Annotated in this window: 52 protein-coding genes and 2 pseudogenes; 10 read left to right on the top strand and 44 right to left on the bottom strand. The window is 43.7% G+C overall.

Going from position 1 to position 57,671, the window contains the following annotated elements; genetic code table 11:
* Positions 1-138: 138 nt before the first annotated feature.
* The 6 genes from rho to RTR43_RS15920 form a co-directional block, all read right to left on the bottom strand.
* Entirely contained in the window at positions 139-1,404 is a 1,266-nt protein-coding gene (rho, locus tag RTR43_RS15945) for a transcription termination factor Rho (RefSeq protein WP_248734291.1), read from the bottom strand.
* 308 nt (positions 1,405-1,712) lie between these two features.
* Positions 1,713-2,672, bottom strand: coding sequence for a class II fructose-bisphosphatase (glpX, locus tag RTR43_RS15940; RefSeq protein ID WP_312473216.1), 960 nt, complete (start codon positions 2,670-2,672; stop codon positions 1,713-1,715).
* A 91-nt stretch (positions 2,673-2,763) separates the two neighbouring features.
* On the bottom strand, positions 2,764-4,050 hold the full coding sequence (locus tag RTR43_RS15935) for a UDP-N-acetylglucosamine 1-carboxyvinyltransferase (protein ID WP_312473215.1): 1,287 nt from the start codon (positions 4,048-4,050) through the stop codon (positions 2,764-2,766).
* 564 nt (positions 4,051-4,614) lie between these two features.
* Positions 4,615-5,265 carry a fructose-6-phosphate aldolase gene (gene fsa / locus RTR43_RS15930; protein ID WP_248734294.1) on the bottom strand — a complete coding sequence of 217 codons (651 nt, stop codon included), beginning with the start codon at positions 5,263-5,265 and terminating at the stop codon, positions 4,615-4,617.
* Between the two features lie 232 nt (positions 5,266-5,497).
* A complete protein-coding gene (locus RTR43_RS15925; protein WP_312473214.1) occupies positions 5,498-6,355 on the bottom strand; it encodes a class II fructose-bisphosphate aldolase in 858 nt (285 codons plus the stop codon).
* A 215-nt stretch (positions 6,356-6,570) separates the two neighbouring features.
* Positions 6,571-6,942 carry a response regulator gene (locus tag RTR43_RS15920; RefSeq protein WP_312473213.1) on the bottom strand — a complete coding sequence of 124 codons (372 nt, stop codon included), beginning with the start codon at positions 6,940-6,942 and terminating at the stop codon, positions 6,571-6,573.
* 285 nt (positions 6,943-7,227) lie between these two features.
* On the opposite strand from RTR43_RS15920, the gene RTR43_RS15915 reads away from it, so the two are divergent.
* Positions 7,228-7,758 carry a DUF2529 domain-containing protein gene (locus RTR43_RS15915; protein WP_312473212.1) on the top strand — a complete coding sequence of 177 codons (531 nt, stop codon included), beginning with the start codon at positions 7,228-7,230 and terminating at the stop codon, positions 7,756-7,758.
* Positions 7,759-7,977: 219 nt separating this feature from the next.
* Here RTR43_RS15915 and RTR43_RS15910 read toward each other — a convergent pair whose 3' ends face one another.
* The 10 genes from RTR43_RS15910 to RTR43_RS15865 all read right to left on the bottom strand — a co-directional run bounded on the left by RTR43_RS15910 (position 7,978) and on the right by RTR43_RS15865 (position 22,673).
* Entirely contained in the window at positions 7,978-9,573 is a 1,596-nt protein-coding gene (locus RTR43_RS15910) for a CTP synthase (protein ID WP_312473211.1), read from the bottom strand.
* Between the two features lie 391 nt (positions 9,574-9,964).
* On the bottom strand, positions 9,965-10,543 hold the full coding sequence (rpoE, locus tag RTR43_RS15905; RefSeq protein WP_312473210.1) for a DNA-directed RNA polymerase subunit delta: 579 nt from the start codon (positions 10,541-10,543) through the stop codon (positions 9,965-9,967).
* A gap of 150 nt (positions 10,544-10,693) precedes the next feature.
* The gene (locus tag RTR43_RS15900; protein ID WP_312473209.1) at positions 10,694-10,873 is read right to left on the bottom strand and encodes a hypothetical protein; all 180 of its coding nucleotides are present in this window, start codon (positions 10,871-10,873) and stop codon (positions 10,694-10,696) included.
* Between the two features lie 400 nt (positions 10,874-11,273).
* On the bottom strand, positions 11,274-14,519 hold the full coding sequence (gene icmF / locus RTR43_RS15895) for a fused isobutyryl-CoA mutase/GTPase IcmF (protein ID WP_312473208.1): 3,246 nt from the start codon (positions 14,517-14,519) through the stop codon (positions 11,274-11,276).
* A 146-nt stretch (positions 14,520-14,665) separates the two neighbouring features.
* A complete protein-coding gene (locus RTR43_RS15890; protein WP_312473207.1) occupies positions 14,666-15,319 on the bottom strand; it encodes a TetR/AcrR family transcriptional regulator in 654 nt (217 codons plus the stop codon).
* Between the two features lie 166 nt (positions 15,320-15,485).
* Positions 15,486-16,625, bottom strand: coding sequence for an acyl-CoA dehydrogenase (locus RTR43_RS15885; RefSeq protein WP_312473206.1), 1,140 nt, complete (start codon positions 16,623-16,625; stop codon positions 15,486-15,488).
* Between the two features lie 142 nt (positions 16,626-16,767).
* Entirely contained in the window at positions 16,768-17,898 is a 1,131-nt protein-coding gene (locus tag RTR43_RS15880) for an acyl-CoA dehydrogenase (RefSeq protein ID WP_312473236.1), read from the bottom strand.
* A gap of 108 nt (positions 17,899-18,006) precedes the next feature.
* On the bottom strand, positions 18,007-18,858 hold the full coding sequence (locus tag RTR43_RS15875; protein ID WP_312473205.1) for a 3-hydroxybutyryl-CoA dehydrogenase: 852 nt from the start codon (positions 18,856-18,858) through the stop codon (positions 18,007-18,009).
* A 232-nt stretch (positions 18,859-19,090) separates the two neighbouring features.
* A complete protein-coding gene (locus RTR43_RS15870) occupies positions 19,091-20,278 on the bottom strand; it encodes an acetyl-CoA C-acetyltransferase (RefSeq protein WP_312473204.1) in 1,188 nt (395 codons plus the stop codon).
* Positions 20,279-20,576: 298 nt separating this feature from the next.
* The gene (locus RTR43_RS15865; RefSeq protein ID WP_312473203.1) at positions 20,577-22,673 is read right to left on the bottom strand and encodes a (Fe-S)-binding protein; all 2,097 of its coding nucleotides are present in this window, start codon (positions 22,671-22,673) and stop codon (positions 20,577-20,579) included.
* Between the two features lie 203 nt (positions 22,674-22,876).
* Between RTR43_RS15865 and cls the strand changes: the two genes are divergently transcribed.
* On the top strand, positions 22,877-24,079 hold the full coding sequence (cls, locus tag RTR43_RS15860; protein WP_312473202.1) for a cardiolipin synthase: 1,203 nt from the start codon (positions 22,877-22,879) through the stop codon (positions 24,077-24,079).
* Positions 24,080-24,091: 12 nt separating this feature from the next.
* Positions 24,092-24,214: pseudogene (gene uvsE, locus RTR43_RS15855) on the top strand (UV DNA damage repair endonuclease UvsE); the annotation flags it as partial.
* Positions 24,215-24,246: 32 nt separating this feature from the next.
* Here the strand turns inward: uvsE and RTR43_RS15850 are convergent.
* The 5 genes from RTR43_RS15850 to speE all read right to left on the bottom strand — a co-directional run bounded on the left by RTR43_RS15850 (position 24,247) and on the right by speE (position 29,080).
* The gene (locus RTR43_RS15850; protein ID WP_312473201.1) at positions 24,247-24,426 is read right to left on the bottom strand and encodes an H-type small acid-soluble spore protein; all 180 of its coding nucleotides are present in this window, start codon (positions 24,424-24,426) and stop codon (positions 24,247-24,249) included.
* A gap of 226 nt (positions 24,427-24,652) precedes the next feature.
* The gene (argS, locus tag RTR43_RS15845; RefSeq protein WP_312473200.1) at positions 24,653-26,323 is read right to left on the bottom strand and encodes an arginine--tRNA ligase; all 1,671 of its coding nucleotides are present in this window, start codon (positions 26,321-26,323) and stop codon (positions 24,653-24,655) included.
* Entirely contained in the window at positions 26,320-26,727 is a 408-nt protein-coding gene (locus tag RTR43_RS15840) for a YwiB family protein (RefSeq protein WP_312473199.1), read from the bottom strand. Before RTR43_RS15840 ends, argS begins: the two co-directional genes overlap by 4 nt.
* A 427-nt stretch (positions 26,728-27,154) precedes the next feature.
* Positions 27,155-28,027 (bottom strand): agmatinase, encoded by an 873-nt coding sequence (gene speB, locus RTR43_RS15835; protein WP_312473198.1) that lies wholly within the window; start codon positions 28,025-28,027, stop codon positions 27,155-27,157.
* 225 nt (positions 28,028-28,252) lie between these two features.
* Positions 28,253-29,080, bottom strand: coding sequence for a spermidine synthase (gene speE / locus RTR43_RS15830; protein ID WP_066093988.1), 828 nt, complete (start codon positions 29,078-29,080; stop codon positions 28,253-28,255).
* A gap of 190 nt (positions 29,081-29,270) precedes the next feature.
* Between speE and RTR43_RS15825 the strand changes: the two genes are divergently transcribed.
* Positions 29,271-31,340, top strand: coding sequence for a transglycosylase domain-containing protein (locus RTR43_RS15825; protein ID WP_312473197.1), 2,070 nt, complete (start codon positions 29,271-29,273; stop codon positions 31,338-31,340).
* A 206-nt stretch (positions 31,341-31,546) separates the two neighbouring features.
* On the opposite strand, the gene RTR43_RS15820 is transcribed toward RTR43_RS15825, so the two are convergent.
* Positions 31,547-32,056 carry a YwhD family protein gene (locus tag RTR43_RS15820; protein ID WP_312473196.1) on the bottom strand — a complete coding sequence of 170 codons (510 nt, stop codon included), beginning with the start codon at positions 32,054-32,056 and terminating at the stop codon, positions 31,547-31,549.
* An 18-nt stretch (positions 32,057-32,074) separates the two neighbouring features.
* Entirely contained in the window at positions 32,075-32,725 is a 651-nt protein-coding gene (locus RTR43_RS15815; RefSeq protein WP_312473195.1) for a site-2 protease family protein, read from the bottom strand.
* Between the two features lie 170 nt (positions 32,726-32,895).
* Between RTR43_RS15815 and RTR43_RS15810 the strand changes: the two genes are divergently transcribed.
* On the top strand, positions 32,896-33,081 hold the full coding sequence (locus RTR43_RS15810; RefSeq protein WP_248734314.1) for a 2-hydroxymuconate tautomerase: 186 nt from the start codon (positions 32,896-32,898) through the stop codon (positions 33,079-33,081).
* 122 nt (positions 33,082-33,203) lie between these two features.
* Here the strand turns inward: RTR43_RS15810 and RTR43_RS15805 are convergent, their stop codons facing one another.
* The 4 genes from RTR43_RS15805 to RTR43_RS15790 all read right to left on the bottom strand — a co-directional run bounded on the left by RTR43_RS15805 (position 33,204) and on the right by RTR43_RS15790 (position 36,295).
* The gene (locus tag RTR43_RS15805; RefSeq protein ID WP_312473194.1) at positions 33,204-33,425 is read right to left on the bottom strand and encodes a hypothetical protein; all 222 of its coding nucleotides are present in this window, start codon (positions 33,423-33,425) and stop codon (positions 33,204-33,206) included.
* A 425-nt stretch (positions 33,426-33,850) separates the two neighbouring features.
* Positions 33,851-34,354, bottom strand: coding sequence for a YwgA family protein (locus tag RTR43_RS15800; protein WP_312473193.1), 504 nt, complete (start codon positions 34,352-34,354; stop codon positions 33,851-33,853).
* A gap of 216 nt (positions 34,355-34,570) precedes the next feature.
* Positions 34,571-35,872, bottom strand: a complete 1,302-nt coding sequence (locus tag RTR43_RS15795; RefSeq protein ID WP_312473192.1) for an HD domain-containing protein — start codon at positions 35,870-35,872, stop codon at positions 34,571-34,573.
* Between the two features lie 201 nt (positions 35,873-36,073).
* Positions 36,074-36,295, bottom strand: coding sequence for a YuzB family protein (locus RTR43_RS15790; RefSeq protein WP_312473191.1), 222 nt, complete (start codon positions 36,293-36,295; stop codon positions 36,074-36,076).
* Between the two features lie 290 nt (positions 36,296-36,585).
* On the opposite strand from RTR43_RS15790, the gene RTR43_RS15785 reads away from it, so the two are divergent.
* Positions 36,586-37,329 carry an RsfA family transcriptional regulator gene (locus RTR43_RS15785; RefSeq protein ID WP_312473190.1) on the top strand — a complete coding sequence of 248 codons (744 nt, stop codon included), beginning with the start codon at positions 36,586-36,588 and terminating at the stop codon, positions 37,327-37,329.
* 133 nt (positions 37,330-37,462) lie between these two features.
* On the opposite strand, the gene lipL is transcribed toward RTR43_RS15785, so the two are convergent.
* Positions 37,463-38,293: an octanoyl-[GcvH]:protein N-octanoyltransferase gene (lipL, locus tag RTR43_RS15780; protein WP_312473189.1), complete on the bottom strand. Its 831-nt coding sequence runs from the start codon at positions 38,291-38,293 to the stop codon at positions 37,463-37,465.
* 165 nt (positions 38,294-38,458) lie between these two features.
* A complete protein-coding gene (gene pta / locus RTR43_RS15775; RefSeq protein WP_312473188.1) occupies positions 38,459-39,430 on the bottom strand; it encodes a phosphate acetyltransferase in 972 nt (323 codons plus the stop codon).
* A gap of 248 nt (positions 39,431-39,678) precedes the next feature.
* Between pta and hemQ the strand changes: the two genes are divergently transcribed.
* Both hemQ and gerQ read left to right on the top strand, forming a co-directional pair.
* Positions 39,679-40,422: a hydrogen peroxide-dependent heme synthase gene (hemQ, locus tag RTR43_RS15770; RefSeq protein WP_248734321.1), complete on the top strand. Its 744-nt coding sequence runs from the start codon at positions 39,679-39,681 to the stop codon at positions 40,420-40,422.
* 602 nt (positions 40,423-41,024) lie between these two features.
* The gene (gerQ, locus tag RTR43_RS15765) at positions 41,025-41,501 is read left to right on the top strand and encodes a spore coat protein GerQ (RefSeq protein ID WP_312473187.1); all 477 of its coding nucleotides are present in this window, start codon (positions 41,025-41,027) and stop codon (positions 41,499-41,501) included.
* Positions 41,502-41,582: 81 nt separating this feature from the next.
* Here the strand turns inward: gerQ and RTR43_RS15760 are convergent, their stop codons facing one another.
* The 3 genes from RTR43_RS15760 to RTR43_RS15750 form a co-directional block, all read right to left on the bottom strand.
* Positions 41,583-41,954: a DUF423 domain-containing protein gene (locus RTR43_RS15760; RefSeq protein WP_312473186.1), complete on the bottom strand. Its 372-nt coding sequence runs from the start codon at positions 41,952-41,954 to the stop codon at positions 41,583-41,585.
* A gap of 15 nt (positions 41,955-41,969) precedes the next feature.
* Complete coding sequence (locus RTR43_RS15755; RefSeq protein ID WP_312473185.1) at positions 41,970-42,290, bottom strand: YwdI family protein; 321 nt, start codon at positions 42,288-42,290, stop codon at positions 41,970-41,972.
* A gap of 194 nt (positions 42,291-42,484) precedes the next feature.
* A complete protein-coding gene (locus tag RTR43_RS15750) occupies positions 42,485-43,420 on the bottom strand; it encodes a substrate-binding domain-containing protein (protein WP_312473184.1) in 936 nt (311 codons plus the stop codon).
* Between the two features lie 145 nt (positions 43,421-43,565).
* Here RTR43_RS15750 and modA point away from each other — a divergent pair, with 145 nt between their 5' ends.
* Positions 43,566-44,378: a molybdate ABC transporter substrate-binding protein gene (gene modA, locus RTR43_RS15745; RefSeq protein ID WP_312473183.1), complete on the top strand. Its 813-nt coding sequence runs from the start codon at positions 43,566-43,568 to the stop codon at positions 44,376-44,378.
* Positions 44,379-44,387: 9 nt separating this feature from the next.
* On the top strand, positions 44,388-45,050 hold the full coding sequence (gene modB / locus RTR43_RS15740) for a molybdate ABC transporter permease subunit (protein ID WP_312473182.1): 663 nt from the start codon (positions 44,388-44,390) through the stop codon (positions 45,048-45,050).
* Positions 45,051-45,166: 116 nt separating this feature from the next.
* On the opposite strand, the gene RTR43_RS15735 is transcribed toward modB, so the two are convergent.
* The 12 genes and pseudogenes from RTR43_RS15735 to fdhD all read right to left on the bottom strand — a co-directional run bounded on the left by RTR43_RS15735 (position 45,167) and on the right by fdhD (position 57,179).
* On the bottom strand, positions 45,167-46,186 hold the full coding sequence (locus tag RTR43_RS15735) for a thiazole biosynthesis adenylyltransferase ThiF (RefSeq protein WP_312473181.1): 1,020 nt from the start codon (positions 46,184-46,186) through the stop codon (positions 45,167-45,169).
* A 44-nt stretch (positions 46,187-46,230) separates the two neighbouring features.
* Complete coding sequence (gene moaD / locus RTR43_RS15730; RefSeq protein ID WP_312473180.1) at positions 46,231-46,464, bottom strand: molybdopterin converting factor subunit 1; 234 nt, start codon at positions 46,462-46,464, stop codon at positions 46,231-46,233.
* The gene (locus RTR43_RS15725) at positions 46,457-46,921 is read right to left on the bottom strand and encodes a molybdenum cofactor biosynthesis protein MoaE (protein WP_312473179.1); all 465 of its coding nucleotides are present in this window, start codon (positions 46,919-46,921) and stop codon (positions 46,457-46,459) included. Before RTR43_RS15725 ends, moaD begins: the two co-directional genes overlap by 8 nt.
* Positions 46,922-46,930: 9 nt before the next feature.
* The gene (locus RTR43_RS15720) at positions 46,931-48,853 is read right to left on the bottom strand and encodes a molybdopterin biosynthesis protein (protein WP_312473178.1); all 1,923 of its coding nucleotides are present in this window, start codon (positions 48,851-48,853) and stop codon (positions 46,931-46,933) included.
* 12 nt (positions 48,854-48,865) lie between these two features.
* Positions 48,866-50,098 carry a molybdopterin molybdotransferase MoeA gene (locus tag RTR43_RS15715; protein ID WP_312473177.1) on the bottom strand — a complete coding sequence of 411 codons (1,233 nt, stop codon included), beginning with the start codon at positions 50,096-50,098 and terminating at the stop codon, positions 48,866-48,868.
* A gap of 17 nt (positions 50,099-50,115) precedes the next feature.
* A complete protein-coding gene (gene mobA / locus RTR43_RS15710; RefSeq protein ID WP_312473176.1) occupies positions 50,116-50,715 on the bottom strand; it encodes a molybdenum cofactor guanylyltransferase in 600 nt (199 codons plus the stop codon).
* 172 nt (positions 50,716-50,887) lie between these two features.
* On the bottom strand, positions 50,888-51,697 hold the full coding sequence (locus RTR43_RS15705; protein ID WP_312473175.1) for a formate dehydrogenase accessory protein FdhE: 810 nt from the start codon (positions 51,695-51,697) through the stop codon (positions 50,888-50,890).
* Between the two features lie 119 nt (positions 51,698-51,816).
* Complete coding sequence (locus RTR43_RS15700) at positions 51,817-52,527, bottom strand: formate dehydrogenase subunit gamma (protein WP_312473174.1); 711 nt, start codon at positions 52,525-52,527, stop codon at positions 51,817-51,819.
* A complete protein-coding gene (locus tag RTR43_RS15695) occupies positions 52,520-53,347 on the bottom strand; it encodes a 4Fe-4S dicluster domain-containing protein (RefSeq protein ID WP_312473173.1) in 828 nt (275 codons plus the stop codon). Before RTR43_RS15695 ends, RTR43_RS15700 begins: the two co-directional genes overlap by 8 nt.
* Positions 53,347-55,749, bottom strand: a pseudogene (gene fdnG / locus RTR43_RS15690) (formate dehydrogenase-N subunit alpha); the annotation flags it as partial. The gene RTR43_RS15695 and the pseudogene fdnG, both read right to left, overlap by 1 nt.
* Before the next feature lie 12 nt (positions 55,750-55,761).
* Positions 55,762-56,334 (bottom strand): twin-arginine translocation signal domain-containing protein, encoded by a 573-nt coding sequence (locus RTR43_RS25740; RefSeq protein WP_483870156.1) that lies wholly within the window; start codon positions 56,332-56,334, stop codon positions 55,762-55,764.
* Positions 56,335-56,417: 83 nt separating this feature from the next.
* The gene (fdhD, locus tag RTR43_RS15685; RefSeq protein ID WP_312473172.1) at positions 56,418-57,179 is read right to left on the bottom strand and encodes a formate dehydrogenase accessory sulfurtransferase FdhD; all 762 of its coding nucleotides are present in this window, start codon (positions 57,177-57,179) and stop codon (positions 56,418-56,420) included.
* Between the last annotated feature and the right edge of the window lie 492 nt (positions 57,180-57,671).

Here is a 57,671-nt window from a genome sequence, read left to right as displayed (position 1 = left end):
CACTGCAATCATTATAACAAGGGTCACTTGCTTTTGCAAGTTGGGATTTTTAGGTATAAGCATTTATTTTTAAAAAAATTAGCTCGCTACCCTTGGACCAAAGAGCCCTTTTTCATAAGGTTCTGCGCCTTGCAGTACCTATGAGCGGCGGGTCTTTAATTCCTCACCTAGTTGCGCGAAAAATTCTTCGTTTGACTTGGTCTGTCTTAATTTTTTCAAGAAGCGTTCGGCAAAGTCTGGCGAATCTGACATCGACTTCCGAATCGCCCATAATTTATCCAAATGATCCTTCGGAATGAGTAATTCTTCCTTACGCGTTCCGGAACGGCGGATATCAAGCGCAGGGAAAATCCGACGCTCGGCAAGCTGGCGATCCAGGTGCAATTCCATATTGCCTGTCCCTTTAAATTCCTCATAAATGACATCGTCCATCCGCGAACCAGTATCAACTAATGCCGTTGCGAGGATCGTCAAGCTGCCGCCCTCTTCAATATTCCGGGCCGCTCCGAAGAATCGTTTCGGACGGTGGAAGGCTGCCGGATCAATCCCCCCAGAAAGTGTCCGGCCGCTCGGCGGAATCACAAGGTTATACGCACGGGCCAAACGAGTAATGCTATCCATCAAAATAACAACATCGCGTTTGTGCTCGACTAAACGCATCGCCCGATCAAGCACGAGCTCAGCGACTTTAATATGATTTTCAGGCACTTCATCAAACGTTGAGCTGACGACATCGCCGGCTACAGACCGTTCAATATCGGTCACTTCTTCGGGACGTTCATCGATCAAGAGCACGATTAATTCCACTTCTGGGTGGTTGGTGGTAATGCTGTTCGCAATTTCTTTTAACAGCATCGTTTTACCTGCTTTTGGTGGTGCGACAATTAACCCACGTTGGCCGAAACCGACCGGTGCAATAACATCCATTATCCGGGTTGAAAGATGTTTTTGAGTGGTCTCAAGCTTCATTTTTCGATTTGGATATAGAGCGGTTAATGCTGGGAAGTAGACGCGTTCTTTGGCCGATTCAGGATCTTCACCATTCACCGCTTCTACGTGCAGAAGACCGTAATAACGTTCATTTTCCTTTGGAGGACGAACTTTACCAGAAACCTTGTCCCCATTACGAAGATCGAAGCGACGAATTTGCGAGGCCGAAATATATATATCTTCTGAACTTGGCGAGTAGTTAATTGGACGTAGAAATCCGAACCCTTCCGATTGGATGATTTCGAGAACGCCTTCCATGAAAAAATAACCCTGCTGCTCAGCACGAGATTTTAAAATCGCAAAAATTAATTCTTTTTTCGTTAATTTGCTGTAATAGGTCACTTTAAATTCACGAGCGAGTTCATAAAGTTCCTTCAGCTTCATATTTTCTAAACTTGAAATTGTTAAGTCCATTTGTACACCACACTTTTAAATTTTTCCATCAAATCCGCGTGTCGGCTGCCAGCGGAAAATCCAACTTTTGATAGTAATAAAGAGATTAGAGGAATTGGAATAGAAGTAGAAAAGAAATGAATAGATTTGCAGAAAAAATGCATAATAAAAACAACTACTATTTTACCCCTTGAGCAAAAAATTAATCAACTAAATTTTTTTAAAATCATCGCTTGGAAATTTTTCCTGGAAGGGATTCCTCTTGGAGATCACGGAGTTTCTCTATTTTGTTGGTGCCTGACACCAATGAGAGTCAGGCACCACACCACCTATAATACCAAATTCGGTTTCTTTTTCAAACTGTGACGACCTTCGATGAAGCGGACGGTTCCTGATTTGGCCCGCATGACGACTGAGTGGGTTGAACCATAGGATCCTTTAAATTGAACCCCACGCAGTAATTCTCCATCGGTCACACCGGTTGCAGCAAAAATGGCGTCGTCGCCCTTCACAAGGTCCTCCATGCGGAGCACGCGATTGACATCTAAGCCCATTTTCATACAACGCTCAATCTCAGCATCATTTTGCGGTAATAATTTCCCCATGATTTCACCACCGAGACATTTCAAGGCAACAGCTGCTAGGACACCCTCAGGGGCTCCGCCGGAACCAAAAAGAATGTCGACACCGGTGTTATCGAAAGCCGTGTTAATCGCACCTGCGACGTCACCGTCGTTAATCAACTTAATCCGTGCTCCGGCTTCACGAAGCTGGGCAATGATATGTTCATGACGCGGACGGTTTAAGACAGTCGCGACCACGTCCTCGATATCTTTATTTTTCGCTTTGGCCACCGCTTTAAGGTTGTCCAAAACGGAGGCATTGATATCGACAAGTCCGACAGCTTCAGGACCGACAGCAATTTTTTCCATATACATATCCGGGGCATGGAGCAGATTTCCATGGTCAGCAACCGCCAAAACGGCTAAGGCATTCCAGCCGCCGGATGCTAAAATATTGGTGCCTTCTAGCGGGTCAACGGCGACATCGACGCGCTGGCCATAGCCCGTGCCGAGCTTTTCACCAATATAAAGCATAGGCGCCTCGTCCATTTCTCCCTCACCAATGACAACAGTACCTTTCATCGGAACGGTGTCAAACACATCGCGCATCGCTGAAGTGGCAGCACCGTCGGCTTCATCCTTTTTGCCGCGTCCCATCCAACGAGCTGATGCAAGGGCAGCTCCTTCAGTAACGCGGACAAGCTCCATTGTTAAACTTCTCTCCATTATTCTCCAACTCCTGTTTTCTCTTTTGCAACCTTCAAAACCTTGATATTAGCTAACAAAAACGCCCGGACGGCCGCTTCCGCTTTTCTATCTAAGTATTTTTTAATTGTTCGACTTCTTCATTTGTTAACGCTTCCCGCCAAACTGTCGCACCAAGACCGTTTAATTTTTCCACCAGATTGCTGTAGCCGCGGTCAATATGCTCTAGCCCGGTGACCTCGGTAATTCCTTCGGCAATCAGGCCGGCAATCACGAGTGCGGCTCCGGCTCGTAGGTCGCTTGCCTTCACTTTGGCCCCTTGAAGCTGGACAGGACCATTAATGATGGCGGAGCGTCCTTCAACCTTAATATTGGCGTTCATTCTTCTTAATTCATCAATATGCTTAAAGCGGGCACTGTAAATGGTATCGGTGACCACGCTTGAGCCTGTGGCCTTTGTTAGAAGAGTCGTAACTGGCTGCTGCAGATCAGTCGGGAATCCTGGATAGACGAGCGTTTTAATATCAACCGCTTTCAAATTAGCCGAGCCGCTAATATACACTTGGTCATCGCCCGATTCAACTTGCACGCCCATCTCACGGAGCTTGGCAATTAACGATTCTAAGTGCTGCGGGATGACATTATCAATCAAAACGCCTTCCCCAACAGCGGCACCAATAATCATATACGTGCCTGCTTCAATTCGGTCAGGAATGATCGTGTGACGACAGCCATTTAATGTATCGACACCATCGATGCGGATAACGTCCGTTCCGGCCCCTTTTATTTTCGCTCCCATGTTGGTTAATAGTGTGGCCACATCAATGATTTCCGGCTCTTTGGCGGCATTTTCAATGATGGTCCGTCCTTTGGCTCGTACCGCAGCCAGCATAATATTGATGGTCGCACCCACACTTACGACATCGAGGTAAATCCGGGCACCGCGCAGCTCGTCGGCCCGTAAATAAATTGCCCCTTGCTCATTGGTGATTTGCGCTCCAAGTGCTTCGAAGCCTTTTATATGCTGATCAATCGGTCTCGGACCTAGATGGCAGCCACCCGGTAAACCAATAACCGCCTTTTTAAAGCGCCCGAGCATCGCTCCCATTAGGTAATAGGAAGCACGCAGCTTTTTCACCTTACCGTTTGGTAGCGGCATGGAAATCATCTTTGAAGGGTCGACGGTCATTTCATCATCCGTAATTTGGACCTTTCCACCGATTTCCTCAAGCAGGTCCTTTAGGATTTCAACATCAGAGATGTCCGGCAAGCCTTCAATCGTCACTGGTGATTCTGCTAAAATTGTTGCGGGAATTAAGGCAACGGCACTATTTTTTGCTCCACTGATTCGAACAGTTCCCTTTAACGGATATCCGCCCGCAATTTTAAGTTTTTCCATTTTCGACTCCCTTCTAAGCCGTATGTAAGTCATGAATGGTTGATGGAATGGGTCGGTACTTTCTAATTAGCTTGCCAGTCTTTTTTACCGGTGCTGAGCTAATAGAAGCACACTTGTAACCAAACAAGGCTTTAGGTATATTTTTCCAACTGAAAAAGCCAAATTCCGACAGTTTGTCTAATTTATAGTTTACACGAAAATTTAATTTTCATGTATCCAAATTAAAAAAATTTATCCCGCATTAACGGGCAGTAAGATCCTTTGCAAATATTTCGTGGAAATCCATCAGAATAAATTTGGATCAACTGCCCGTAAAAGCCCGATTGGTTCAACTAACCATCTGCGAGGGATGAAGGGAAACCCCCACAGATGGAAGTTTCACCTTATCCCGCATTAACGGGCAGTAAGATCCTTTGCAAATATTTCGTGGAAATCCATCAGAATAAATTTGGATCAACTGCCCGTAAAAGCCCGATTGGTTCAACTAACCATCTGCGAGGGATGAAGGGAAACCTCACAGATGGAAGTTTCACCTTACACATAAATGGAAAAACTCATGAATTGTTAGGCTTCGTTACGGGATTCCCAATCTTTTAGGAATGCTTCGATTCCTTTATCAGTTAATGGATGCTGGGTTAAACCCATCAGAACTTTGTATGGAATGGTCGCAATATGCGCTCCTCTTAAGGCTGCTTCTGTTACATGGATGGGATTGCGGATAGAGGCTGCGATGATTTCAGATTCAATTCCATGAACAGCAAAGATTTCGGCAATCGTGGAAATAAGATCTAAACCATTTTGGCCGATATCATCTAATCTGCCAAGGAATGGTGATACATAGGTAGCACCTGCTCTTGCGGCAAGCAAGGCTTGATTGGCGTTAAAAATAAGCGTGACATTAGTCTTAATGCCTTGTTTTGAAAAAGCATGACATGCTTTTAATCCATCAGGAGTCATCGGAACTTTGACGGTGATATTTGGAGCGATAGCCGCTAGCTCCAGGCCTTCTTTAATCATTCCCTCTGCATCAAGGGAGATTACTTCCGCGCTAACTGAACCAGGAACAAGAGCTGCAATTTCCTTAATGCGATCGTGGAAAGAAACGCCTTTTTCTTTGGCAACAAGTGTAGGGTTTGTCGTTACTCCCGCTAATAAACCAAGTTCATGTGCTTCACGAATTTCATCTAAGTTGGCAGTATCAATAAAAAATTTCATCGTCTTTCCCTCCAAATTTCGACTAAATTTTAGTTTTCTATCCATTTTAGGCAAGGGCACCCTTTCCTTAATGTAGGCGAAGGGCGGTACATTGAAACCCCCACTGCCAAATTTTCTTTTAAAAATTTGGCAGTGAGAGTATTCATTTACACACTGAAACCGCCCTAGCAATAAGGACGGTTTTCATTTTATCATAATTAACACAAATATAGAAAAAGTGTCGTTTTTTCTCTTATGCTCGGCCTGATGAACCGAATTCGCGCATTTTGCCGATAACTGTTTCTTTAATGACATCGCGAGCCGGTCCTAAATATTTACGTGGATCGTATTCGTTCGGCTTTGCAGCTAACACTTCGCGCACAGCCTTTGCTGAGGCGATTTGGTTTTCAGTGTTCACGTTGATTTTTGCTGTTCCAAGGGAAACTGATTTTTGGATATCCTTTGTTGGGATTCCTGTTCCACCATGAAGTACAAGCGGCATGCCCGTGATCTTGCCGATTTCTTCCATTTCAACGAAGCCCAATTTTGGTTCGCCTTTGTAAGGACCGTGTACAGAACCTAGTGCAGGAGCAAGGCAATCGATACCAGTGCGCTTCACAAGCTCTTCACATTCTTTTGGATCAGCGTAGATAACGCCCTCTGCAACCACATCATCTTCTTGTCCGCCAACTGTTCCTAATTCTGCTTCTACAGAAACACCTTTGGAGTGAGCATATTCCACTACTTTAGAAGTAATTTCAATGTTCTCTTCAAACGGGTGGTGGGAAGCATCGATCATAACAGAAGTGAAGCCTGCATCAATTGCTTCTTTACATTTATCAAAGCTTGAACCGTGGTCAAGGTGAATCGCCACAGGAACAGTCACGTTATAATCTTCCATTAAACCTTCTACCATTTTGACAACCGTTTTGAAACCGCCGATATAACGGCCTGCACCTTCAGAAACACCAAGAATAACTGGTGATTTCTCAGCAACTGCTGCTTGAAGAATGGCTTGAGTAAATTCTAAATTATTAATGTTAAACTGCCCAACAGCGTAGCCTTCCGCCTTCGCTTTAATAAGCATTTCTTTCATAGATACTAAAGGCATGTCTCTTCCTCCTTAATTTTGGGTGCTATCATTTCGAAAAGGGCTTTCCATATTAAGGTTTTCCCTCTATTTTACCAATTATGTATTCTTAAAAAAATGATAGCTAGTCAGTAAAATTTCATATTCATCATATCAAATCAAAGGAGGAAATGCCATTAATCAGACGGTATTTTAGAAATTGTCATAATGAAAGCGCACCCATATTAACGTACTAGTCAATTCGTTTTTTGCGGTATATATTTTCTTACAGCTGCACGGATATCATCAATGTCAAAAGGTTTGGCAAAATGAGTGATGGCGCCCAAATCCTTTGCTTCTTGAATCATATCCAATTCACCGTAGGCAGTCATGATAATCACGCGGATATCCGGGTCGATGACCTTCATTCTTTTTAAAATTTCAATCCCGTCCATTCCCGGAATTTTCATGTCAAGCAGCACAAGGTCCGGGTCATGATTTTTCACAATGTCAAGGGCCTGAACGCCATTAGCCGCCTGAAACGTTTGATACCCTTCCTTTTGAAACACCTCATTTAGCAAAATTCGAATTCCAAATTGATCGTCTACGATTAAAATTTTCTCTTTCATTCTCTCCACCTCTTCCCAATTTGTTAGATTCAAATTTTTTAGGCCGCTAGGAAAGTAAATTTTCCTATTAGGCATAAATGTAATTTTACACCACTGTAGGGGCTCGCCAATCGGCGAGCTCTCTAAATTATCAACACCTACACATTCACTAGTATTACTTCTCTTCTCGAGAGGGAAATTCCTTCCTGTCTTTTCCCTTAATAGGTATTATTTTGTAGGAATTTACATTTATTTTTGCAATTGGTGGAAAAGGTCTATAATGGTAGAGCGAAAGGGAGGATTTTTATGTTAAAAATGTTTACTACTCAATTAACAGGCCTGTTTAAACGAATCGAGGAAAAAGCGGAATTTTCGTTCGAAGACGGCGCCCGTCTGTTAGCACAAGCACCTGTCGGCGACGGATTGATATATATTTATGGTACGAGGGAAATGAAGGCTGTCGAATTCGAGTCGGTGGATGGCGGGGAGCCGTTTAAGGGAGCAAAAGTGCTGACTCTGTCTGAGGTGGAAGAGCTTAGCGATGCCGATCGCGTGCTGATTTTCACCCGCACTTCTAGCGATGAAGCCGCATTAGAAATAGCGTCCATACTCCGGGAAAAGCAGGTCCCATTTGTGGCTGTCTCGACGGTAATGGACGCAGCCATTGGTGATTTGACTGAATTTGCAGACGTCCATATCGATTTGCGGCTGACAAAGGGCCTGCTACCAGATGATTTCGGAGGTCGCTTTGGATATCCGTCTTCGATGGCGGCATTATTCGTCTATTATGGCCTGAAATTTACAATTGATGAGATTTTTGCGGAATACGAGGTGTAAAACAGGGCCGATGTGGCCCTGTTTTACATTATAAATGGCTTTGCGAGGGTCACTTATTTTGTTTATGGCTCATTTTTCCGGAGCATTGGCTCATTTTTCTATTTATTGGCTTATTTTTTCGATGTATTGGCTCATTTTTCTGCAATTTTGGATTTTTTAACATTTTTTACCAACAAATTCAAAAATACCAGCTCCCTCACTGGGAACTGGTCCAAAAACTTATTTTTCAATTGTTGCTTTAATAAATTCACGGAACAACGGCTGCGGACGCGTTGGTCTTGAAACAAATTCCGGATGGAATTGGGAAGCAACGAACCATGGATGATCCGCTAGTTCGATAATTTCGACCAACCGGCCGTCCGGGCTTGTTCCAGAGAAAATAAACCCGGCAGCTTCCATTTCTTGACGATAGTGATTGTTAAATTCATAGCGGTGGCGATGGCGCTCGTAAACGACCTTTTCTTGGTAGGCATCGAAAGCCTTCGTCCCCTCAAGCAGGCGGCACGGATAAAGCCCTAATCGTAATGTTCCGCCTAAATCTTCGACATCCTTCTGCTCCGGAAGTAAGTCGATGATTGGATGAACGGTCTCAGGGACAAACTCAGCGGAATGAGCTTCGGCATAGCCCAACACGTTCCGCGCATATTCAATCGTTGCCAACTGCATCCCTAAACAAATCCCAAGGAATGGCTTCTTCTGCTCACGGGCATAGCGAGTCGCTTCAATTTTCCCTTCGATTCCGCGATCACCAAATCCGCCAGGTACAAGGACACCGTCGACATCACTCAGTAACGCAGCGACATTCTCCCTAGTTACCTCATCAGAATTAATCCATTTAATTTCCACATCAGTATCGAAGGCATAACCAGCATGTTTCATCGCTTCAACAACCGAAATATAGGCATCCTGGAGCTCAACATATTTTCCGACAAGACCAATGCGCGTCTTGTTCGAAAGGTTAAGAACCCGGCTGACGAGTGCCTTCCATTCAGTCATTTCGGCTTCAGGTAAATTGAGCTTCAAATGGTCACAGACGATTTGGTCCATATTTTGCTCTTGAAGGGCAAGTGGAATCGAATATAGCGTATCGGCATCGCGGCATTCAATGACCGCTTTGGCATCAATATCACAGAACAAGGCAATTTTGTCCTTCATGTCCTGTGACACAGGTAGTTCCGTACGTACGACAATAATGTTTGGCTGAATGCCGAGACTGCGCAGCTCCTTCACGCTATGCTGAGTTGGCTTCGTCTTCATTTCACCAGCAGCCTTGATGTACGGAATCAACGTACAGTGAATGTACATCACATTCTCACTGCCAATATCACTTTTAATCTGGCGGATTGCCTCTAAAAATGGCAGTGACTCGATGTCACCAACGGTTCCGCCAATTTCGGTAATTACGACATCGGCATTGGTTTCTTTGCCAGCACGGAAACAGCGCTCCTTAATTTCGTTGGTGATATGTGGAATAACCTGGACAGTCGCGCCCAGATAGTCACCGCGACGCTCTTTTCGTAAAACTGTCGAATAGATTTTTCCGGTGGTTACGTTGCTGTACTTGTTTAAATTGATGTCGATAAAGCGCTCATAGTGACCTAAGTCCAAGTCGGTTTCTGCACCGTCATCGGTAACGAACACTTCGCCGTGCTGGTAAGGGCTCATCGTCCCAGGGTCGACGTTAATATACGGGTCAAATTTTTGAATCGTTACATTCAACCCACGATTTTTCAATAAACGTCCTAATGATGCAGCGGTAATTCCCTTTCCAAGTGATGAAACGACACCACCAGTTACAAAAATATACTTTGTCATAAATAATTCCCCCTCAAATACAGTTTGTACATTATTCGGATTGTTAAAGAATTTTTGTAAAAAATTTTTAACTTACCAGGTTTTGCTCACGAATCAAATCCGGCCGTCATTTTTTCACAAAAACAAGCCCAAAAAGCGAAAAAACTCCACCGCTACAAGGGAGTTTTTCCAAAATAAAAAGCGCTCCATCTCGCGATTGCAAGGGAGCGCATATAGGTAAATAATGATTCGTTCCTTTTTTAAGGAGCCCAAACAAGATGATACAAGGGCACGGATAAAAAGTCAAGACTATTAGAAAAGCACAAGCAACTTCACAACATGCACAGCTTATTTCTGAAAAGCACATTCTCTAAGTAGCTTCCCTTAGTGGTCAGTCCCTAAAGTTAGCCAATTACTTGTCTTCGTCTTCTTCGTCTTCCTCAAATTCGTCTTCTTCCACAAGCTCTTCGTCAAGGTCATCTTCTTCATCAATGTCGAATTCTTCCTCATCATCAAGGACTTCTTCATCGTCCTCTTCGTCAAATTCATCGACTTCATCAATATCGAGGTCATCTTCTTCATCAAGAAGTTCGTCTTCATCGGCAAAATCGTCGATGTCATCATACTCTTCCTCATCGTTCTCATCGTAATCATCAAGGTCGATATCCTCGTCGACAACCTTTTTCGCCTTTTTCTTCTTAGGCTTAATGACTGTCACGACTTCTTCTTCTTGTGTATCAACAGGATACCAAAGGCGAAGTCCCCAACGATTATCTCCTAATGAGAGGAAGCGGCCATCTAAATTCATGTCCGTATAAAATTGTGCCAATCTAGTGCGAATTTCCTGTTCGGAAATCGTTGCAGCTGCCTGAATCTCTTTGACTAAATCACTAAAGGAGATTGGTTGCTTGCTATTTTTCAAAAATTCATGAGCCATTTCAATGAGAGATAACTCTTGTAATTCCTCTTTTGAGTATTGTGCTAAACTCAATATTGGCACTTCCTTTCTCTATTTAACACTCTTAAATGAGTGATTAACGGGCTTTTAGAAGGATCTCTCCCAAATTGCATATTCTTCATTATAAACAAATTCTTCCCGTTTATGCTAGTGCTAGTAATTGTTTCCGCTGATTTTTTCCTCCTAGGATTCATCGCCATTATTTTTCTTCTGTTCTTTGAACTTTTTTGTCTCCTTAATCGTCACGACAAGAAAGAAGATTGCCAGTAAAAGGAATGAAATGGCACCTAATTGAATTTCATATAGATAGTATAAAGGCCACGCAAAAATAATTAAAACAACCATCATATGTCTAAGCTTCATCCGTGTACACCTGCCCGTAATCGCCCGAAGTTTGTACGCTAGTTTGATTATATAAGATAAATGATTATTTTAATATCTCATAGGAAAATAATTTTAGCAAAAAAAGACAATGTCTCGGGCGCAGCTGCCTTCCGAGCCATTGCATCTTTTAACAAAATATTTTGTCCAAGTTCACTTTTCTTATTGTCTAGCTCCAGCGCCCAGCGGCTTGTGTATTGGCCCTCTCCTCCTTACGATAAGTCAACATCGAATCACTTTCGCTCTCCGTGTTTCCTTTATCTCATGCGGACCGGTCCAATCCATACGCCGCTAAACGGGCGCTTACGCCTTTCTTATTGTCTAGCTCCAGCGCCCAGCGGCTTGTGTATTGGCCGCTAAACGGGCGCTTGCGCTTTTCTTGTTACATATTGCGACGGTACTGGCCACCGACTTCATATAAGGCCTTGGTGATTTGGCCGAGGCTAGCTACTTGAACCGTTTCCATTAATCCAGCAAAAATATTGCCTCCGCTTACAGCCGCTTCTTTTAACCGCTTTAACGCGTCCGCAATCTTGTCAGCATGCGCTTCTTGGAAGGCACGCAAATTATGAATTTGTAGTTCCTTTTCCTCTGTTGTAGCTCGGGCCAACTCCATATTATTTACATCTTCCTCTGACGGAGGATTTGGATTCAAATACGTATTTACCCCAATAATTGGCAATTCTCCAGTATGCTTTTTCATTTCGTAATACATCGACTCATCCTGGATTTTTCCGCGCTGGTACTGCGTCTCCATCGAACCGAGTACACCGCCACGGTCGTTCAAGCGTTCAAACTCTTGGAGGACAGCTTCCTCAACCAGATCTGTCAGCTCTTCCACAATAAACGAACCTTGGAGCGGATTTTCATTCTTCGTTAAGCCATGCTCTTTGGTAATAATCATTTGAATCGCCATTGCCCGTCTTACTGATTCCTCGGTTGGCGTCGTAATTGCTTCATCGTAAGCATTGGTATGCAAGGAATTACAATTATCCTGGAGCGCCATCAACGCCTGCAAGGTTGTGCGGATATCATTAAAATCAATTTCCTGAGCATGCAGCGAACGTCCGGAAGTCTGCACATGATATTTCAGCTTTTGACTGCGTTCGTTAGCACCATATTTATCACGCATCACCGTAGCCCAAATACGTCGCGCGACCCGGCCGATCACCGTATACTCCGGATCCAAACCATTCGAGAAAAAGAACGATAGATTGGGAGCAAAATCATCAATGTTCATGCCACGGCTCAAATAATACTCGAGATAGGTAAATCCATTGGATAGCGTAAACGCAAGCTGGGAAATCGGATTGGCGCCTGCTTCGGCAATATGGTATCCCGAAATCGAAACAGAATAATAATTGCGCACTTGATGATCAATGAAATATTGTTGAATATCGCCCATCATTCGTAAGGCAAATTCTGTTGAGAAAATACATGTGTTTTGGCCTTGATCTTCTTTTAAAATATCCGCTTGAACCGTACCGCGGACCGTTTTCAATGTATAGGCTCTGACGGCTGCGAATTCTTCAACCGTTAACACACGGCCAAGCTCAGCTTCTTTCTTCTGCACCTGCTGATCAATCGCCGTATTCATGAACATCGCCAAAATAATCGGTGCCGGGCCATTAATCGTCATCGAAACGGATGTCGAAGGATGGCACAAATCAAAGCCGGCATACAGCTTTTTCATATCATCTAACGTACAAATGCTGACACCGCTTTCGCCAACTTTTCCGTAAATGTCCGGACGGTAATCCGGATCTTCGCCGTACAGGGTTACGGAGTCAAACGCGGTACTTAAGCGTTTTGCCGAATCGTCCTTCGATAAATAGTGGAAGCGACGGTTCGTCCGTTCCGGTGTGCCTTCTCCAGCGAATTGCCGTTTCGGGTCTTCCCCTTCACGCTTGAATGGAAATACCCCTGCCGTATAGGGGAAAGAACCAGGAACATTTTCTTGGTACACCCAGCGAAGGATTTCGCCATAATCTTTATATTTAGGCAAGGCCACCTTAGGAATGTCTAGGCCTGATAAGCTTTTAGATTTTAACACCGTAATAATCTCTTTGTCACGGATTCTTGTGATAAACCGGTCGCCCGAATAATCAGCCTTTGTTTGCTCCCATGAAGCGAGGATTTTCCGCGATTCCGTGGTCAGTCGCTCTTCGGTTTCTTGCCTGATTGCTTCTAATGCTGCAATCACTTCTGGCTCTTTTACCGCTTCAATTGCCCCTTCGAGCTGGAATAATTTCCGAGCAATATTCGCTTGCTCTTCGGCTTTACGGTGGTAGCTACGTACCGTTTCCGAAATTTCCCGTAAATAATAACGGCGGTCGGTCGGGATGATAACGTTTTGCTTTTCAACAAGGGCCTTTTTACTAAAAGAACTTAGCCAATCGGAAGACATCTTTTCATTTATTTTTTCCACTAAAGCGGCGAACAAGGCGTTCGTGCCCGGGTCATTAAACTGGCTGGCAATCGTGCCGTAAACCGGCATTTCCGACGGATCCTTTTCAAACAGCATATGGCTGCGCTGGTACTGCTTTTGCACTTGACGCTTGGCATCCTCAGAGCCTTTGCGCTCAAATTTATTGATGACAATTAAGTCCGCAAAGTCAATCATATCGATTTTCTCAAGTTGTGATGGTGCCCCGAATTCACTGGTCATCACGTATAAGGAAACATCGCAAATTTCCGTGATTTCGGCATCTCCTTGACCGATTCCACTTGTTTCCACGATGACAAGGTCAAAGCCAGCCGCTTTCGTCACGGCAACGGCATCCTTTATCGCCAGCGATAGTTCGCTTTTCGAATGCCTTGTAGCCAAACTGCGCATATAAACATTTGGTGAGAAAATTGCATTCATGCGGATCCGATCACCTAACAAGGCCCCTCCTGTTTTTTGCTTTGTCGGATCGACGGAGAGAATCGCGACTTTTTTATCTGGCAGATCATTGATGAAGCGGCGGATTAATTCGTCCGTTAATGAACTTTTTCCGGCCCCACCTGTACCTGTGATACCAACGACCGGAATCCGTTTCTCAAGTGTCTTTACTTGTTCTAGCACGAGCTCGGCAGTTGCCGCAGCCTCGTTCCTTTTATCAACATGAAGTTCGGCTAAGGTAATTAACTTGGCAATTGCGTTGACATCGCCAGTTGGAAGCTTTTCAATCTGTTCAGACGCATCCGCGGGAACGGTGGAAAAATCGCACTCCTCTATCATGCGGTCAATCATTCCTTGAAGTCCCATCGTTCTGCCGTCTTCAGGTGAGAAGATCCAAGCAATCCCATAGTCGTGAAGTTCAGCAATTTCCCTCGGAATGATAACCCCGCCGCCACCGCCATAAATGCGGATATTCGGCGCCCCTTTTTCCTTTAACAAATCGTACATGTATTTAAAATATTCGACGTGTCCGCCTTGATAAGAGGAAATCGCAATCCCTTGGACATCCTCCTGAATCGCCGCATTGACCACTTCCTCGACCGAGCGGTTATGCCCAAGGTGAATGACCTCTGCCCCGCTCGCCTGCAGAATTCTACGCATAATATTGATGGAAGCATCATGACCGTCAAACAAACTCGACGCCGTCACAAAGCGGATATGATGCTTTGGTTGATAATTCCCCATCGTGCTCCCCCTTTGTAAAAACTTTGGTAAAAACATTTCCCATTCATCGTTCGCTGCTTTTCCCACTTATAACGGGATTTTTTATTGTCTTAGTGACTTCACACCTAACCCCATAAATGAAACTGGTTCACCGCTGGACACCATTGTTATTTTCCGGAAGCTTTTATAGGCGCCGAGACTTCTCCCATGATTCCCGACAATAAAAGCTCGGTTTGCAACTCAATATATTCTTCCAGGGTAAATAACTTCCTTAGCGCCCAGCGGCGGAAGCCCCACATTTGCCCCTGAACAAAAATATTATGGGCGATGATTTCTACTTGTTTTTCTGATAGTTGCAGTTCACCATTTTCGACACAGCGTGCAAGCAGATTCTCAAACATCGCGACCATTTCCATTTCCTTTTTCAACACATATGGAAGGGCGTCCTTCGACAGTGACTTCACTTCCTGATACATCACCAGTACTTCGGCCTGCATTTCATCCATTACTTGAAAAAAATTAGCAATTCCCAACTTCAAGCTTTCTAATGTCCCTTTTTTCAAGGCGAGGTCCTGCTGCAGGCGCTCGCTAACGTGGTCATAAATTTGATCGCAAACAAGGTAAAGGACGTCTTCCTTAGTGCGAATATATTCGTATAGCGTCCCGATGCTAAAACCCGCCGCCTTGGCAATTTCCCTCGTTGTCGTCCGATGAAACCCCTTTTCTTTAAAAAGTGTGACGGCCCCTTTGATCATTTGGTCGCGCCTTTTTTGCACGAGGCGTTCATCCTTGACCGAGGCCTGTACTTCTCGCTTTTTCATCCTCTATGACCGCCTTTGTCTAGCTCCAGCCCCCAGCGGCTTGTGTTTTGGCCCTCTCCTCCTTGCGATAAGTCAACATCGAATCGCTTCGCTCTCCGTGTTTCCTTTATCTCATGCGGACCGGTCCAATCCATACGCCGCGCAAAGGAAGCTTCCGCCTTTCGTATTATTTAGTTAGCATTCTCGAAATTACGAGGCGTTGGATTTCTTGTGTTCCTTCGTAAATTTGTGTAATTTTCGCATCACGCATGAACCGTTCCACTGGATAATCCTTTGTATAGCCGTAGCCACCAAACACCTGAACCGCTTCCGTGGTCACCTTCATCGCAGTGTCACCGGCAAATAATTTGGACATCGCTGATTCTTTACCATAAGGTAAGCCATTTGATTCAAGCCAGGCCGCTTGATAGGTTAATAGTCTTGCTGCTTCAATATTTGTCGCCATATCTGCCAGCTTGAAGCTGATACCTTGCTGCGCTGCGATTGGTTTGCCAAACTGATGGCGTTCCTTCGCATAATCGACTGCCGCATCAAGTGCGCCTTGAGCAATTCCAACGGCTTGGGCCGCGATGCCGTTGCGGCCGCCATCAAGCGTCATCATCGCGATTTTAAAGCCGTCGCCTTCTTCGCCAAGACGGTTTGCCATTGGTACCTTGCAATCTTCAAAAATAATCTCCGTTGTCGGCGACGAACGAATGCCCAGTTTCTTTTCTTTTTTCCCAACAGAGAAGCCAGGGAAGTCACTTTCGACGATAAATGCAGTGGTTCCTCTTTGCTTGTTGGATGGGTCTGTTAAGGCAAACACTACATAAATGTCGGCCACACCGCCATTGGTGATGAAAATTTTTGAACCATTGAGGATGTAGTGATCGCCTTCTAAGCGGGCTGTTGTTCGCATCCCGCCAGCGTCTGAGCCGCTGCCAGGCTCGGTTAAACCGTAGGCACCGATTTTGCTACCCTCAGCCATTGGGCGAAGGTAGGTTTGCTTTTGTTCTTCGCTGCCGAATTTGTAAATCGGCCAGCCGGCAAGGGAGGTGTGTGCGGAAAGAAGTACACCTGTTGATGCATCAACGCGAGATAGCTCTTCAACGGCGATACAGTAGGCAAGAAAATCGCTGCCGATGCCGCCGTACTCTTCCGGCCACGGAATCCCTGTTAAGCCAAGCTCCGCCATTTTGTCAAAAATCTCGCGGTCAAAGCGTTCTTCCTCATCACGCTCAGCCGCAGACGGTGCCACTTCGTTTCGTGCAAAATCACGAACCATTTTCCGGATCATTTCATGTTCTTCAGATAGTTTAAATTGCATTTTTATTGGCCTCCTATTAAGTAAATTTTAGATTGGAACGTTTTCTTGATCCTTTTTCGAGACTTCAATATCATTTAGGAATAAATCCACAATTTGCAAGGATTGATCGACATTTTCGTTTGGACTCTCCATAAACTACTAATTAAAGATACTTACTAATCACAATCCGCTGGATCTCACTCGTGCCTTCGTAGATTTCGGTTACCTTTGCATCGCGGAAGTAGCGCTCCACAGGATAATCTTCGGTGTAGCCGTAGCCGCCAAAAACTTGAATGGCTTCCGTCGACACTTCTACCGCCGTCCTCGTGGCAAACAGCTTCGCCATCGAGGCTTCCATACCGCATTTTAAGCCTCTGGTCCGTAAATCAGCAGAGCGATAGACTAATAGTTTCGCCGCTTCCACACTCGTCGCCATGTCAGCAAGCTTAAAGCCTATCCCTTGCTGGAAGGCAATTGGTTTGCCAAATTGCTGGCGCTCCTTCGCATAGGCAGTTGCGGCCGACAGTGCGGCTTCGGCAATCCCAAGTGCTTGGGTCGCAATCCCAATGCGGCCGACCTCGAGGTTTGCCATCGCAATTTTAAAACCATCACTTTCGCTGCCAAGAAGATTTTCCACTGGCACAAGCATATCCTCAAACGTCAGCTGTACCGTTCTGGAACCATGTAGCCCCATTTTCTTTTCATCCTTCCCGATACATAAGCCGGGGGTGTTTTTTTCAACAATAAATGCGGCAATCCCTTTTGTTCCTAATTTCGGCTCGGTGGTGGCAAAAACAATATAAATATTGGCTTCGCCACCATTGGTAATAAACATCTTCGAGCCATTGATCACATAATGATCGCCCTTCTTCACGGCACGGGACTTTAGGCTAGCTGCATCGGACCCCGCACTCGGCTCCGTTAAGCAAAAGGCCCCTAAATACTCCCCAGAAGCCAGCTTCGGTACATACTTTTGCTTCTGCTCCTCCGTCCCGAAATATAGAATCGGCATAGTTCCCACCGAAGTATGGACAGACAGAATGACGCCAAGCGTGGCACTTACCCTTGATATTTCATTAATGGCAATGATATAGGAAGTGAAGTCCATCTCAGCTCCGCCGTATTTTTCCGGAACAGGAATGCCCATAAGGCCGAGCTCACCCATTTTCCGAAGAATTTCGCGCGGGAATTCCCCTTTTTCCATTTTTTCAATAAATGGGGCTATTTCGCTGACGGCAAAATCGCGCACCATTTTTCGCATCATTTCTTGCTCCGCTGTAAATGTAAGATTCATGCTTATCTCCCCTTTTGGAGAATCTAAAGTAGCAGTATTCATCCTTACAACCCCTTATTTTGAAGAAAGATTGGTTCCTGCTCTCGTTGCTTCAGCAAGTTGAAAGCCTTATTCGTATGTGTAGAATCCCCGCCCCGTTTTCTTACCAAGCCAGCCTGCTTTGACATATTTGCGCAGCAGCGGGCATGGACGGTATTTATCATCGCCGAAGCCTTCGTGAAGGGTTTCCATTATATAAAGGCAAGTATCGAGGCCAATAAAATCAGCCAAGGTTAACGGCCCCATTGGGTGGTTCATGCCGAGCTTCATCACTTCATCAATCGCTTCTTTGGTGGCGACGCCCTCATACAAGGTAAAAATCGCTTCATTGATCATTGGCATCAGCACGCGGTTAGAAACAAAGCCAGGGAAGTCGTTAACTTCAACCGGAACCTTGCTCAAGGTTTTCGTCATATCTTCAATCACCTGGTATACTTCATCAGCCGTTGCTAGGCCACGGATAATTTCGACTAACTTCATCACTGGGACCGGATTCATAAAGTGCATGCCGATGACCTTTTCCGGCCGCTTCGTTGCAGCCGCAATTTCCGTAATTGGCAGCGAGGAGGTGTTACTCGCCAAGATCGCATGTGCCGGAGCAATTTCATCAAGCTGCGCAAAAATTTTCGTTTTAATTTCCATGTTTTCAACTGCGGCTTCGATGACAAGGTCGACCTGGGCCGCGTCGTTCAAATCCGTTGAGGCGGTCAGCCTCGCCGACACTTCCTGTTTTTGTTCGCCTGTCATTCGACCTTTATCAACATTGCGTGAAAGATTTTTGTTGATGACTCCTAATCCACGTTCGACGAATTCCTGTTTTAGATCATTTAGTAAAACCTGATAGCCTGCCTGGGCACAAACTTGGGCAATCCCAGAGCCCATTTGCCCTGCTCCAATGACCATTACCTTTGAAACCTTCATGTTTTCCCCTCCAATTAGGGGCTGAAATCGAGTTTCGCCCCATTTTTTTATGCGAAAATTAGTTTTGTCTATTTTTCTCATGGTTTTGAACATTTTTTGGTGTTTTTACAATTTTTCTCAAGGTTTTGAACATTTTTTTCGGGTGTTTTGTCTATTTTTCATGTCCTTTTTTCCCATTAGACATTTTCCGAAAAAATCTAACCATCATTCGCTTTCTCCTCAGGCTACAAACCTAAGCCTTCGGGACCTCAATCATCACAGCATCGCCCTGGCCGCCGCCGCTGCAAATCGCGGCGACACCAATTCCGCCGCCGCGGCGCTTCAACTCGTGCATGAGCGTAATGATAATCCGCGCCCCGCTTGCACCAATTGGGTGGCCAAGGGCGACTGCACCGCCGTTCACATTAACTTTTTCTGGGTCAAGGCCAGCAATTTTTTCGCTCACCAAGGCAACAGCAGCAAAGGCTTCATTGATTTCAAATAAATCGATATCCGCTACACTTTTTCCCGTTTTTCGCAAAAGTTCATTGATGACTAGCCCCGGCGTTTGTGGGAAATCCTTCGCTTCCACAGCTAGAGCAGCGTGGCCTAAGATGACCGCTTCCGCTTTTCTACCTTCACGAACAGCGCGCACCTCACTCATTAGCACGAGAGCAGCCCCACCGTCATTGACACCAGGCGCATTTCCAGCAGTGATCGTTCCCGTTGCATTGAATACCGGTGCTAATTTTGCCAGTCGTTCTAACGAGGTATCCTTTCGTGGTGATTCGTCATCCGCGACAACTACAGGAGCCCCTTTTCGCTGCGGTACTTCCACAGCCACAATTTCCTCTGCAAATTTACCATCCTCGATGGCGGCAATCGCGCGCTGATGGCTCCTTAAGGCCCACTCGTCCTGAGCCTGACGTGAAATCTCCATCTCGGCGGCCGTCGAATTGCCGTAAGTACCCATATGAACACCGGTAAAGCTGCAGCTCAAGCCATCATGAATCATTAAATCTTTGACAGCAGCGTCGCCCATTCGGAAGCCCCATCTTGCTTTTGGTAAAATATATGGGGCGTTGCTCATCGATTCCATGCCGCCAGCAACAATCACCTCTTCATCGCCGGCACGAATAATCTGGTCGGCCAACGTAACGCTGCGCATCCCGGAAGCGCAAACCTTATTAATTGTTTCTGTTTTGACCTCCCAAGGCAGGCCAGCATGATGGGCGGCTTGACGTGATGGGATTTGCCCCTGTCCCCCTTGTAAAACAGTTCCAAGAATGACCTCCTGGACGTACTCTGGCTCCACGTTAGCCCGCACTAGCGCTTCTTTAACAGCAATGCCTCCAAGCTGTGAAGCCGAAAAACTGCTCAAGAAGCCCCCTAATTTTCCAAAAGGTGTTCTTACCCCACTTAAAATGACCGTTCTCCCCATTCCAAACACTCTCCCTTTTCCCAATATTCAGTCATGTTATTCTAAAAAAATTATCCAGCGACTGAACGCTCGCTCGAAAAATAATGAAAAAAGTAGGCATGTGGTTTTTTAAAACTCACAGCCCGCCAAGTCTAGAAAAAATTGGTAATGTAAGCGTTTTATTCTTATCTCTTATTTTACATAAAAAATAGGAGAAGTTGAAATGTTTTACATAAAATTCTTAAAATTTTTGCAAATCGACTCAACTTCTCCTGTTCTAATAATTACTACTTCTGCAATATTATCAAGCTGTCTCTTTTCATTCACCGCAAACGGCTTTTTCAAGAATTTCAGCCACATCGTATGTTGAAACCTTTTCTTCCACTTCTTTCGCCTTAGTTCCATCAGAAAGCATCGTTAAGCAGTATGGGCAGCCTGAGCTGATGACAGACGGATTGACGGAAAGGGCTTGCTCAGTCCGGCTCACGTTAATCCGTTGGCCTGTTTCTTCCTCCATCCACATCAAGCCGCCGCCGGCACCGCAGCACATGCCTTTTTCACGATTACGCTCCATTTCCACAAGTTTCACGCCTGGAATCGCTTTTAAAATTTCCCGTGGCGGGTCATACACATCATTATAGCGGCCTAAATAACAGGAATCATGGAAAGTAATCGTTTCGTTCACCTGATGTTTCGGAACAAGTCGGCCATCGCGGACAAGCTCATACAGTATTTCCGTATGATGGTACACTTCCACATTCTCTAAGCCAAAATCAGGGTATTCATTTTTGAAAATATTATAGGCATGCGGGTCAATTGTGACAATTTTCTTGATCTCCGCTTTTTCAAATTCCTCAATATTTTTTGTCGCTAACTCTTGGAACAGGAATTCATTACCAAGGCGGCGCGGTGTGTCACCTGAGTTTTTTTCTTTGTTACCGAGAATGGCAAATTTCACACCCGCTTCGTTCATCAGCTTCGCGAACGATAACGCAATCTTCTGGCTGCGGTTGTCATAAGAACCCATCGCGCCAACCCAAAAGAGGTATTCGAATTCCTCGCCCGCCTTGTTCATTTCCTTCACCGTTGGAATATGAACATCGTCGCGGACTTCGCGCCAGTTCTCACGCTCTTTACGGTTTAAGCCCCACGGGTTACCTTGGCGTTCTATATTCGTCATCGCACGCTGGGCGTCTGCATCCATTTTTCCCTCTGTTAAAACTAAATAACGACGAAGGTCGATAATTTTATCAACGTGCTCGTTCATGACTGGACATTGGTCCTCACAGTTGCGACACGTGGTACATGCCCAGATTTCTTCTTCGGTAATGATATCGCCGATTAGGCTTGGACTATAGGCTCCAGCGGCCGCTGTTTCTTCCGCCCCCTGACCGCTCGCCGCCAGCGCAATTTGATTTCCTTTTGTGTTACTAAAAGCAAAGGTCGGCACCCACGGCTGTTTCGAGGTTACCGATGCGCCAAAATGGGTCAGGTGGTCACGCATTTTCACAATTAAATCCATTGGTGACAACATTTTACCCGTTCCGGTAGCAGGACACATATTGGTACAGCGGCCACATTCGACGCAGGCATAAAAATCGATCATTTGCAGCTGGGTAAAGTCGTCAATTTTTCCAACCCCAAAGGATTCTTGTGATTCATCTTCAAAATCTACCTTTTTCAATTTACCTGGTTTTTCTAAACGGTTAAAATAAACGTTAACCGGCCCGGCAATTAAGTGGGCATGCTTTCCTTGCGGTACATACACTAAAAAGGATAATAGGAATAATAAGTGGAACCACCAGGCCACATAGAAAATAACAACGGAAGCGGTTTCACCAAGCCACGAAAAGGCAAGCGAAATAACGGAGGCGACAGGTTCTGTCCATGACACGTCTTCTCCGTGCCAGATGATGCCCATGCCGTTTCCAAGTAAAACCGAAACCATCAAGCCGCCGATAAAAATTAACACAAGACCTGCTTTAAAACCACGCTTTAAGCGAACTAATTTTTCAATATAACGGCGATAGAACGCCCAAATAACAGCTACTAAAATCGTTAGTGTCACAATTTCCTGGAAAAAGGTGAAGGCGGGATATAACGGTCCAAGTGGCAAATGCGAGCCTGGTTTAATCCCTTTCCAAATAAAATCAATCGCTCCAAATTGAACAAGCAGGAAACCATAAAAGAACATGACGTGAATAGCTCCGCTTTTTTTATCCTTTAAAAGCTTCTTCTGTCCAAACACCATGACCCAAATTTTTTGCAGTCGTTCTTTGACATTGTTATCAAGCTCAACCTTTTTCCCTAGTTTAATAAAGGCTATCCGTGTTTTTACAACATAAACGAACAAACTGACTGCGTAAGCGGTTACAGCCAAGAAGGCAATGAGGTTAACCCATAATAAACCATTCATCAAAATTAGCCCCTTTCGTTTTGCTTTATCCCCTAATGTTTTTTAGCGCAAGTTGTAGAAAATAATTAATTTTCAGAACTTATCCATAACTCTATTATATGATGAATGAGCATTCAGTCAACGAATTTTTGCAAAATTCATTCGACTTATAGAAATAATCGCTTTCGGAAAACCTAAGAAATGGATTGGAGGAACGATTCCAGATGATTTTTGCACTCTCGTTAAGCGGACTTGTCCTGCTCATCATAATCTGGTTTACAGTCGATTTTAGCTTAGGGAGAAAGAAGCATCTTTCCACTGCGGGCAGGATGGAAACAGCCATGCTTCATGGTCAGTTTGAAATTTTTACCCATGGAAGGGAATTATTCCATGATTATTTTAATGAGATCAGACAGGCGAACCACCATATTCATGTATCATTTTATATTGTCAAAGATGACGCCATCAGCCAGGAGTTTTTCTCACTTTTAAAAGCAAAGGCTCAGGAAGGCGTGGAGGTTCGGCTCTTGCTTGACCGGATTGGGAGCTGGAAAATTAAGAAACAGGCAGTGAAGGAACTGCGGGAGGCGGGGATTCACTTTGCGTATAGTAATTCGGTCAGGTTTCCATTCCTGTTTTATTCTTTTCAGGTCCGAAATCACCGCAAAGTTTCACTTATTGATGGAAAAATTGGCTATCTCGGTGGGTTTAACATCGGTAAGGAATATATTGACGAAGACCCAATCTTGAGCCCGTGGCGTGATTACCATTTAAAAATGACCGGTGAAGGCGTTAATTTTTTGCAGAGTGAGTTTTTTATTGATTGGAACGAGTACGGAGGGGAAAATCTTCAGAATCATCCTGTCTATTTTCCAAATCTGCCAAAGGGTGAGATCCGCCATCAATTTATTCCGACGGAAGCGGGCCATCTGGAAGACATGTTTATCAGTCTGCTGCAAAAGGCCGTTCACACCATCTTTATCGGGACTCCTTACTTTATTCCAAGTAACAAAGTTTTTGCTACATTAATGGAAGCACAGCGGCGCGGCGTTGATATCACCGTGGTTGTCCCCTACAACGCTGACCATATGCTTGTCCAAGAAGCCTCTTACCACTATTTACGAACGCTGCTTAAGGAGGGAGCAGCGGTTTATCAATTTAAAAATGGCTTTTATCATGCCAAAACAATTATGATCGATGACAAAATTTGCGATATCGGCACCGCCAATTTCGATCAGCGCAGCTTGTTTTTAAACAAAGAAATCAATTGTTATATTTATAATTCTACTTTTATTGAGCGCGTGAGGGCGGTTATTAATAAGGACATCCGCGACTCCATACCGTTAACATTGGCAGAGCTAAATAAACCGAATTTTTTAAGATCTGTGAAAGAATTTCTTGCAGGAGTTATTGCTTATTTTTTATAAAAAAATTCATGGCGTGATGTAGACTTCATGATTGAGGCGAAAGCAAAGGATCAAGCCGCACTGAAGTTAGTCGAGGATTTAAGCAAAATCCGCGGCTATAAGCGAATCAGCGGCGGTACTATTGAAATAAAGTAAAGAGTCTCCGAACCAACATCGGAGACTCTTTACTATTCTTCAATAAGATTTAAAACAGGAACATCTCTTTCGTTTTCTGGATCGGTTCTAGAATAAATCCTCGCTAGTTTCGTCGTCTCGTCCACGTGTTGAATAATCACCGGATTTCCATCATAGGTAACATTGATCATATCAGCGGATTCAACAATTTCTTTTGCTCTTCCTACATTCATGCGTTCGGTTCACTCCTCACTGAAAATTCTCTATTAATATTTGTGTTTTTTTGGAAGATATTCATTTTATGGATTATTTTCAAACAAATTGTGGTCCGTTTGCAGAATTGGCGCCGATCAAAATGGGCTTTTTTTAAACGATGCTCCTTTACTCGCCAACCACACAAATTCCCCACCAAACCACATAGAAAAAGGCCCCCTTAATCAGAAGGGAGCCATCACAAATTTACATTTTTTCCGGTGCCGAAACGCCAATCAACGCCAGTGCATTTTTCAACGTAATTTGCACAGCCTTCACCAACGCAAGGCGGGCCTTCGTGCGCTCTAGCTGCTCACTATCAAGCACTTTTTCCGCATTATAAAAACTATGGAATGTTGACGCTAGTTCAAAGATATAGTTGGTGATGCGGTGCGGCACACGCTTCAGTGCGGCCTCGCCAACAGCCGACGGGAATTCACCAAGCTTTTTCAGTAAATCGATTTCCTTTTCAGACGCCACTAACGAAAAGTCAGCTCCCGCATCCACCGTCACGCCTTGTTCTTCTCCTGAACGCAAGATGCTCGAAATCCGTGCATGGGCGTACTGCGCGTAATATACCGGATTTTCATTCGACTCCGACACCGCTAAATCCAAATCAAAATCCATATGCGTATCCGAGCTACGCATCGCAAAGAAATAACGCGTCGCGTCAAGGCCGACCTCATCAACCAAATCACGCATGGTAACCGCCTTACCAGTTCGCTTACTCATCTTCATCTTCTCACCATTTTTATAAAGATGAACGAGCTGGATAATTTCCACCTCAAGCGCCTCGCGGTCATAACCTAAAGCTTGGATTGCAGCCTTCATCCGTGGGATATAACCGTGGTGATCCGCACCCCAAATGTTAATCAATTTTTCAAAGCCGCGCGCCAGCTTGTCCCTATGGTAAGCGATATCAGGCGTCAAGTACGTATAAGAGCCGTCCTGCTTAATTAGCACACGGTTTTTGTCATCACCGAAATCGGTCGAACGAAGCCAGGTCGCTCCATCTTCCTCATAGACATAGCCGCTTTCCCGCAGTGCAGTCAGAGCTTCATCAATTTTTCCATTTTTATAAAGCGAGGTTTCCGAATACCACACGTCAAAACCGACGCGGAAATCCTCAAGATCCTTCTTTAACTTCGCCATTTCATATTTCAAGCCATACTCACGGAAAAAATCAAATCGTTCTTCCTCGGCCACATTCACAAACTTGTCGCCAAACTCTTCCGCCAGTGTCTTCCCGATGCCGACAATATCGGCGCCATGGTAGCCGTCCTCCGGCATGTCTTTTTCCAGACCAAGCGCCTGGAAATAACGTGCCTCCACCGATAATGCTAAATTATTAATCTGATTGCCAGCATCATTAATATAATATTCGCGAGAAACATCATAGCCAGCCTTGGCCAAAATATTGCAAAGCGAATCGCCAACAGCAGCACCGCGGGCATGTCCAAGGTGAAGGTCTCCCGTAGGATTGGCCGATACAAACTCGACTTGAATTTTTTGACCGCCGCCAACTGTGGTCGAACCGTACTTTTCCCCAGCCTCAAGCACGGTTGGAATCAGGTCGGTTAAATACGCATTATTCATATAAAAATTGATAAACCCCGGCCCCGCTAGCTCAATTTTTTCAATTGAAGCCTGTGAACGGTCGAAATGGGCCACTAATGCGTCCGCAATCATCCGCGGCGCCTTCTTCGCCACCCGAGCGAGCTGCATCGCCATATTCGTTGAGTAATCGCCATGAGCCTTCTCCTTCGGGATTTCAAGAACCACATCAGGAATCTGCTCTTCTGTCGCAAGCTCCGCCTTTAGCACAGCCGCGCGAATCTCTTCCTTTATTTTACTTTGAACCTGTTCAACTATATTCATTTCCGATCCTCCTGAAAGCTAATTTCTAAATGATATGTACCTGAAGGCGAGCCCTGCATGGTGAAATCGTAGAGAATATCGATAAGCCCTTCCGAATGCTCGATTCGCTTGGCCATCGTCATCGTTTCAAAAACACCAAACGGCATCTCGTAGCTGCCCCTTAGTTTTCGATTTACTTGAAACGGCAGCCTCATCTTCACCGCACCGCCGCGTAAAATTAGTGCTTCTTCCCCCGCCACCTTGACAATCGTGCGAACAGTACCTTCCTCCAGCACTTCCTCATACCGCAGAAATGTTGCATCACCTTTTTGATGGTAGCGACCAAACACCGTTAATTCCATTGCTTCCTGAGCATCAATCGTCGTTTTCACCTTGATTTTCACGGGTATTTCAGAGTTTTCCAACCGATTTAGCACTTCCTTTTCATTTTATAACACAACATTCTCGTTTATTTGCAAGAATTCCAATTTTTTTGCGAATCTCCGTTGTTTATTTGCGAATATGCCGCTTTAATTTGCAAAATACAATAAGAGCTTTTTTAAAAAGGAACTCAGGTATGTTCTCTTTATAAGTTCTAGTCTTCATCATTTACTTAGGTGCGTTAACGCATGCTTTTTCTATTATAAACATTGTAACGGCACAAATCAAAGATGCCCGCCCCCAATGGGACAGGCACCAGATTGACATGGTTTCTGGATATCAGAAAAAGTTTTCCTGTTCCTGTATAACAGAAAAGTTCTCTTATTTATCAGAAAGGGGTCTCCTGAAGTATAAAAAGAGTTTTTTTATATAACAGGAAGGTTCTTCCTATATTCGGACAGGAAAGTTTACCTATTTCACCCAGCCAAGCAGCATTTCACGAATCAATTTGCTCGCTGTGTTCGCTGTTTGCTCAGATGAATCGTAGATTGGAGCAACCTCAACCAGGTCACCGCCGACGACCTTCACCTCAGAACGAGCAATTTCATGAATGGAAGCGAGTAGCTCGCGTGAAGTGATTCCGCCGCAATCAACCGTACCGGTTCCAGGCGCATGTGCAGGGTCCAATACGTCGATGTCAATCGTGACATAAACTGGGCGCCCAGCTAGCGACGGCAGGATTTCTTTTAACGGCTCAAGCACTTCAAATTTTGAAATAAGCATGCCATTTTGCTTTGCCCATTCAAATTCTTCCTTCATCCCGGAACGGATCCCGAAAGAATAAACGTTTTTTGGTCCGATTAATTCGGCAATCTTGCGAATCGGGGTCGAGTGTGACAACGGCTCGCCTTCATAATTTTCACGCAGGTCGGTGTGTGCGTCAAAATGAATAATCGCTAAATCTGGATATTTCTTATAAACAGCTTTCATCACTGGCCATGAGACAAGGTGCTCGCCGCCCATACCTAACGGGAATTTGCCTGCATCCAAGACTTGGTCAACAAATTCTTCAATCAAATCAAGGCTGCGCTGGGCATTCCCGAACGGAAGCGGAATATCACCGGCGTCGAAATATTTTACCTCATCAAGCTCGCGGTCGAGGTAGGCACTGTATTCCTCAAGACCAATTGACACCTCGCGAATTCGCGCTGGGCCAAACCGTGAACCTGGGCGATAGCTTACCGTCCAGTCCATGGGCATCCCGTACAATACAACCTGACTTTCCTCAAAATTCGGGTGACTCTTAATAAACACATTCCCCGAATAGGCCTCATCAAAACGCATCCAACATCCCTCACTTTCTACGTATTACCTAGAACCTCTTTATGTCCATGTTTTCGCTTTTTCCCCAGTTGCGGTCTCATAGAACCTCTCTATGGGACCGGTAGCTCACTTTTTCCTCTGGTTCCGTCTCATAGAACTTCTCTATGGGACCGGTTGCTCACTTTTACTCTGGTTCCGTCTCATAGAACAACTGTAACAGGAGTACTTTTCTTGTTCCCGTTTATGTTACTTCACTAAATCGCCAACAAATTTTGGCAATACAAATGCGGCTTTGTGCAATTCTTTTGTATAGTATTTGGTTTCAATTTCGTGAAAACGGTCTTCACTTACTGCTAATGGATCGTATTTTTTCGAACCGATGGTGAATGCCCATAAGCCGCTTGGGTAAGTAGGGATATTAGCCACATACAAATTCGTAATCGGGAAGATTTCCTTCACGTCACGCTGTACGCTGCGAATTAAATCCGCCTTAAACCATGGGTTGTCGGACTGAGCAACAAAGATGCCGTCTTCCTTTAACGCCTTGGAAATTCCGGCATAGAAGCCCTTTGTAAATAAGTTTACTGCAGGACCAACCGGCTCTGTTGAGTCAACCATAATCACGTCATAGGCATTTTCGCTTTCGGCAATATGCATAAAGCCGTCACCCACTTGAACGTCTACACGCTCGTCTTCAAGCCAGCCAGCAATTTCCGGAAGGAATTTCTTCGAATACTCGATTACTTTACCATCAATATCCACAAGTGTCGCTTTCTTTACGCTTGGGTGCTTTAATACTTCACGGATAACACCGCCATCGCCGCCGCCGACAACAAGAACATTCTCTGGATTTGGATGTGTAAATAGTGGAACATGTGCCACCATTTCATGATAAACAAATTCGTCTTTTACAGAAGTCATGACCATGTCATCTAATAGCAGCATATTGCCCCATTCTTCTGTTTCAATCATATCAAGCTTTTGAAATTCTGTTTGCTCTGTATGTAAGGTTTTATTAACTTTCATCGTAATTCCAAAGTTTTCAGTTTGTTTTTCTGTAAACCAAATGGACATATTCATCTTCCTTCCGTCTTATCTCATTTTTAGACTACCCAAACTATTGAATTACAAACAGAAAAAAAAGTCTAGCAATTTTTAAAAAAATATTTCTTTTTTCTAAAGAAATTGTTTAAAAGGACTCTATTTTTTCAATACTATTACTATCTAAATTTTTATAAATGGAAAAAGCGGGGTGGTGAACACAATGGAAATCATGACAAATCACGGGTTTCGGAAGACAATTAAATATTTGCGCGCATTTGTTATCATCAGTTTGATAGGCATGATTTGTATGCTCGTTCTCTTCCTAGGCGTCCTTGCCTATGCAAAAATTTTAGGAGCTCCGCCGCTCGCTGTTCCGCAATCAACGCTATTCTTTGCCGATGACGGGACCCTGATTGGTGAGAGTCATAGCGGTCAAAAGCGCTACTGGGTCGGGCTCAAGGATATTTCACCAAATTTAGTGAATGCGACCGTCTCGATTGAGGACAAAAATTTTTTCCAGCACCATGGTTTTGATTATAAACGAATTGCCGGGGCAGTTCTTGCCGATATTCAGGCATTTTCCAAGGTGCAGGGCGCAAGTACGATCACCCAGCAATATGCAAGGAATCTCTTTCTTGAACACGACAAAACGTGGAAGCGGAAAATTCTCGAGGCGTTTTATACGATCCGCCTTGAAATGAATTATTCGAAACAGGATATTCTTGAAGGTTATTTAAATACCATCTATTATGGCAACGGTGCTTACGGTGTAGAAGCAGCCAGCCACTATTATTTTGGTAAAAAAGCTGTCGACTTAGATCTCAACGAAGCGACCATGCTGGCGGGAATTCCAAAAGGACCAGGCATCTACTCACCGCTCACCTCGATGGAAAACGCCAAACGACGCCAGGCGATGATTTTACAAACGATGGTGAAAAACGGGTATATCAAAAAAGATGCCGCAAAAAAAGTGTCCAAGGAGCCGCTCACATTAGTCGGCGTCCACACGACACTAAAGGTAAAGCTGGCCCCTTATTTTCAGGATGCCGTCAAAAATGCGCTGAAAAATCAATTACATCTTGACGACCGCACGATTGCCCTCGGCGGTTTAAAAGTCTTTACGACGCTTAACCTAAAACAGCAGGAAGCGGCCGAGAAGCAGGTCCAGCAATATGTTGCCAGTTCATCAGAGATTCAAGTTGGCTTAGTTGCGATGGATCCAAAGAACGGCTATGTGAGAGCGATGATTGGGGGCAGGAACTATGAAAAAAGTCCGTTTAACCGGGCCGTTCAGGCTGTGAGACAGCCGGGCTCGACCATCAAGCCGCTGCTCTACTACGCAGCACTTGAGCACGGCTTTACTCCTTCATCAACGATGCGAAGTGAGTTTACCACCTTCCATTTTGATGATGGTCAGGCAGATTACACGCCACATAATTTTAATAACAAGTATGCAGACGGGGAAATTACCCTCGCCCAGGCGCTTGCCGTATCTGATAATATTTTTGCTGTTAAAACGCATTTATTTTTAGGAGAGGATTCGTTAATCGAAATGGCCAAGAAATTTGGTATTTCGACAAATATGGCCCAGGTTCCGTCACTGGCATTAGGAACATCTGGCGTTCGTGTGATTGAAATGGCTAATGCCTACAGCCTATTTGCCAATGGAGGAAAACGGATCAATCCGACCTTAATTACGAGAGTGGAAGACTATAATGGCAACGTTATTTTTGAAAAAAAAGATAGAACTGAAAAGGTTTTAGACCCGGCCAGGGCCTTTGTAATGACACAAATGCTGACAGGCATTTTCGATAAGAAGCTAAATGGCTATGCCAAGGTAACCGGGAGCACGATTATTGACGACCTCACCCGACCTTATGCCGGAAAGTCAGGCTCAACGGAAACGGATAGCTGGATGATTGGCTACTCACCACAGCTCGTTACCGCTGTATGGGCAGGATATGATATCGGGAAACCGCTTGAGCTAACTGCCGAAAAAACCTATGCGAAAAACATCTGGGCCAACTTTATGGAGGAGGCTTTGCAGGGTAAGTCAGTCAAGGCGTTTAAACCGCCGAAAGAGGGGGTTGTCGGTGTTTACGTCAACCCGGAAAATGGCAAGCTAGCAACCAAGGATTGTCCCGTTCGTCGCTTCACCTATTTTGTCGCTGGAACTGAACCAACCGAATATTGCACCGATCACTTAAAGAATTCAGATGCAGCACCAGCGAAACAGAAGGACAACAAGAAAGTGCCTTGGTACAAAAAGTTGATGCCATGGAGCCATTAGCATTTTAATATAATAAGAAAAGCAGAAGGCGCCTGGAGCTGGACATTTCTCTAAGTCCAATGTTATAAATTATTATATTATAAAATAGAAAAGCTCCGGAACTGGTCCGGAGCTTTTCTTGTCCTAGTTTTACGTGTATTCACACACTGCTTATAATACTATCTATTTTTCAAAAAAACCACAAGTAATTATCCACTTTCATCATTTTACTCTCCGAGTAATCCTTTTTTCAGTTCCGCCGTGGAATTATTCCACAATACTTCATTATGGCCCTGCAAGAATTCGGCTAACACCCGTTTCGATTTCACATCCATATCATCGACAATAATATGACGCTTTAACGATTTATCCATGCGGTTGACGTGCTCAGGAAGCGATTTGTAACCGCGTCGGATTTCCCGGTCCACCGTCATATAACAAGCGGTAACGCCGGCATAATAGGGACCTTCTGGCTTGCGGTCTATCGTCACCCACACAAGCCAGTAAGGTTTCCCGTTCGGCACCTCTTCTTTCGTTTTTAAAAATTTTATCCCTTTTTCGACCACGCTACGGGCATGCATCGCGCCAACATCGATTTCCGCTTCCCCGGCGTCGACATCAATAATAACTGGCGAAACATTATCAAGACTAAGGACACCTTTTCCGTAGCCCTTGTGTCCATCAGTTGGGTCACTTTTTATTATATTAAATCCAAGTTTTTTCTTATTATCTTCCATGGATAGTGCAGTCCTCCTTTATAAAAATAGACCATAGATGAAATTACTAAGCACATTCCCTACCCAGGGAATGACCACATCAAAAATGGGCTGAATTGTATATCGATCTAAAGGTGTAATCACTAAAATTAAAAAGATTAAGATCCCATACTGTTCATATTGGGTCATTTTAGCCCGAACATGATTGGGGGCTAAATCCTCGACAATCCGATAGCCGTCAAGTGGAGGGAGAGGCAGCAGATTAAAAATAAACAGGACGATATTCAGATTGATAAATACTGTCAGAAATTCACTAAAATTATCCGAAATCGTTACACCAAACTTCAATAATCCGTAGGCAATGATAAAGCCAATGGCCGCCAAAATCAAATTGGAGAGCGGTCCTGCAACAGAAACGAGAACACCGGCTAGGCGCGGTTTTTTAAAAAAAAAGCGATTTACTGGTACCGGACGGGCCCAGCCAAATCCCGCAATTAAAATTAATAGCGTTCCGAACGGGTCGAGATGCTTGAGCGGATTTAATGTCAGTCGTCCTTGGTTTTTTGCTGTCATATCGCCGAATTTATAGGCAACAAAAGCATGGGCAAATTCGTGAAACGTAAAGGCAAACATCAGCGTGATCGCTACATAAGGAATCAGCCTTAGTGGGTAGGCAAGAAATTGTTCCAATAGGGTTTCTCCTCTCAGAAAACGGGTTCATAACCGCACTCTATATCTATTTTCTTTTTAGTATACATGAAACCGCTTTGAAAAAGAAAATCAAATGTGCCAACCGTTATTGCACTTTTACTTTGTTTGTGGAAAACTACTATTAGTGACTTTAATAAGGAGGAAACAGCATGCCATACGTTACAGTAAAAATGCTTGAGGGACGTTCTGAAGATCAAAAACGGGCGTTAGTAGAAAAGGTAACCGATGCCGTCAGCGAAACAACAGGCGCACCAAAAGAAAACATCACCGTTTTTATTGAAGAAATGAGCAAAAACCATTATGCCGTCGGCGGCGTACGCGCAAGCGATAAATAAAAGGGATAGGGTGTCAGGCACCATTCGTGGACAATTGTCCTTGTGTGGTGGACAGTTTTGATAGTGGTGTCAGGCACCAAAAGAGTGTGAAATCATCAGGATTTCACACTCTTTATTTCTGATTAGAATTTTATTTCATGTTTTGGTTGATCAATTTTCATCTTTTCGAGTTCCAACTTCATTTTTTCCGTTTCAATCAAATAGTTTTCGTGCTTCAATTTTTCCAGTTCCAACTCATCTTTAATCATATTTGCCCTTAATTTCGACTGTTTCTGAAAGTGGTCTGTTAAAATAGCGACAATCGGAATTGCAAAAATCATTATGACCGCAATTACTCCAACCATGACGCATACCTCCCCCATTTACTCAATAGACAAATCATAGCAAATATCTTAATGAAAAAGTATAGATTTTACAAAAAATACCGAAAAAGCCATTTTTTATTCGAAGAGATATGAGTTTCGAATGTATTTTAGCTGTTTTTTGACCTCTTCATGATCATTTTTCAATTTAAAAAATCCTATTGGCTCATTTTTGGAGGTCTTTGGCTCATTTTTCTACTTTATTGGCTCATTTTGGAAAACTTTGGCTCATTTTTTCAATTTATTGGCTCATTTTCCGCTGATTATGGCTTTTTTCCATTTACATACAATTATCCATCCTGCTATACGCCTGGAGCTGGACAATTCTCAAAGTCCAATGATATAAATTCTGGTGTATAAAAAACCGCCTGGACTCTCACATTGCCCAAAGCGGTTTTTGAAAAATCTTATTGAATTTTCTCTTTCAGTGCTTCAATATATTGAAACGCCTCACCAATTTCCGCCTCGGTGTAGCGTTGGCTGCTTTTTAAGGTAAATACCTTGTTCGTGACTTCCTCTTTTGAAAGATTATCAAAATATAAAACCGTTGAAACAAGCTCGAGGAATCTAGCATTCTGCCCATTCATATCGGTTAGACAGTCCTGTAAAAACGGCATATCCACTTCATTCAGGCTCAAAAACTCTTTCCCCGAATCCGTCAGTGTATAGCGATATTGAAAATAACCGCCCTTTTTCTCTTTCACTTCATCAAGAAAACCCATATTACAAAGCTCTTCCACCCTTGTCGTTAATTCCTCCGAGTACGGGCCGTAAAAATGAAACTGAAACCGTTCGTGAAAGGGAAAAGCAATCTTTTTCGCAATATATATCATCTTTTGCAGCTTTTTTCTGCCGGTAATTTCACCGGAAACCTGAATCGCCTGCATCAGCTTCGCGTGATCTTTTAACAACGTTCGTCATCTCCTACTCCATCTAAAACGTAAATGCCGTTATGCGCTACCATCCATTACGGGAATACATCTAATGCAAAGCACCAACCTCACTTAATAATGGTGGTGTTACCAGAGCTAAGCTGCACTTATTCAAAGTAAAGAACGGCTATTTTCACTTGAATTGGCAAAATTAATTTGTTTTTGCGGCGCTCCGCCCTTTTTCCAAAACAGCACTTATTCTAATTCTAAAAGCGCACGTATTTGCTGCTTGATATTCTTTTTCGTGGAATTATCCGCAAGATAATCAGCAGGGTAATAAAGCTTATGGTCTGTCCGCCTTTTCCCCGAAATGGCATCGACAATCTCTGACTCCCGAGAAAGCTCCCGTAACTCCCCATTTTTCATCAATAAATGAATCGGCAGCCGTTCTTCTTCCTCGCCTGGACGGTAAAAGTCGTACGGTAAATCCGAGGACGAATCGACAACCAAATAATATTCAGGGTCAATCCCTGCCTTTTTAAATAAGGAATTCAGTTCGGCGAGCTTCTTATATTCATTCGCTGGGTCAAATTCAACAAACTTGAACAAATTGCGATTAACAAAGCGACGACAAAGGTCGCTTAAAATGGAGTCGACCTCCTCCTGCCAAATTTGAAAATAGTATAAAATGACTGATTCATCTAATTTTAAATAATCTTCTAATGTTACCTGCCCAAGGAAAATGGATGTAAAATGAAGCGGCTCATATTTAAAAGCATAGTTTTCTTCAAACAATTGTTTAGCGCGGTGAAGGATTTTGGTCAATATCACCTCAGCACTTCGCGATACGGGATGGAAGTAAACCTGCCAATACATCTGGTAACGGCTCATAATATAATCTTCGACCGCGTGCATCCCGCTCTTTTTGATGACGACCTGATCTTCTCTTGGCCGCATCACGCGGAGAATTCTTTCCATGTCAAAATGGCCGTAGCTGACACCGGTGAAATAAGCATCCCTTTGTAAATAATCCATCCGATCAGCATCAATTTGGCTTGAAATCAGGCTTATGACCAGTTTTTTTTCTGAGGTTTTGGCAATGATTTCGGCAACTTTAGCAGGAAAATTAGGTCCTACCTTCAAGAGTATTTTATTTACCTCTGTTTCCCCTAAAATAATCTTGTTTGTAAAGTCCTCATGGTCAAAATCGAACACTTTTTCAAACGAATGGGAAAAGGGACCATGTCCAAGGTCGTGGAGCAGGGCGGCACATAGGGTTAGTAGCCGGTCATCGTCGTTCCATTCCGGCCTGCCGGCAAACACATCATCGATAATGCGGCGGACAATTTCATAGACGCCGAGAGAATGGTTGAACCGGCTGTGCTCCGCTCCATGAAAGGTCAAAAAGGTCGTTCCAAGCTGCTTGATCCGGCGCAGGCGTTGAAACTCTTTCGTTCCAATTAAATCCCAGATGGCCCGGTCACGCACATGGATGTAGCGATGGACGGGGTCCTTAAACACTTTTTCTTCATTTAGTTTTTCCGCTGCATAGGCCATTGGTTTCCCTCTTCCTCGTATACTTGCTCCTATTATATCCCAAAAAACACCCATTTTTCAGCAAAATTTCGCAGGATTTTTCGACATTTATCTTTGGTGTCAGGCACCGTTAGCAACATTTTCGACTTAGAAAAGGTGTCAGGCACTAAAAAGGAGGCACCAAAAAAAGAAAAATCACCTGAGCATTTTCGTCAAAGGTGATTATTTGATCTTTTTATTCACTTTCTCCATTAATTCCTCTTCCGTTAAGGCCGCAACAGGGCGGTTATTAACGAAGGCAAAAGTCTTTTTCCGGCCAGGTCCGCAATAGGACTGGCAGCCAATTTTGATTTCGGCAGCCGAATCAATTTCTTTTAAACGAGGGATTAATGTCTTCAAATTCACGGCCTGGCAATCATCACAAACACGAAATTCATTCGACATTCGTTACAACCCTTTCTACGATCTAAAAAAATCATACTATATATATTATCCATCTAGGTTCATTAAATAAACTCCTAAGGTATTTTACATTTTATTTCCTTTGAATGCAAGATGCAATCACGAGCAATCGTTGGCATCCTTAGTAAATCTTTTAGTTAAAAAATCTACTATCCTTTCATTCGTTTTGGTATAAAGCTTGCAAAACTTGTCCATCATAAGACTAGAACTTTTAAAAATCGTCAGGATAAACTTGACAATTCATTGTAAATTTTTTTAGGGAGTTGAAAGATATGAAAGTTCGTCAAGATGCATGGACAGATGAGAATGACCTGCTTTTGGCTGAAACTGTCCTAAGGCATGTAAGAGAAGGCAGTACACAGTTGAACGCTTTTGAAGAGGTAGGGGACAAGCTAAACCGAACCTCTGCAGCCTGTGGCTTCAGATGGAATGCCGTCGTCCGGCACCGCTATGAAAAAGCATTGCAGTTATCCAAAAAGCAGCGGAAACAAAGACAAAGAGTTTTAGGTAAAGACCAAGGCGGCAAGAAAAAGCTACTTTACAATCCACCGGTAACTGTTTCTGTAGCAGAGGAATTGGAACCAATGCCGTTGCCAGTTGATATCCCCGTGGAACCTACTGTTGTTGTTGAAGACATGACAACCGTAGAAATGGCGGCGGAAACATTTGTAAAACCAGCGCAAAGCTACAGACCGCCAGCCACAACTGGACTCACGCTCGATTCAGTCATTAGTTATTTGCAAAACTTTCATCATGCCAATCTGCAAAATGAAGCATTAAAAAGTGAGAATGAAAGATTGAAACGAGAAATGGCTGAGTTAAGAAAGCACAACGAGGAAATGGCGGCTAAAATTTCCGGGCTCGAGCAGAATTCCGAAACGATTCAGGAAGATTACGAGACCCTGATGAAAATCATGAACCGCGCACGAAAGCTTGTTTTATTTGAAGAAGAGGAAAGACCTGCTACGAAATTCAAAATGGACCGTAACGGTAATCTGGAAAAGGTAGCGGAGTAATAGGACGGCAACGTACACCAGCCGCTGGGTGCTCTCGATCGAGCCATTTTTCGAAGTTAGAGAAAGCTTTTTAGGAGAAGAGAATAAAGCGCAGCATCTTATTATAGAAAAGCCGTAAGTCCGGTTGCAGGATTTACGGCTTTTTTACCTGTTCGTTTCGATCAACGATCCTCTGATAATAACCAGGAAATAAGTTCAGTTCGAACTCATTTAATTGACCGCCATAGATAAATTCGCTGCTCATTTTTAACTGGGTAAATAAACGCAGTATCACATCAGCGATCGTAAAGTTAACTGCCAGCAGCTCTGAAAGGGAGGCCATAACGTCCGGAACAATCACTGGATAAGCGAATTTTGTTTGCTCGGCTTGTTTAGCCCTCTGGTAAAATTGCTTAATGAGCTCAGCCCGGTCTCTGCCGCTGCCATTGACGCAAAGGTAGATCTGAACGGCGACCCCTTTTTTCAGACGGCGCTGGGAGATGCCAGCGAATTTTTTGCCATTAATACTCAGGTCGTAGCTCCCTGGGCAGTAGGAGCCAACGATTTCCCGTGCCTCAATCTCATGCGGGAAATCGGCAAACATTTGTTGGATGAGAGACCACATCGCATCGTAGCCGCGATTGATATCAATCCCTTTTTCAGCTTCAGGAAATATGAGTGAGATATTCAAGACTCCTTCGTCGAGAACCACGGCTAGGCCGCCGGAATTTCTGACAATCGCCTGGTAGCCCTGCTGCTGCAAAAATTGGATACCTTCCTGTAAGAACGGCAATTTCGTATCCTGGATGCCAAGGACAATGGTATTGTGATGGACCCATGTCCGGGCTGTCGCCGGTGCTTCACCCGACCCAATCGAGGCACATAAGGTATCATCCGTTCCAAAGGATTGTAATGCTTGAAAATGAATACCCACAGCTGATTGGTCGATGATCCGCCACTCGGGTTGTCGTAGTAAACCTTCCATATTGGTAACTCCTTGAATGGTTAATAGGACTTATTTTATCAAATTTATACGATATTTAACAGTTTGACTGGTGGTTCCACTTCCGATTCCAAAAAAATTTCCTTAGCGACCAATTTGAACCAAAAAAAAGAGCCAGCCCAGACGACGGACTAGCCCCAAAACCTATTATAATCCCTGCGCAGCCGTGATTAACGCAAGTTTGTAGACATCTTCTTCATTACAGCCGCGTGATAGATCATTTACAGGCGCATTTAAGCCCTGCAAAATAGGTCCAACCGCTTCAAATCCACCCAGGCGCTGGGCAATTTTATAACCGATGTTACCTGCTTCGAGGCTTGGGAAAATAAACACGTTTGCATCCCCTTGTAAAGGTGAATCTGGTGCCTTACTTTTTGCCACAGATGGAACAAACGCAGCATCGAACTGAAACTCTCCATCGAGCACAAGTGAAGCATCACGGCGCTTGGCCTCAGCCACAGCTTCAACCACTCGTTCCGTTTCCTCCGACTTCGCCGAACCCTTTGTGGAGAAGCTCAACATCGCGATCCGCGGCTCAATATCAAACATCTCAGCTGTCTTCGCGCTTTCAATCGCGATTTCCGCTAAATCATTACTGTCTGGGGCAATATTAATAGCACAATCAGCGAACACGTATTTTTCATCCTCGCGCACCATGATGAACACGCCCGACGTTTTCTTAACGCCTGCTTTTGTTTTAATAATTTGCAAGGCAGGGCGAACCGTATCAGCAGTCGAATGAGCCGCACCACTAACAAGACCGTTTGCCTTGTTTAAATAGACGAGCATCGTGCCGAAATAGTTTTCATCGAGCAGGATCTTGCGCGCTTCTTCCTCAGTCGCTTTGCCCTTGCGGCGTTCGACAAACGCCGCGACAAGCTCGTCCATACCCGCATAGCTCGCCGGGTCATAAATTTCCGCAGCCTCTAACGAAACGCCAACCTCTTTCGCTTTTGCCTGTACCTGTTCAATATTACCAATTAAAATAGGTGTGATTAGGTTTTCCTCAGCCAAACGACCTGCAGCTTTCACAATCCGCTCATCTAATCCTTCTGGAAAAACAATTCTTAAATCACGCCCGGAAACTTTTTGCTTTAAGCCTTCAAATAAATCACTCACGACGAATCCTCCCTTTGTACAATCTATCTTTTTAAGCATACTTTATCAGCTCAAAATTTCAAGCAAGTACATCACATATAGCGTTTTCATCCAAAATGTTTTTGTTTTCAAAAAATTACACTCACAAGTTTACTATTTACTTTTTTTATAAAAATATTCACTTGCCAGGAACCAGAGGTTTATTCATTCGCCTCTTGGTCAAACTATGATATAGTTATAAGCAGAATTATTATTTAGGAGTGATTATAATGAGTGAAGCAGCACAAACGCTTGATGGCTGGTATTGCCTCCATGATTTCCGTACCGTTGATTGGACAACTTGGAAAATGCTTTCCAGCGATGAACGTCAAGCGGCTATCCACGAGTTTTTAAACCTTGTTGAAAAATGGAACGAAACTGGTGCACGTAAAGAAGGCAGCCATGCTTTATATACAATTGTTGGTCAAAAGGCTGATTTTATGATGATGATTCTACGTCCAACAATGGAAGAGCTAAATGCCATTGAAACCGAATTCAATAAAACAAAATTAGCTGAATTCACGATTCCTGCTCATTCCTATGTATCGGTTGTTGAACTAAGCAATTATCTTCCAGCTGGTGAGGATCCCTACCAAAACCCACAAGTCCTTGCACGCCTTTATCCGACACTGCCAAGAACAAAGCATGTTTGCTTCTATCCAATGGATAAGCGCCGCCAAGGCAATGATAATTGGTACATGCTACCGATGGAAGAGCGCCGCAGTATGATGTACAGCCACGGGATGATTGGCCGTACATATGCAGGAAAAGTAAAGCAAATCATCACTGGTTCTGTTGGTTTTGACGACTATGAATGGGGTGTTACTCTGTTCGCGGAGGATGTCCTGCAATTCAAAAAGCTAGTCTATGAAATGCGGTTTGATGAAGTAAGTGCCCGTTTTGGCGAATTCGGTGCTTTCTTTGTCGGCAACCTTTTAGAGGAAGAGCGCGTAGCCAACTTCCTTCATGTATAAACTTTTTCAAGTAAAAATTTGATGCTTTTTTTAAAAATTTCTCAGCCGCAACGTGGCCACTGAAAAAGTCCATCAAACAAAAAAAGGTAGAACTCTCTCAGGTATTTGAGTGCTTCTACCTTTTTTATGTTTTATAAATCTGGACATGCTTATCAATAAAACCATAGAGGTTGCAATTGAAAAAGAAATCCTCAAAAGTAAATCCATCATTATCGATGCCACCCATACAAGAGCCTGATAGTGTATGTCTGTAAAACAGAGCATATGCGATCCGTAAAGTCTGTGCAAACGTTAGAAAAATGCGGTCAACGTTCATCTTTTTGAATGTAGGCCGTCTTTTTGTTTAATCAACTCAACTACAGGAAGCATAACGTAAGCTTTTCAGTGGCCGCACCGCAGCTGGGAGTTTTTTTGCATTTTCTGCCCCTTCCACAAGTCATATATTCGGACTTTCCCTCATAGTTATAAAACAGCGAGTCTTAAGGATTGACCCCATCTGAGAGAAGGGATATTAGTTCCTTCCCGCAGTAACCATTTTGGATTGGGGGCGTATGAATAGGAATGTTGGGCCTTTCGTATTTTTATTTTTAGGAGGGAAAGAGATGAGCCAATATTACAATCCACAAGGGTTTCAACCCTATACTGGAGCAGCCGGACAGCCGGGCGCACAGCCAGTTGCAGGAGGGGGGCAAGGTTTTGTGCCTCCTATGCAGCAAGGAATGCCTCAATTTCCACCAGCCGGAGCTGGTTCGGTTCCCAGGCCACCGGCAGGCGGAAGCCAAATCCCTGGCATGCTGCCAATTGAACAGTCGTATATTGAAAACATCCTTCGTTTAAACAAAGGGAAACTCGTCCACGTCTTTACAACATTCGAAGGCAATAGTCAGTGGAATGCCAAAGAGTTTACCGGGATTATTGAAGCGGCAGGAAGAGATCATGTCATCTTAAGTGATCCCCAAAAAGGAACACGTTATCTTATTCCAATGGTGGCTGTCGACTACATTACCTTTGATGAACAGATCGAGTATGAATATCCATACGGCGGGGCTCCGTCCTTAGGTACTTACCCGCCAAGATAAAGGATGGCGTAATATTATCAAGTGACATTCATTTTTTCCCATAAAAAAAGCATTGGAACATACTCCAATGCTTTTTTGCTGTTAAAATTCTTTAACGGCTGCAACAATCATAAGCACCCATGCTGCTAAAAAGCAAACGCCGCCAATCGGTGTGATGGCACCCAAGACGCCTACCTTCGTCAAGCTTAACAGGTACAAGCTGCCGCTGAATAAAATAATTCCAATCAACATCAACCAACCTGACCAACTAAATAATGAGCTTACCCCAACTTTCCCAAGGAGAAGGCCGATGATTAATATCCCTGTGGCATGGAACATTTGATAGGTAACGCCCGTCTTCCAAATTTCTAAATAATGCGCATCAAGTCTATCTTTTAACGCATGTGCACCGAAGGCTCCAAATGCCACGGCCAAAAAGGCATTTATGGCACCAACAATAATAAATGCTTTCATCTAAATCTCCCCTTTTTAAAAATCAAGTAATGAATCCCCATTGGCTTCGTCGTCCATCTCTAATTTTTTCGCTTGTTGCAGCGACGCAGGCTGCTGAAAAACTTGTTGATTCATGACAGGCTGTTGATAGGCCTGCTGCGCGATAACAGACGGAATCGCAACGGCTGAATTCAATTGCACTTCCGTTTTCACTGCTTGCTTTTCATCCAGTATCAATTCGCATAATATTTTAATAGAGTAGACCTTTTCTCGCAAGCTTTCTTGCTTCGCACTGCCTTGCGCTAGCTTCAATTCTTCTTCTATTTTCGTTAATAATGTTTGGATAGATATATTCACTTTGACAATCCCTCTCTATATCAGTCAATCATCTCATTTTACATGAGTGTGACCCATTTTATAAGAAAAGCGCAAGGCTCCCACCTATCGGCTGAAAAATCAGACTCCACCTCAACGGCCTCGACAAAATTCGCCCGTTCCACGTGAAACAAATCAAAATTTGTCATAATTTGAGCCGAAAACAAATCAGCAACTTAATACGTCTCATAAATAATCGATCCTGTTTGAGAATCATCATAATCACCCAAAGAGTTAATCTCTGATTGAAACAACGAAGAAGATAAAATTCCCTTTACAATCCGAATGAGGGATTCATTTTCAGGAGTTTTTAACATCACTAGGTCGTAACGTTCCGTAATTAACGGAACAAAGTCGATTCCAACCATTTTTGCCACCTTTTCAATGCCTACCCCGACATCTGCTTTGCCGGTCACTACAGCTGAAGCAACACTTAAATGATTCGTCTCTTCGACTTCATAACCACTTATTGTCTTGGAAGAGATTCTATGAATGCTTAGCTGTTCATCAAGCAGGATTCTTGCTCCTGATCCTTTCTCTCGATTGATCATGTAGATGTGTGGTTGACTTAGATCCGTCCAAGTGGTGATGTTTAACGGGTTTCCTTTTTGAACATAAAATCCTGCTTTTCTGGAAACCAGATTGAGTAGAATATAGGGATAACCAGTTAAAATTCTTTTTACATAGGGAAGATTATATTCTCCTGTATCCCCGTCAAACATATGTAGGCTCACGATGTCACAGTCTCCATTATATAAAGAGATGAGGCTGTTTAAGCTTCCTGAATAAGACCTGAGTGTCTTATAGGTGGAACATTTCTCGATATGCTTTCCCAGAATATCTAGGACGATATCTTGTCCGCTAATGACAATGTTATGGGATTCCTTAGTTTCGATTTTGTGAGTATCGACAACAGGAACGGAAGCTATCGGCAATTGAGTAGACTTACTATGCTTTATATAATGGTCTAAATCCTTTGCATCCATCCGCATCTGTCTTCCCACACGGAATACAGGAAGTTCTCCTTTTTTTATCAAATCATAGATGGTTAGCTTCGATACTTTTAACAGCTGCGAAACTTCTTCAATCGTATAGGAAATCTCCTTTGACATGTCCATCCCTCCTCTTTATATTGTATCTCATTACTTTTTAATAAGCATATTCCTTAATAAATTTGTATATTGTGATTTTTTTCATACCATAACTAATTATAACTAGTTATAATTAGTTATACCTAATTAAAAGGAGAGAGATAAATTGAAAAAAAGTTACATATTATTTTTATCGGTAATGATGTTTTTACTTGTCATTACTGGATGCTCTTCGAATGACCAAAGTAAACAGCCGGTAGAGAAAAAACAGCCAGTAGCGGAAAAACAAGAAAACGTCGAATTGACAATTTCAGCAGCAGCAAGTTTGCAAGACGCCTTGACTGAAATTACGGCGAATTTTAATAAAGAACATGGTAATGTGAAAATCAACTATAATTTTGGTGCTTCTGGTGCGTTACAACAACAAATTTCACAAGGTGCACCTGTTGACCTTTTCTTCTCTGCTGCAGAAGATAAATTCGATCAATTAGTAAAAGATGGTCTGATTGAAGAGAAAAATGGCATCGATCTTGTTGGAAATGAATTAGTACTAGTCGTTCCAAAGGACGCTACAAAAGGCATTAAAACGTTTGAAGACCTAACAAAAACGGATAAGATTTCGATTGGTACCCCTGAATCTGTACCAGCGGGTAAATATGCGAAAGAGGTACTTGGAAACTTAAAGATCTGGAGCTCTATTGAAGGAAAAATCGTCTATGCCAAGGATGTTCGCCAAGTGCTTACATATGTAGAAACAGGGAATGTCGATGCAGGTATGGTTTATAAAACAGATGCCCTAACATCTACAAAAGTGGAAATTGCAGCAACAGCTGATGAAAAGACCCATACTCCTATCATCTATCCTGTAGGAATCATCAAAGCTAGTAGCCATCCAAAACAAGCCATGCTATTCTATAATTATCTGCAAAGTAAAGAATCAATGGAAGTTTTTAAAAAATATGGTTTTAAAGGACTGTAAAAATCGAACATGACAGACCACTTTTGGGATCCTGTAATACTATCAATCGAGATTGCGATTGTTTCAGGATGCATTGTTTTGGTTTTAGGGTTATTTATAGGAAAGTTCATGGCCAAGGTAAAATTCAAAGGCAAGGCGATTATTGAAACCATCTTCCTTTTGCCTTTAGTGTTACCACCAACGGTTGTGGGTTTTTTGTTACTTGTCCTCTTTGGAAAACAGAGCCCCATCGGTCAATTAATCGAATGGGTGTTTCATCAGCCAATCATTTTTACTTGGTGGGCAGCCGTTCTTGCTGCTACGATTGTTGCATTTCCCCTCATGTATCAATCGGCGAAGACCGGATTTGAAGAGGTGGATGGAGATGTTGAGGATGCAGCCCGTGTAGATGGGGCGAATAAATTCCAGCTATTCCTATTTGTATCCATTCCACTAGCATTGAAATCCATTATTTCAGGTGGAATTTTAAGTTTTGCCCGAGCGTTAGGTGAATTTGGAGCAACGCTCATGTTCGCTGGGAATATCCCGGGGAAAACCCAAACCACCCCGACAGCCATCTATGTCGCGATTGACTCTGGCAATATGCATATGGCCTGGCTATGGGTCATAAGCATGATTGCTATCTCCTTTCTGATGTTGGTCTGTGTACAGCTGTCGAAGTCTAAAGGGTAACCATGAAACAATCTCCTTTCATGGAGGTAGAACATCCCTTGTTACATGAAAAACCCGTACCAAAATAGGTACGGGTTCCTTTTGTTGTCCAGAGCTCTTAATCGTGCTACCCCATTTTATCCTAAAATCCGCTGATAAATTGACTTAGCATGGGTCAAATCCTTTGTACCATGGATGAGGGCGCGGCCATCTTGAAAAATAACCATCCGCTCTTCGCCCATTTCAACTGACAATAAATAAGGATTTCCATTCACTGTGTAGCCAAGTGAGTTAAGCTGCCCAGCGAGCCTATCAAGGGAAAGCTCCCCTTTAATAGACGGGCGGATTTGCACAGTATCGCGGCCGCACAAGACCGTTGTTTTTGTCATATTTTCATGATCGAGAAACGGATAATTCCGCTCCTCACCGCAGGATAAGCAGCCGGGGAACTTCGCCTTCGACATTTTCATGCTAGTATATTGGTTTCTCCATAAATCAAAGCTGACAAATGAAGTCCGGACCGACTCCCAATCCTCGACTAACATCTTCAATGCTTCAGCTGTTTGATGGGCAATTACCATTTGCACCGCCGGCGAAATAATACCACCCGTATCACAGGTCATCCCCTGTAGTGGAATCGTCCGCAGCAAGCAATTCAAGCACGGTGTTTTCCCGGGAATCATCGAAAAACTCATCCCATAGCTGCCAACACAAGCCCCGTAAATCCATGGAATCTTGTATTTCTGGGAAACATCGTTCATCGCCATCCGCGTTTCAAAGTTATCGGTAGCATCAAGCATGACGTCAACACCCACCACTAGGTCCTCCAGCAATTCAGGCGTCGCATCCCCGATGATTGAAATGATTTTCACATCGGAATTAATGGCCTTCAGGCGTTTTTCTGCCGCAGCCGCCTTTGGGAGCTTCTCAGCAACATCTTCTTCCGTATACAACTGCTGGCGCTGGAGATTACTGGCTTCGACATAATCCCGATCGACAATCGTAAGCTTACCTACTCCAGCTCGGGTCAATACTTCGGCACTCCCTGAGCCAAGGGCACCAGCACCAATAATCAGCACATGTTTTCTGCTAATTTTCGCTTGTCCTTCTTTTCCGATCCCTGGAAAGAGGACTTGTCGTGAATACCGTTCGTTCATACTTTTTCACCTCTAGAATAGAAAACTCGCCCAACATCTAAAGATCAGCCGCCGCTTACTGGCGGGATAAATGCAATCTCATCACCATCACGAATTACTTCATCATTCGATGCAAACTCTTCATTAATTGCCGTCATGATGGTTTCCATTTTGGGCAGGTTATACGTAGCAGATAACTCTACTTTCAGCTCGGCCACTGTTTTCCCGCTAGCATTCACTGTCAGAAACTCTTCACCAACAGCATCGCGCAAATGGGCAAAAAACAATACCTTATTCATGTAAGTCACCTGCCCCGGGCTTACCGCTTGGATAAGCAACTGTCTCGAGCTGATTCCCCATCCACGATTCGCCATCTTCCCAATGCTCTTTCTTCCAAATCGGAACGATTTCCTTAATACGTTCAATCGCATAGCGGTTGGCTTCATAGGCATCGGCACGGTGTGGCGTCGAAACAGCAATGACGACCGCGACATCGGTAATATCTAAGCGGCCGACTCGATGGGTAATGGCGACACATGAGCCTTCCCAGCGCTGTTCAATTTCCGCACCAATTTGCTCGAGCTTTTTCACAGCCATCGCTTCATAGGCTTCATAGATCAAAAATAAGGTTTTCTTGCCATGCGTTAATTCCCGGACGGTACCGATAAAGGTTGTGATGGCACCTGCTTCACGCTGGACCACTTTATCAATCACGGCTTGTATATTAATTGGTTCTTTTGAAATCTCGTAATTCATTTCCTCACCTCAAGCCAAACATTTTGGTTTTGCATTTTCCACCACGACATAACCGCCAATTTTTTCGACCTGCTCTTTGAATTCTGCCGATTGGATAATCTCAATTAACTGTCTGCCGCTTTCACTCTCATAAAACCCTTTCGTCATCAATAAATCATATTCCTCATCAGCGACTGGAACAAAGTCTAAGCGCATTGCTTTTGCTGCCGGATAAATCCCGAGCCCGACACCATTCTTATCACCATTTACTTCTGCTGCTACAGCTAAATGGGTGAACATCTCCCGTTCATAACCAGTGATGTCTTCAGGGGAGAGATTCGCATCCTCAAGCAGCATATCAAATAGAATTCTCGTTCCCGCCCCTTTTTGACGGTTCACAAAGTTCGCCTGCTTTTCCGCCACATCGACAACGGATTCGATGGCGAGCGGGTTGCCCTTTGGTAACAGCCAGCCTTGCTTTCTTTTTAAAAATGGATAGAGAACAACGTCTTGGCTCGCTAATAATTTATTTACATATGAGATATTATATTGCTTTGTACTCGGGTCAAGCAAATGAATACCCGCTACATGGGCCTCTCCTTTTCGAATCGCCATGATTCCAGCCATGCTACCGACATGCGAAGAGACAATTTTCATTTCTGTCCGCTTATCTTTCAGCTGTGACGATAACAGGTCAATCGTCAGATCGTGACTGCCACAAAACACAATCGCCTGTTTGATTTCCTCAAGCGGGCGCAGCAATTCTACTTCGGCAAAATCGCCCTGCTCATATCCGATTACATTGGTCGGTACGATTAGGAGGCCATCTGCTCTGACATACGACATCGTGACCCCCGCATTTCTTGTCAGCGGATTGGCGACAAATTGTCCATTCACATAGCCGATATTCATTCGGACAAAATCCTCCGCACCCATTCCTGAGACAATTCGGCGGCCAAGCTTGACCGTTATTGTTTGCCGGCGCGGTTCAGGGATTTGTAAATACTTGCAAATTAGTGGTCTTAAAAACCATTCGAGGGCCAAATAAGCTGACACGGGATAACCAGGAACGCCAACGACAATTTTCCCCTTTATTTTCCCTAAAATAACGGGTTTGCCAGGCCGTGCGGCGACACCATGGGTAAAGACCTCCCCGATTTCGCCAATTATGTGAACCGTGAAGTCCTTCCGTCCCGCCGAAGAGCCGGCATTGATGACGATGATATCAGATGTCTCCGCCGCTTCTAAAAGCACGGCTTTAATCTTTTCCGGTTCATCCTTGACGATTTTATGAAGCTTCGGTTCCCCGCCCCATTCTTTCACAAAGTTAGCAAATACCGTTCCGTTAAATTCTATAATTTTTCCAGCAGAAAGGGTTGAATTCACTTCAACGAGTTCATTTCCTGTTGGAATAATCGTGACGACTGGCTTTTTCGCGACCGAAATATGGGTTAACTGGGTTGCTAGCAGTACACCTAGATCAGCAGGTCTCAAAATATGTCCTTGCGGAAACATCATTTCCTCTTGAACAATATCTTCGCCAATGGGGCGAATATGCTGCCATGGTGTGGCCGGTTCGATAATTTCGATTGTATCTTCATCAATAAAATCGACATTTTCAATCATAATCACAGCATCAAACGGTGCAGGAATGGCATTTCCTGTGTCCACATGACAGAACTGCTCTCCAAACTTAAGACGTAGCGGGTTTTGCTCGTGAGCACTATACGTACTTTCAGCGATAACAGCAACTCCATCCATCGCCGAGGCATGGTAATGCGGCGTCGAGTTCTGGGCAAAAATTGGCTCAGCCGTTACGCGGCCAAGGGCGTCACTTGTTGGAATCACTTCTTTTTCAAGGGGCAGCCCGAAGGCCTCGAGGATTTCCCGCTTCGCTTCCATTCGGGGCTTGTCCTCTAAATAAATTTTTCGCTTATAGTGTTTGTGATCCATTTATACTCCCCCTTATCTTGAGACAAACACAGGTACGTATTCACCCTGTAAAACTCCTTCTTTTTCAGAAGTAATTTCAACAATACCATCACTTTTTACCAATGTTGTGATCAAACCTGATTTTCCGATAATCGGCTCGGCCCACCACTCGCTGTCTTTTTCAAACAAGCGAACGCGGATATAATCGGACCGCCCTGGTGAGGATGGAATATTTTTGGTCATCCGGGCAAAAATACGCTCCGGTTTATGCTCGATTTCCTCACCCTTTAGCTTTCGTAAAATTCGCTGACCAAAAAGTTGAAAGATAATCATCGCTGAGGCTGGGTGTCCCGGCAGTCCAATCACCGGTTTTCCATTTGCCAATGCCAGAATCGTTGGCTTACCTGGCTTGATAGAGATGCCATGAACAAACACACCAGGATCACCTAAGGATTGAATCACATCCGTTGTATAGTCCTTCGCTCCTACTGAACTACCACCTGAAAGGATTAAACCATCGACTTGATCATAGAGTTCACGGGCTTTTTGCTTAAATTCGTCAAAGTCATCTTTTACAATTCCACCGTATACAACATCGACATTCCATTCATTCGCCAGTCCAGCAATCGTTAAATAGTTAATGTCACGAATTTGTCCTGCTGAAAGGGTTTCAGTTTGATAGGGGACGATTTCATCGCCCGATGACAGATAACCAACCTTCAATTTACGGAAGACGGTCACATGGGTTATTCCTAAAGACGCAAGTGCGCCTAATTCCTGGGGACGAAGCTTCGTTCCCTTATTGAGAAGGATTTCGCCTTCTTTAATATCTTCCCCCGTGCGAATCACATTTTCAGCAGGAGCATTTTGCTTGTACGTATTTAGGAGGCCATCTACATCCTCACAGTGTTCAATCATGATGACTGAGTCGCTGCCTCTAGGAAGCATGCCGCCTGTTGGGATGTAAACGGCCTTACCGTTACTGACAGACACAGTTGGAACCTCGCCCATTTTCACTTCCCCTACTAAGGTTAAAAAGCCGGGCATGGATTCTGAGGAACCATACGTATCCTTTGCACGAACGGCATAGCCATCAACAGTAGAGCGATCAAAGCTTGGTACATTTTCCTTCGCAATCACCGGCTCCGCAAGAATATAGTGAAGGGCTTCTGCTAGCTCTCGCACCTCTGTCTGTTCGATTGCTGGTATGTTCTCCTCGATTAAGGAAAAGGTCTCTTCCACTGTTTTCACTTTGAAAAATTGCATGGTCGCCTCATTCCCCCTTAAAATTCTGCTTCGGCCCACTTTTTGGCATCTTCATACTCATTCGGGTTATTCATATTAAAAAAAACACGTTCAAGATCCATTTGGCTATAGGTCTGCAGGTCGCTTTCTGTCATGTAAAGAACATTTAAGCGGTCAAACAGATGTTTCATGCGCAATCTACCTTCTTCGATACTTCTGGCTGCTTCTCCTGCTATTTTCTTGTGATATACAGCAAATAACGGATGCTGTTTACCATTAATCACAGGAATGACGGCATCGTAATGGCCGCAAGACTCTACAAGGGCCTCGGCAAGTTCCACAGAAACAAACGGCATATCACAGGCGACGATTAAATTCACATCGTAATCAGAGACCATTAAGCCGGCATGAACACCTGCGAGCGGTCCCATTCCCGGATATTGGTCCGAGGTCATTTTCATTCCTAAAAATTCATAGGTCTTAGGTTCATTGGTTACGAGAATTATATCATCAAAGAGCAGTTTAAGTGCATCCCGGGTTCGTTCGATATTGGTTTTCTCGTTTATTTTTAGAAACGCTTTATTCGTTCCCATTCTGCTCGATTTTCCGCCTGCTAAAATAATGGCAGCAGCTTTCATAATAAAACCCCATTCATGGAAATGAACTAAAAATAAGTAGTATACAAACATAATAAAGGCGGTGTGAGCAGAGCTTCACCTATTCAAAATAAAAATGGCATCTTTTCCGCTCAGCTTGGATATCCTGATTGGTTTTTGCAACGCTCCGCCCTTTTACCACAAAAGCACTTTCTTAATTTGTTTGTTTTTTCTCCCCAACCACATTGTAGCTATTCTCCTGGGCAACAAAATCCAAGTGAATGGAGTTTAAATCGAGCAGGGCAGCGGATGGCTGGCTGATATATTGTCTGGTATCGATAATTTTAATATAGCCATTGCACTCATCGCAAACTTGAATTTGCGAGACCGAATCGCCTTCAATCGTTAAAAACTGAACAGTTTTATGATTTTCATTACCGCAATGCGAGCACTCCAGACGTTTTGCATGCCAGTGTGCCAGGCAGCGTGGGCAATGGATGACTTTTTTCCCTTCGTCTTCAAGAGCTGCTAAGCGGACTGGTTCACCGCAAACAGGACAACCAGCACCTGGTACCGCACGATGGATTTCATGTTGAACTTTTTCAGCAGTTAGTTGTAGGTAAGGGCGAAGAGCGGTTTCAGCGAGGAATTGCGGGATCCATTCTTCCAATCCATTTTCTTCTGCAAAGCTGGCAAAATAAAGATGGTTGAAGGCGAAGGCCTCTTCAATCCAATTGATAGCAATTTCCTCATTTAGCAGGCTGGCGATACCCGCAAGCTTTGGCTCAAGCTCAGGAATGCTTTTTATAATAAGCGCATTTATTTCCTCTACCCACTGTAAGAATAGTGAAATTTCAAAGTCAATTGCCGTTAATGCGGCTGCAGGCACCCCTGCCTCCATGGCAGCCTTATCAAGGTTTGGTCTAATGGTTTCCGGATCTAGCTGTAGCTTCCACTGTTCTTGAAGCTTGATGATTTCCTTTTGCAGTTCCTGGTATTCTTTTGAAACAACGGATTTTATCATTGTCGCTACACCTCTTTCGATTATTATAGCTAGCTTTCGCTTTTGTTTATAGAAATGGCTGTCCTGTTACAGACAGCCATTTCCCTTTAATTAACTTTTTTACGTGAAGCCACGGCTGTTTAAGCGCCTTTATTTTTCTTATGTTTTGGATCGTCTAGGTTAGGGAAATTGCCTTTTTTAACTTCTTCTTCATACCATTCTGTGTAGTGATCTTTTGCCCACCAAGCAGGAACCTTACCTGTGACAACACCAGAATATCCTGGTCTTGAGTTTTTATGGACAACACTGAGATAAATGTGTCCGACAATAACCGCAATCGCAAGACCAAAGCCGACGTTATGAAGGAAGTATCCCCACTGGACAACAGCCCGAGGGAAATATTCATGGAACCACATTGGGAACCCAGAGCCAATAATTAAGATAGCGGTGAAAATTTGGATTAACGAGTTAATTTTTTCACCAGCGTTAAAGAATGTTTGTCTTACATGCTTGAAATTTAAACCAAAAAGCTCTTTCACGAATTCACTAAAGAACTGAATATCACGTTTTTTCCAAGTGATCAGCTCTTTCATCCATAGCTTAAAGCCTTTAAAGTCAAAGATGACCCAAATAAATGTCGGTGTACAAAACACGACGGCAAAGATGCGGTGCAGCAGACGGGCATTCGCTGGACCACCTAGAACGGGATACAGCCAGTTAAAGAACTCTGTATACATCGGCAAAGCCGTAATATAAAGGGCAAAGAAAGATATAGCATTGACAGCATGAGCCCAGACAAATGCCTTAGAAAACCGTCTAACTTTCACTTCCGATTTTTGTTGATTACTCATGGCTGTCACCTCCATCTTGCGTCTCGTCATTGAATTTTTTACTGAAAAACTTATTGGCCACAAACGCACCGACAACCGCCATTGTTGTTGCCCCAATCATGGCTTTCCCGATTGGCTGAGCATAATCCTTCCATAAAACAGCAGATGTCGGAACTTTAGGATTTTCAGGCAAACCGTATACGGATGGTTTTTCTGCCAAAACATAAACAGCATGAGTGCCGCCGACGCCTTCAGGGTTATAAACCATCGCATTTGGATAACGGTCCTTAATTTCCTTGACGCGCTTTTCTGCCTTTTGAATCATGGCGTCTTTATCGCCAAATTCCATTGTACCCGTATGGCAAGTCGTTACGCAGGCAGGCTGTAAGCCCTCATCGATTCGGTCTGTACACATGGTGCACTTATGAGCCTTTCTGTATTCCTTACCGTTTTTATCTTTATATTCCTTCAAGGAAATCACTTCAAATGGACAGTTTTGCGTGCAATAGCCGCAGCCGACGCACTTGTCATGATCAATCACAACTGTTCCATATTTCGTATAGGAGATTGCACTTTCAGGGCAGACCTTTTCACAAGCTGCATCGGTACAATGGAAACAGGAAGAATGCCGGAACAGGTACTCTAAATCACCTTTTCCATTCTCATGCTCGACGTATTGCAAGACATTCCATGTATCCGCTGTTGTTTTCGCATGCGATTGAACACTGCCAAGAAACTCCGTTGGCTCAGCCGGTAGGTCATTCCAGTTTTTGCAAGCAACCATACAGGCACGGCAGCCGTCACACTTCGTTACATCAACATATTTCACATATTTCGTCATTAGTCAGCCCTCCTAACATTACAGAGGAATGCTTTATATTCAGGAATCATTGTATTAGCATCCCCAATATGCGGAGTCAGGCGGTTGGCTGTATCTCCGGTAGCGAATCCTTTAAAGCCGAAATGCCATGGCATTCCGATTTGATGTACTTTTTTACCTCTCACGGTAAAAGGCTTATAGCGTTTCGTTACCATTGCATAGGCTTTAATTTCGCCACGCGCTGAGCTAACAATGACTTTGTCTTTGTTCTTAATGCCTATTTCTTTTGCCAGCTCTTCACTCATTTCAATAAACATATGGCCGGCAAGTTCTGAGAGCCACTCTTGGTTCCGTGTCATCGTGCCGGATTGCCAGTGTTCGCTTACGCGGTAGGTTGTCCCTACAATTGGATAGTCCACCTTGAAACCGCGTTTATTGAAGTTTTCTTCAAAAATCACAGTTGCTGGGTTCATTTCCTGTGCTGAAAACGCATTTGGAATTGGACTTTCATATGGCTCATAATGTTCTGGGAACGGACCATCATTTAAGGTTGGTGCAAATAATAATGCTACACCATCTTTATTCATCATAAAGGCACCTGTACCACCTGGTTCTGTTGGTGCTGTTACCGCTTTAAAGTCCGGAACGTCCTTGCCGACCCATTTCTTCTGAGCTGCATCCCACCAGATAACCGCCTTTTCCTTACTCCATGGTTGTCCGCTTGCATCAGCTGAGGCACGGTTGTAGAGAATCCGGCGGTTCATTGGCCATGCATATGACCAGTTCAAATAGTGTTCGCCGCCCGTATCCTTGTTATCGCGGTTCTTGGATTTGTTCTTTCCTTCTTCAGGATAGAAGCCGGAATAAATCCAGTTACCACATGAAGTTGTGCCATCGTCTAATAAGGCACCAAAGTTCGCAATCAACTTACCAGTTTTTAGATCATAGCCATTGATTTCTTTCGCTACTAGATCTATATCTGGTTCTTCACCGTTTCCGTAGTTCCAATCAAGAGCTAAGAACGGTTTGTCTGCTGATTTTGGACTGTTGGCATATAGCTTTTTAAGTTTTAAGGCCATTTCATGGATGATATCTAGGTCTGGTCGTGCTTCGCCTCTTGAATCAATTGCCTTCCAGCGGTATTGCATCCAGCGTGAGCTGTTGGAAATACTGCCTTCTTTTTCAAATGAAGCACTCGCTGGAAGCAGGAATACTTCTGTATTGATTTTTGATGGGTCACTGCCCGCTTCTTTTTGCCAGAAAGCGGAGGTTTCTGTTTCCCAAAGGTCAATCGCTACCATCCACTTCAAGTTGCCAAGTGCTTCTTTTTCTTTACCAGCATTCGGTCCGCCGACAATTGGGTTGGTTCCAAATAGGAAGGCACCGTCAAGCTCGCCCTTGGACATGGCATTAAATAAGTTCATGTGTGAGTAGTTTTTATTTCCCTTTGGTAAAAATTGATAGCCGAATTCATTATCCTTCGTAGCATTCGCGCCGTACCATGATTTCAGTAAGCTGACAACAAATTTTGGCTTATTGCTCCAATAGCCTGTTTTTGGTGTTTCTTTCTCCAAGTAGCCTTTCAATGTGGCATGCTCTGGAACTGATGCTTTTGGTGCACCTAGATAGCCTGTTAGGTTATCAAATAATAAACCAAAGTCTGTTGAGCCTTGAACATTGGATTCGCCGCGCATCGCGTTGATTCCGCCGCCAGGTAAGCCGATGTTTCCTAACAGAAGCTGTAAGATAGCATAGATGCGAACGTTCTGTGAGCCGACGGTATGCTGAGTGGTTCCCATCGCATACAAGATGGTTCCTGCTTTTCCGACCTTACCGGTTTCACAGAAGGTTTTACAAACCTTTAAGTAGTCTTCTTTTGGTGTTCCTGTTACAGTTGTTACTGTTTTTACATCATAACGGGAATAATGTTTTTTCATTAGTTGGAATACAGAACGCGGGTGCTCTAAGGTTTCATCCTTCACCGGCTTGCCATCTTCTGTAGTTTCAATTCCCCATTTTGTTTTATCGTACGCTCTTTTTGCCTCGTCATAGCCTGAGAATAAGCCATCCTTAAAGTCATAGCCCTCTTTGACGATAAAGGCAGCGTTTGTATATTTAGCAACATACTCTTTGTGGATGAGATTGTTTTCAATCGCATAATTAATCATCCCACCGACAAACGGAATATCCGTACCGGAGCGGAGTGCAGCGTAAACATCAGCCTGTGCCGATGTTCTAGTAAAACGCGGGTCAACAGAAACAATTTTACCGCCGTTTTCCTTTGCTTTTGTTAACCATCTAAAGCTAATTGGATGGTTTTCAGCAGGGTTTGCGCCTATGATTAACGCACAATCAGTATGCTGCAGATCATTCCAATGGTTAGTCATTGCTCCACGACCAAATGTAGGTGCCAGACCGGCAACCGTAGAACTATGTCATATTCGTGCCTGGTGTTCTAAATAAGTAACACCAAGCCCTCTCATTAGTTTCGAGAGCAAATAGGTTTCTTCGTTATCAAGTGCCGCCCCGCCAAGGCTGGCAATCTTTTCGGTTTTATTAACGGTAACTCCGTTTTCTACTTCGACGAACGAGTTATCGCGTGTTTCTTTAGTTCGTTTGGCAATGGTATCAAGCATCCATTCCCAATCTTTTTCTTCCCATTTATTGCTTCCTGGTGCACGGTAAAGCGGTTTTGTTAAGCGTTTTTCAGAAGTATATAACTGTCTTAATGTTGTTCCTTTGCTGCATAGCTTACCTTCGTTAATTGGGCTATCCGGATCCCCTTCCGTATAAACCACAGTATTGTTTTTGGTGTGAACGAGGATTCCGCATCCGACACCACAGTAGCAGCAAATGGTTGGTGTTACAGTAGCTTTGGCAATTTTGAATTCTTTTGTTTTCGCATAGGCTTTTTTCTCATTAAAACCCAGTTCGACCACAGCTAGTGTTGCTGCTGTTGCTCCTGATAGCTTTAAAAATTGCCGGCGATTTAAGTTCATTTCAACCATCACTATTCTCCTTCCCAAAAATATTGATTAGAACATCCCTTTTTTCTCTCTAAAAATAATTCCTTACTTTTAAACTCCCCCTTTCAATGCATCTCTGCAGCTAGCTCGATATTTACATCATTTTCAACCCTGCCTGTTGAGGTATAAATCGTGGCCATTTTCCCTCTTAAATAGCCAATTACCTCGATATTTAGGTATTTTGCGAGCTGTACTGCCTGTTTAGTGGCTGCTGTACGTGAACCGATAATAGGAAAGCCAAATTTGGCAGCTTTTGAGAGCATTTCATATGAAACCCGTCCAGTTGTGAGTAAAATTAACCGTTCAGGCTGTAAACAATTTCTAATTGCGTGACCAATGATCTTGTCGACGGCATTGTGACGGCCAATATCTTCGCGAATCGTCATATTGCCCGTTTCATCCACAATACAGGCTCCATGCATCCCGCCTGTCTCTAAATAAAGTGATGAATTTTGAGCAAATTCACTTCGCTTCTTTAAGAGATAACTTAATGGATAGGAATTGCTTGACGCCACTTTGTCAAAATTCTTCACATCTGTCATCGAGAAGAAGGTGACTCCTCTGCCGCAACCCGCAGTGTAATGCTTCTTTTTCGAAAAAACTTGGTCTTCATCAAAATGTGTGCGGAGTGCAACGTTGATGGTGCCCATTTCTTCGTTGATGATGACGGATTCTATATCGCTTGCTTCCTGAATAAATCCTTCAGAAAACAAATAGCCATATGCCCAATCGTCGAGGTCGTATTTTGTCAGTTGAAAAACGGCCATTTCATAACCGTTTATAATCAAGGAAATTGGAAATTCATCCGGACAACCTTTGCGGTTCATGGTTTTCCCTCCCCTAAGGAAATTTTTCCTTATTTAATCATTGTAAAAACAGTACCAATTGCACTCAGCGACATTTGTCACTTTGTCGAAAATTGTAACCTAAATATAGAAGATCTTTTGGTGTTACTTTTTGCTTACTAACAAACTCAAAATGATAAATAACAGGACTTCAATCATTCTTTTTCATATTTGTGTCATATTTTCAACAATTTTGTGAACTCGCAAGTTAATCACTATGTTAATATTATTTAGGTGTCGTTAGAAAGCGATTTCATGCCGTATCTCGCTTTCTTTTATAACCATCGTACTGCTCCCTGTACTTTCCGAAAGTAACATTTATCACTCTATGCGTGTGTAAATAGTATAAATGGGCTATTTGTCATCTTTCTGTCAAAATAAGAAAAGCGCAAGCGCCCGTTAAGCCGCGTATGGACTGGAGCAATTTGACTGAGATAAAGGAAACACGGAGAGCGATAGCGATCCGATGTTGAC

The organism is Neobacillus sp. (assembly GCF_031988165.1).
Taxonomy (GTDB): domain Bacteria; phylum Bacillota; class Bacilli; order Bacillales; family Cytobacillaceae; genus Neobacillus; species Neobacillus rhizosphaerae.
This window is presented reverse-complemented; position numbering and strand designations above follow the sequence as displayed.

Coding starts and splice junctions, on each gene's coding strand:
- fsa (WP_248734294.1), bottom strand. CDS start 5,265: ATGAAATTTTTTATTGATACTGCCAACTTAGATGAAATTCGTGAAGCA.
- RTR43_RS15875 (WP_312473205.1), bottom strand. CDS start 18,858: ATGAAGGTTTCAAAGGTAATGGTCATTGGAGCAGGGCAAATGGGCTCT.
- RTR43_RS15850 (WP_312473201.1), bottom strand. CDS start 24,426: ATGAATGTAGGAAGAGCAAAAGAAATTGTTGAATCCGCTGATATGATC.
- RTR43_RS15880 (WP_312473236.1), bottom strand. CDS start 17,898: ATGAATCTTACATTTACAGCGGAGCAAGAAATGATGCGAAAAATGGTG.
- moaD (WP_312473180.1), bottom strand. CDS start 46,464: ATGAATAAGGTATTGTTTTTTGCCCATTTGCGCGATGCTGTTGGTGAA.
- RTR43_RS15750 (WP_312473184.1), bottom strand. CDS start 43,420: ATGTCAAAGGAGATTTCCTATACGATTGAAGAAGTTTCGCAGCTGTTA.
- RTR43_RS15890 (WP_312473207.1), bottom strand. CDS start 15,319: ATGAAAAAGCGAGAAGTACAGGCCTCGGTCAAGGATGAACGCCTCGTG.
- gerQ (WP_312473187.1), top strand. CDS start 41,025: ATGAGCCAATATTACAATCCACAAGGGTTTCAACCCTATACTGGAGCA.
- mobA (WP_312473176.1), bottom strand. CDS start 50,715: ATGAAAGCTGCTGCCATTATTTTAGCAGGCGGAAAATCGAGCAGAATG.
- RTR43_RS15810 (WP_248734314.1), top strand. CDS start 32,896: ATGCCATACGTTACAGTAAAAATGCTTGAGGGACGTTCTGAAGATCAA.
- RTR43_RS15935 (WP_312473215.1), bottom strand. CDS start 4,050: ATGGAAAAACTTAAAATTGCGGGCGGATATCCGTTAAAGGGAACTGTT.
- hemQ (WP_248734321.1), top strand. CDS start 39,679: ATGAGTGAAGCAGCACAAACGCTTGATGGCTGGTATTGCCTCCATGAT.
- RTR43_RS15925 (WP_312473214.1), bottom strand. CDS start 6,355: ATGCCTTTAGTATCTATGAAAGAAATGCTTATTAAAGCGAAGGCGGAA.
- icmF (WP_312473208.1), bottom strand. CDS start 14,519: ATGGGGAATTATCAACCAAAGCATCATATCCGCTTTGTGACGGCGTCG.
- RTR43_RS15715 (WP_312473177.1), bottom strand. CDS start 50,098: ATGCAATTTTTCAAAGTGAAAACAGTGGAAGAGACCTTTTCCTTAATC.
- RTR43_RS15720 (WP_312473178.1), bottom strand. CDS start 48,853: ATGGATCACAAACACTATAAGCGAAAAATTTATTTAGAGGACAAGCCC.
- RTR43_RS15885 (WP_312473206.1), bottom strand. CDS start 16,625: ATGCAATTTAAACTATCTGAAGAACATGAAATGATCCGGAAAATGGTT.
- RTR43_RS15705 (WP_312473175.1), bottom strand. CDS start 51,697: ATGATAAAATCCGTTGTTTCAAAAGAATACCAGGAACTGCAAAAGGAA.
- RTR43_RS15865 (WP_312473203.1), bottom strand. CDS start 22,673: ATGAATGGTTTATTATGGGTTAACCTCATTGCCTTCTTGGCTGTAACC.
- RTR43_RS15785 (WP_312473190.1), top strand. CDS start 36,586: ATGAAAGTTCGTCAAGATGCATGGACAGATGAGAATGACCTGCTTTTG.
- lipL (WP_312473189.1), bottom strand. CDS start 38,293: ATGGAAGGTTTACTACGACAACCCGAGTGGCGGATCATCGACCAATCA.
- RTR43_RS15805 (WP_312473194.1), bottom strand. CDS start 33,425: ATGGTTGGAGTAATTGCGGTCATAATGATTTTTGCAATTCCGATTGTC.
- RTR43_RS15900 (WP_312473209.1), bottom strand. CDS start 10,873: ATGAAGCTTAGACATATGATGGTTGTTTTAATTATTTTTGCGTGGCCT.
- RTR43_RS15700 (WP_312473174.1), bottom strand. CDS start 52,527: ATGAGTAATCAACAAAAATCGGAAGTGAAAGTTAGACGGTTTTCTAAG.
- RTR43_RS15820 (WP_312473196.1), bottom strand. CDS start 32,056: ATGGAAGATAATAAGAAAAAACTTGGATTTAATATAATAAAAAGTGAC.
- RTR43_RS15870 (WP_312473204.1), bottom strand. CDS start 20,278: ATGGGGAGAACGGTCATTTTAAGTGGGGTAAGAACACCTTTTGGAAAA.
- argS (WP_312473200.1), bottom strand. CDS start 26,323: ATGAATATAGTTGAACAGGTTCAAAGTAAAATAAAGGAAGAGATTCGC.
- RTR43_RS15920 (WP_312473213.1), bottom strand. CDS start 6,942: ATGAAAGAGAAAATTTTAATCGTAGACGATCAATTTGGAATTCGAATT.
- glpX (WP_312473216.1), bottom strand. CDS start 2,672: ATGGAGAGAAGTTTAACAATGGAGCTTGTCCGCGTTACTGAAGGAGCT.
- RTR43_RS15735 (WP_312473181.1), bottom strand. CDS start 46,186: ATGAACGAACGGTATTCACGACAAGTCCTCTTTCCAGGGATCGGAAAA.
- speE (WP_066093988.1), bottom strand. CDS start 29,080: ATGTCCATTTGGTTTACAGAAAAACAAACTGAAAACTTTGGAATTACG.
- RTR43_RS15790 (WP_312473191.1), bottom strand. CDS start 36,295: ATGTCGAATGAATTTCGTGTTTGTGATGATTGCCAGGCCGTGAATTTG.
- cls (WP_312473202.1), top strand. CDS start 22,877: ATGATTTTTGCACTCTCGTTAAGCGGACTTGTCCTGCTCATCATAATC.
- RTR43_RS15695 (WP_312473173.1), bottom strand. CDS start 53,347: ATGACGAAATATGTGAAATATGTTGATGTAACGAAGTGTGACGGCTGC.
- RTR43_RS15915 (WP_312473212.1), top strand. CDS start 7,228: ATGTTAAAAATGTTTACTACTCAATTAACAGGCCTGTTTAAACGAATC.
- modB (WP_312473182.1), top strand. CDS start 44,388: ATGACAGACCACTTTTGGGATCCTGTAATACTATCAATCGAGATTGCG.
- rho (WP_248734291.1), bottom strand. CDS start 1,404: ATGGACTTAACAATTTCAAGTTTAGAAAATATGAAGCTGAAGGAACTT.
- RTR43_RS25740 (WP_483870156.1), bottom strand. CDS start 56,334: ATGGTTGAAATGAACTTAAATCGCCGGCAATTTTTAAAGCTATCAGGA.
- RTR43_RS15910 (WP_312473211.1), bottom strand. CDS start 9,573: ATGACAAAGTATATTTTTGTAACTGGTGGTGTCGTTTCATCACTTGGA.
- RTR43_RS15760 (WP_312473186.1), bottom strand. CDS start 41,954: ATGAAAGCATTTATTATTGTTGGTGCCATAAATGCCTTTTTGGCCGTG.
- fdhD (WP_312473172.1), bottom strand. CDS start 57,179: ATGAACCGCAAAGGTTGTCCGGATGAATTTCCAATTTCCTTGATTATA.
- RTR43_RS15795 (WP_312473192.1), bottom strand. CDS start 35,872: ATGGCCTATGCAGCGGAAAAACTAAATGAAGAAAAAGTGTTTAAGGAC.
- speB (WP_312473198.1), bottom strand. CDS start 28,027: ATGCGTTTTGATGAGGCCTATTCGGGGAATGTGTTTATTAAGAGTCAC.
- RTR43_RS15725 (WP_312473179.1), bottom strand. CDS start 46,921: ATGAATTACGAGATTTCAAAAGAACCAATTAATATACAAGCCGTGATT.
- RTR43_RS15825 (WP_312473197.1), top strand. CDS start 29,271: ATGGAAATCATGACAAATCACGGGTTTCGGAAGACAATTAAATATTTG.